53 protein-coding genes, 2 tRNA genes and 2 pseudogenes (2 of these 57 running past the window's edge) are annotated in these 57671 nt (G+C 42.7%); 29 read left to right on the top strand and 28 right to left on the bottom strand.

The window, feature by feature from the left end; translation table 11 throughout:
* Both cobW and LC586_RS00490 read left to right on the top strand, forming a co-directional pair.
* On the top strand, window positions 1–780 hold the 3' portion of the coding sequence (gene cobW / locus LC586_RS00485; RefSeq protein ID WP_229482452.1) for a cobalamin biosynthesis protein CobW. 261 nt of this gene lie to the left of the window's left edge; 780 of the gene's 1041 nt are visible here — the last part of the coding sequence; its start codon lies beyond the left edge, outside the window; the stop codon is at window positions 778–780.
* A gap of 295 nt (window positions 781–1075) precedes the next feature.
* The gene (locus tag LC586_RS00490; protein WP_229482453.1) at window positions 1076–1546 is read left to right on the top strand and encodes an ABA4-like family protein; all 471 of its coding nucleotides are present in this window, start codon (window positions 1076–1078) and stop codon (window positions 1544–1546) included.
* A 67-nt stretch (window positions 1547–1613) separates the two neighbouring features.
* On the opposite strand, the gene LC586_RS00495 is transcribed toward LC586_RS00490, so the two are convergent.
* From LC586_RS00495 to LC586_RS00505, 3 genes are all read right to left on the bottom strand, one after another.
* Window positions 1614–1829: an acetyltransferase gene (locus tag LC586_RS00495; protein WP_229482454.1), complete on the bottom strand. Its 216-nt coding sequence runs from the start codon at window positions 1827–1829 to the stop codon at window positions 1614–1616.
* Between the two features lie 280 nt (window positions 1830–2109).
* On the bottom strand, window positions 2110–2418 hold the full coding sequence (locus tag LC586_RS00500; protein WP_229482455.1) for a DUF3181 family protein: 309 nt from the start codon (window positions 2416–2418) through the stop codon (window positions 2110–2112).
* 119 nt (window positions 2419–2537) lie between these two features.
* Complete coding sequence (locus LC586_RS00505) at window positions 2538–2795, bottom strand: hypothetical protein (protein WP_229482456.1); 258 nt, start codon at window positions 2793–2795, stop codon at window positions 2538–2540.
* Window positions 2796–2919: 124 nt separating this feature from the next.
* On the opposite strand from LC586_RS00505, the gene LC586_RS00510 reads away from it, so the two are divergent.
* Window positions 2920–3612, top strand: a complete 693-nt coding sequence (locus LC586_RS00510; protein WP_229482457.1) for a Uma2 family endonuclease — start codon at window positions 2920–2922, stop codon at window positions 3610–3612.
* A 14-nt stretch (window positions 3613–3626) separates the two neighbouring features.
* Window positions 3627–3770 carry a hypothetical protein gene (locus tag LC586_RS00515; protein ID WP_229482458.1) on the top strand — a complete coding sequence of 48 codons (144 nt, stop codon included), beginning with the start codon at window positions 3627–3629 and terminating at the stop codon, window positions 3768–3770.
* Here the strand turns inward: LC586_RS00515 and moaC are convergent.
* Window positions 3767–4261, bottom strand: coding sequence for a cyclic pyranopterin monophosphate synthase MoaC (gene moaC, locus LC586_RS00520; protein ID WP_229482459.1), 495 nt, complete (start codon window positions 4259–4261; stop codon window positions 3767–3769). The genes LC586_RS00515 and moaC overlap by 4 nt on opposite strands.
* A gap of 34 nt (window positions 4262–4295) precedes the next feature.
* Between moaC and LC586_RS00525 the strand changes: the two genes are divergently transcribed.
* A tRNA-Arg gene (locus LC586_RS00525) sits at window positions 4296–4369 on the top strand.
* A 38-nt stretch (window positions 4370–4407) separates the two neighbouring features.
* On the opposite strand, the gene LC586_RS00530 is transcribed toward LC586_RS00525, so the two are convergent.
* The 3 genes from LC586_RS00530 to LC586_RS00540 form a co-directional block, all read right to left on the bottom strand.
* Window positions 4408–5661, bottom strand: a complete 1254-nt coding sequence (locus LC586_RS00530; RefSeq protein WP_229482460.1) for an MFS transporter — start codon at window positions 5659–5661, stop codon at window positions 4408–4410.
* A 158-nt stretch (window positions 5662–5819) separates the two neighbouring features.
* Window positions 5820–6833 carry a glycosyltransferase family 2 protein gene (locus LC586_RS00535; protein ID WP_229482461.1) on the bottom strand — a complete coding sequence of 338 codons (1014 nt, stop codon included), beginning with the start codon at window positions 6831–6833 and terminating at the stop codon, window positions 5820–5822.
* 14 nt (window positions 6834–6847) lie between these two features.
* On the bottom strand, window positions 6848–7552 hold the full coding sequence (locus tag LC586_RS00540) for a C40 family peptidase (protein ID WP_229482462.1): 705 nt from the start codon (window positions 7550–7552) through the stop codon (window positions 6848–6850).
* Between the two features lie 9 nt (window positions 7553–7561).
* Between LC586_RS00540 and LC586_RS00545 the strand changes: the two genes are divergently transcribed.
* Window positions 7562–8494: a serine hydrolase gene (locus LC586_RS00545; RefSeq protein WP_229482463.1), complete on the top strand. Its 933-nt coding sequence runs from the start codon at window positions 7562–7564 to the stop codon at window positions 8492–8494.
* 765 nt (window positions 8495–9259) lie between these two features.
* On the opposite strand, the gene LC586_RS00550 is transcribed toward LC586_RS00545, so the two are convergent.
* Entirely contained in the window at window positions 9260–10900 is a 1641-nt protein-coding gene (locus LC586_RS00550) for a purple acid phosphatase family protein (RefSeq protein ID WP_229482464.1), read from the bottom strand.
* Window positions 10901–11187: 287 nt separating this feature from the next.
* Here LC586_RS00550 and LC586_RS00555 point away from each other — a divergent pair, with 287 nt between their 5' ends.
* The 3 genes from LC586_RS00555 (at window position 11188) to LC586_RS00565 (ending at window position 12178) form a co-directional block, all read left to right on the top strand.
* Window positions 11188–11358 (top strand): hypothetical protein, encoded by a 171-nt coding sequence (locus LC586_RS00555; protein WP_229482465.1) that lies wholly within the window; start codon window positions 11188–11190, stop codon window positions 11356–11358.
* A gap of 149 nt (window positions 11359–11507) precedes the next feature.
* Window positions 11508–11747, top strand: a complete 240-nt coding sequence (locus LC586_RS00560; RefSeq protein WP_229482466.1) for a hypothetical protein — start codon at window positions 11508–11510, stop codon at window positions 11745–11747.
* A complete protein-coding gene (locus LC586_RS00565) occupies window positions 11735–12178 on the top strand; it encodes a type II toxin-antitoxin system VapC family toxin (protein ID WP_229482467.1) in 444 nt (147 codons plus the stop codon). The genes LC586_RS00560 and LC586_RS00565 overlap by 13 nt, the downstream gene beginning before the upstream one ends.
* Window positions 12179–12224: 46 nt before the next feature.
* On the opposite strand, the gene LC586_RS00570 is transcribed toward LC586_RS00565, so the two are convergent.
* Window positions 12225–12518 (bottom strand): hypothetical protein, encoded by a 294-nt coding sequence (locus LC586_RS00570; RefSeq protein WP_229482468.1) that lies wholly within the window; start codon window positions 12516–12518, stop codon window positions 12225–12227.
* 30 nt (window positions 12519–12548) lie between these two features.
* On the opposite strand from LC586_RS00570, the gene LC586_RS00575 reads away from it, so the two are divergent.
* Complete coding sequence (locus tag LC586_RS00575; RefSeq protein ID WP_229482469.1) at window positions 12549–12740, top strand: phospholipase D-like domain-containing protein; 192 nt, start codon at window positions 12549–12551, stop codon at window positions 12738–12740.
* Between the two features lie 419 nt (window positions 12741–13159).
* Here the strand turns inward: LC586_RS00575 and LC586_RS00580 are convergent.
* The 4 genes from LC586_RS00580 to LC586_RS00595 form a co-directional block, all read right to left on the bottom strand.
* Window positions 13160–13233: transfer RNA gene (locus tag LC586_RS00580), tRNA-Pro, on the bottom strand.
* Between the two features lie 50 nt (window positions 13234–13283).
* Entirely contained in the window at window positions 13284–13649 is a 366-nt protein-coding gene (locus LC586_RS00585; RefSeq protein WP_229482470.1) for a DUF1818 family protein, read from the bottom strand.
* Window positions 13650–13729: 80 nt separating this feature from the next.
* Window positions 13730–14272, bottom strand: coding sequence for a hypothetical protein (locus LC586_RS00590; protein WP_229482625.1), 543 nt, complete (start codon window positions 14270–14272; stop codon window positions 13730–13732).
* 417 nt (window positions 14273–14689) lie between these two features.
* Window positions 14690–14926: a DNA-directed RNA polymerase subunit omega gene (locus LC586_RS00595; RefSeq protein WP_100900204.1), complete on the bottom strand. Its 237-nt coding sequence runs from the start codon at window positions 14924–14926 to the stop codon at window positions 14690–14692.
* A gap of 157 nt (window positions 14927–15083) precedes the next feature.
* Here LC586_RS00595 and LC586_RS00600 point away from each other — a divergent pair, with 157 nt between their 5' ends.
* A complete protein-coding gene (locus LC586_RS00600) occupies window positions 15084–15503 on the top strand; it encodes a fasciclin domain-containing protein (protein WP_229482471.1) in 420 nt (139 codons plus the stop codon).
* A 141-nt stretch (window positions 15504–15644) separates the two neighbouring features.
* On the opposite strand, the gene LC586_RS00605 is transcribed toward LC586_RS00600, so the two are convergent.
* Window positions 15645–17117 carry a glycoside hydrolase family 13 protein gene (locus tag LC586_RS00605; protein ID WP_229482472.1) on the bottom strand — a complete coding sequence of 491 codons (1473 nt, stop codon included), beginning with the start codon at window positions 17115–17117 and terminating at the stop codon, window positions 15645–15647.
* Window positions 17118–17280: 163 nt separating this feature from the next.
* Here LC586_RS00605 and LC586_RS00610 point away from each other — a divergent pair, with 163 nt between their 5' ends.
* Entirely contained in the window at window positions 17281–17478 is a 198-nt protein-coding gene (locus LC586_RS00610; protein WP_229482473.1) for a hypothetical protein, read from the top strand.
* 260 nt (window positions 17479–17738) lie between these two features.
* Here LC586_RS00610 and LC586_RS00615 read toward each other — a convergent pair whose 3' ends face one another.
* Window positions 17739–18134 (bottom strand): hypothetical protein, encoded by a 396-nt coding sequence (locus LC586_RS00615; RefSeq protein WP_229482474.1) that lies wholly within the window; start codon window positions 18132–18134, stop codon window positions 17739–17741.
* A 223-nt stretch (window positions 18135–18357) separates the two neighbouring features.
* Window positions 18358–18771 carry a hypothetical protein gene (locus LC586_RS00620; RefSeq protein WP_229482475.1) on the bottom strand — a complete coding sequence of 138 codons (414 nt, stop codon included), beginning with the start codon at window positions 18769–18771 and terminating at the stop codon, window positions 18358–18360.
* 528 nt (window positions 18772–19299) lie between these two features.
* On the opposite strand from LC586_RS00620, the gene LC586_RS00625 reads away from it, so the two are divergent.
* Window positions 19300–21027 (top strand): S8 family serine peptidase, encoded by a 1728-nt coding sequence (locus LC586_RS00625; protein ID WP_229482476.1) that lies wholly within the window; start codon window positions 19300–19302, stop codon window positions 21025–21027.
* A gap of 114 nt (window positions 21028–21141) precedes the next feature.
* Window positions 21142–21441 (top strand): hypothetical protein, encoded by a 300-nt coding sequence (locus LC586_RS00630; protein WP_229482477.1) that lies wholly within the window; start codon window positions 21142–21144, stop codon window positions 21439–21441.
* 43 nt (window positions 21442–21484) lie between these two features.
* Here LC586_RS00630 and LC586_RS00635 read toward each other — a convergent pair whose 3' ends face one another.
* Complete coding sequence (locus LC586_RS00635) at window positions 21485–21853, bottom strand: CU044_2847 family protein (RefSeq protein ID WP_229482478.1); 369 nt, start codon at window positions 21851–21853, stop codon at window positions 21485–21487.
* A 145-nt stretch (window positions 21854–21998) separates the two neighbouring features.
* On the opposite strand from LC586_RS00635, the gene LC586_RS00640 reads away from it, so the two are divergent.
* Window positions 21999–25553, top strand: a complete 3555-nt coding sequence (locus LC586_RS00640) for an nSTAND1 domain-containing NTPase (protein ID WP_229482479.1) — start codon at window positions 21999–22001, stop codon at window positions 25551–25553.
* Window positions 25554–25635: 82 nt separating this feature from the next.
* On the opposite strand, the gene LC586_RS00645 is transcribed toward LC586_RS00640, so the two are convergent.
* Window positions 25636–26748, bottom strand: coding sequence for a C1 family peptidase (locus LC586_RS00645; RefSeq protein WP_229482480.1), 1113 nt, complete (start codon window positions 26746–26748; stop codon window positions 25636–25638).
* A gap of 404 nt (window positions 26749–27152) precedes the next feature.
* Here LC586_RS00645 and LC586_RS00650 point away from each other — a divergent pair, with 404 nt between their 5' ends.
* From LC586_RS00650 to LC586_RS00660, 3 genes are all read left to right on the top strand, one after another.
* A complete protein-coding gene (locus LC586_RS00650) occupies window positions 27153–28442 on the top strand; it encodes a glucose-1-phosphate adenylyltransferase (RefSeq protein ID WP_229482481.1) in 1290 nt (429 codons plus the stop codon).
* Between the two features lie 200 nt (window positions 28443–28642).
* Window positions 28643–29212, top strand: coding sequence for an AAA family ATPase (locus LC586_RS00655; protein WP_229482482.1), 570 nt, complete (start codon window positions 28643–28645; stop codon window positions 29210–29212).
* A gap of 117 nt (window positions 29213–29329) precedes the next feature.
* On the top strand, window positions 29330–30367 hold the full coding sequence (locus tag LC586_RS00660) for a DnaJ C-terminal domain-containing protein (RefSeq protein WP_229482483.1): 1038 nt from the start codon (window positions 29330–29332) through the stop codon (window positions 30365–30367).
* Between the two features lie 57 nt (window positions 30368–30424).
* Here LC586_RS00660 and LC586_RS00665 read toward each other — a convergent pair.
* From LC586_RS00665 to LC586_RS00675, 3 genes and pseudogenes are all read right to left on the bottom strand, one after another.
* Window positions 30425–31077, bottom strand: a pseudogene (locus LC586_RS00665) (glutathione S-transferase family protein).
* Between the two features lie 55 nt (window positions 31078–31132).
* Window positions 31133–31669: a peroxiredoxin family protein gene (locus tag LC586_RS00670; RefSeq protein ID WP_229482484.1), complete on the bottom strand. Its 537-nt coding sequence runs from the start codon at window positions 31667–31669 to the stop codon at window positions 31133–31135.
* Between the two features lie 148 nt (window positions 31670–31817).
* Complete coding sequence (locus LC586_RS00675) at window positions 31818–32429, bottom strand: peroxiredoxin (RefSeq protein WP_229482485.1); 612 nt, start codon at window positions 32427–32429, stop codon at window positions 31818–31820.
* Between the two features lie 131 nt (window positions 32430–32560).
* Here LC586_RS00675 and LC586_RS00680 point away from each other — a divergent pair, with 131 nt between their 5' ends.
* The 5 genes and pseudogenes from LC586_RS00680 to LC586_RS00700 all read left to right on the top strand — a co-directional run bounded on the left by LC586_RS00680 (window position 32561) and on the right by LC586_RS00700 (window position 36721).
* Entirely contained in the window at window positions 32561–34738 is a 2178-nt protein-coding gene (locus LC586_RS00680; RefSeq protein ID WP_229482486.1) for an amylo-alpha-1,6-glucosidase, read from the top strand.
* Window positions 34739–35001: pseudogene (locus LC586_RS00685) on the top strand (DUF4351 domain-containing protein); the annotation flags it as partial.
* 183 nt (window positions 35002–35184) lie between these two features.
* On the top strand, window positions 35185–35451 hold the full coding sequence (locus LC586_RS00690; RefSeq protein WP_229482488.1) for a hypothetical protein: 267 nt from the start codon (window positions 35185–35187) through the stop codon (window positions 35449–35451).
* Complete coding sequence (locus tag LC586_RS00695; RefSeq protein ID WP_229482489.1) at window positions 35438–35704, top strand: hypothetical protein; 267 nt, start codon at window positions 35438–35440, stop codon at window positions 35702–35704. The genes LC586_RS00690 and LC586_RS00695 overlap by 14 nt, the downstream gene beginning before the upstream one ends.
* 321 nt (window positions 35705–36025) lie before the next feature.
* A complete protein-coding gene (locus LC586_RS00700) occupies window positions 36026–36721 on the top strand; it encodes a response regulator transcription factor (protein ID WP_100900763.1) in 696 nt (231 codons plus the stop codon).
* Between the two features lie 649 nt (window positions 36722–37370).
* Here LC586_RS00700 and LC586_RS00705 read toward each other — a convergent pair.
* The gene (locus LC586_RS00705; RefSeq protein WP_229482490.1) at window positions 37371–37655 is read right to left on the bottom strand and encodes an Npun_R1517 family heterocyst differentiation transcriptional regulator; all 285 of its coding nucleotides are present in this window, start codon (window positions 37653–37655) and stop codon (window positions 37371–37373) included.
* An 874-nt stretch (window positions 37656–38529) separates the two neighbouring features.
* Between LC586_RS00705 and LC586_RS00710 the strand changes: the two genes are divergently transcribed.
* The 4 genes from LC586_RS00710 (at window position 38530) to LC586_RS00725 (ending at window position 44761) form a co-directional block, all read left to right on the top strand.
* A complete protein-coding gene (locus tag LC586_RS00710) occupies window positions 38530–38889 on the top strand; it encodes an NAD(P)H-quinone oxidoreductase subunit M (RefSeq protein WP_100900765.1) in 360 nt (119 codons plus the stop codon).
* Between the two features lie 1081 nt (window positions 38890–39970).
* Window positions 39971–42232 carry a PP2C family protein-serine/threonine phosphatase gene (locus tag LC586_RS00715; protein WP_229482491.1) on the top strand — a complete coding sequence of 754 codons (2262 nt, stop codon included), beginning with the start codon at window positions 39971–39973 and terminating at the stop codon, window positions 42230–42232.
* A gap of 145 nt (window positions 42233–42377) precedes the next feature.
* Window positions 42378–43958, top strand: a complete 1581-nt coding sequence (locus LC586_RS00720) for a CHAT domain-containing protein (protein ID WP_229482492.1) — start codon at window positions 42378–42380, stop codon at window positions 43956–43958.
* Window positions 43959–44113: 155 nt separating this feature from the next.
* Entirely contained in the window at window positions 44114–44761 is a 648-nt protein-coding gene (locus LC586_RS00725; protein WP_229482493.1) for a hypothetical protein, read from the top strand.
* Window positions 44762–45244: 483 nt separating this feature from the next.
* On the opposite strand, the gene LC586_RS00730 is transcribed toward LC586_RS00725, so the two are convergent.
* From LC586_RS00730 to LC586_RS00755, 6 genes are all read right to left on the bottom strand, one after another.
* On the bottom strand, window positions 45245–46627 hold the full coding sequence (locus LC586_RS00730; protein ID WP_229482494.1) for a PrsW family glutamic-type intramembrane protease: 1383 nt from the start codon (window positions 46625–46627) through the stop codon (window positions 45245–45247).
* A 1125-nt stretch (window positions 46628–47752) separates the two neighbouring features.
* The gene (locus LC586_RS00735; RefSeq protein WP_229482495.1) at window positions 47753–48205 is read right to left on the bottom strand and encodes a nitrate reductase associated protein; all 453 of its coding nucleotides are present in this window, start codon (window positions 48203–48205) and stop codon (window positions 47753–47755) included.
* Window positions 48206–48288: 83 nt separating this feature from the next.
* Complete coding sequence (locus LC586_RS00740) at window positions 48289–48747, bottom strand: phosphate-starvation-inducible PsiE family protein (protein WP_229482496.1); 459 nt, start codon at window positions 48745–48747, stop codon at window positions 48289–48291.
* A gap of 361 nt (window positions 48748–49108) precedes the next feature.
* On the bottom strand, window positions 49109–51379 hold the full coding sequence (locus LC586_RS00745; RefSeq protein WP_229482497.1) for a molybdopterin oxidoreductase family protein: 2271 nt from the start codon (window positions 51377–51379) through the stop codon (window positions 49109–49111).
* Between the two features lie 464 nt (window positions 51380–51843).
* Window positions 51844–53346, bottom strand: a complete 1503-nt coding sequence (locus LC586_RS00750) for a NarK family nitrate/nitrite MFS transporter (protein ID WP_229482498.1) — start codon at window positions 53344–53346, stop codon at window positions 51844–51846.
* 293 nt (window positions 53347–53639) lie between these two features.
* Window positions 53640–55247: a ferredoxin--nitrite reductase gene (locus LC586_RS00755; protein WP_229482499.1), complete on the bottom strand. Its 1608-nt coding sequence runs from the start codon at window positions 55245–55247 to the stop codon at window positions 53640–53642.
* Window positions 55248–55837: 590 nt separating this feature from the next.
* Here LC586_RS00755 and LC586_RS00760 point away from each other — a divergent pair.
* Together LC586_RS00760 and LC586_RS00765 are read left to right on the top strand one after the other, a co-directional pair.
* The gene (locus LC586_RS00760; protein WP_229482500.1) at window positions 55838–56248 is read left to right on the top strand and encodes a QcrA and Rieske domain-containing protein; all 411 of its coding nucleotides are present in this window, start codon (window positions 55838–55840) and stop codon (window positions 56246–56248) included.
* A gap of 363 nt (window positions 56249–56611) precedes the next feature.
* Window positions 56612–57671, top strand: the 5' portion of a protein-coding gene (locus LC586_RS00765; protein ID WP_229482501.1) for a HEAT repeat domain-containing protein. 260 nt of this gene lie beyond the right edge of the window; the window shows 1060 of its 1320 coding nt (coding positions 1–1060); it begins with the start codon at window positions 56612–56614; the stop codon falls past the right edge of the window.

Consider the following 57671-nt stretch of genomic DNA (forward strand, 5'->3'; position numbering starts at 1 on the left):
CAAGAGTTAATCAAGCGGCGGGATAGCATCGACTGCATTTTGATTGAAACCTCTGGTTTAGCCTTGCCAAAACCACTGGTGAAGGCTTTTCGCTGGCAAGAAATTCGCAACGCCGCCACTGTGGATGCTGTGATTACCGTGGTAGATTGTGCGGCGGTAGCAGCAGGGACATTTGCTAGCGATCCAGAGGCGATCGCAGCCCAGCGCCAAGCAGATGATAGTCTAGAACATGAAACACCCTTGCAAGAACTGTTTGAAGACCAACTTGCTTGTGCAGACTTAGTGGTGTTAAATAAAATTGATTTGGTAGATGCAAAGACAAAAGCCAGAGTTGAGGAATTGATTAAGCAAGAATTGCCCAGAGTGGTGAAGATTGTCGAGAGCAATCGTTCTCAACTCGATGCATCTATATTATTAGGATTCCAAGCCGCAGTGGAAGACAATTTAGATTCTCGTCCCAGTCATCACGATACAGAAGAAGACCACAACCACGACGAAGAAATTACCTCAGCTAATTTAATTTTGGATCGTACATTTGATCCAGAAAAGTTGCAACAGCAGTTAGAGAAATTAGCACAAGAACAAGAAATTTACCGAATTAAAGGCTTTGTGGCAGTGCCAAATAAATCCATGCGCCTAGTGATGCAAGGCGTAGGAACTCGATTTGATAAATTTTACGATCGCCCCTGGAAACCCGAAGAGGCCAGGCAAACCCGCTTAGTTTTGATCGGTCGTGATTTGAAGTCTTCAGAAATAGAATCACGACTTGTAGCTTTATGAGTTAGGAGTAGAGACGCGATTAATCGCGTCTGTAGAGGAGTTAGGAATAACTAGTACACTGTGGCGGAAGTTTGCCTACCTTTAACAAGGGGATTTTGCCCCTTGCCTATTGATTATTACGCGGCTTGGAGCAACTTAGAATGGTAAATTTATTCCGCTATTCTGTATTAGTTAATTAAAAATAAAAAACAATACTAATAACTAAAAGTTCCTAATTTTTCACTTTTAACTCCTAACTCCTAACTCCTAACTTTTAACTCCTAACTTAAACCCTCACTCTTCATTTTACAAAAGTATGACTATCTCTCAACTATTTAACGTTGCCAATCTTTTCGTATTGCCTTTTTGGGCGTTGATGATTTTATTGCCAAATTGGAAAGTTACACGGCAGATTATGTCATCATATTTGCCCTTTGTGATTTTAGCTGGAGCGTATGTGTATTTGTTTATCAACAGCATTACGCCAGAAAATGCCCAAGCTTTATCGAATCCCCAATTAGCCGATATTGCGCGATTTTTTACAGATGAAACGGCTGCTGCAACGGGTTGGATTCATTTTTTAGTGATGGATTTATTCGTCGGTCGCTGGATTTATTGGGAAGGGCAAAAAACAGGTATTTGGACAATTCACTCCCTTGCACTGTGTTTGTTTGCTGGCCCTATGGGATTACTGTCTCACATCTTAACTGACTGGATTACTAAGACATTTTTCCCTAAATTTCAGGAGAATGAAACAGTGACGGTAGAAGAAAAAGCTGCGTTATAATCCGGCACATAGTAGGGTAGCACAGATGTGCTACCCTACTATTACAAATTATCTGATTTTAAAATCATTAAGCGTTGTCGTGTCTATAGTCAGCATCTAACCAACAGCGTGGTAAAACTTCACCTGAAGGAAAAACGAGATTTTCTTTTTTAAAAGTTTCAGCTTGCTGTTCTTCTTGACCTTCTTGGTCTTTTGCGTGAACAACATCATTATTCGGGTCAATTAATTCCTGAATTTCAACAATCTTTACCAATTCGCCACTATCTTTGACTTGTAAAAGCATAGAAATTGCCTCAATGAGTTTGCATGGAAGTTCAAAGCGAGTCTCAATATAAACTCGCTCAAATCTCAACGGATTTTGAACGCGGAAATTCCTTAATTGTTAAAGGAAATTTTTATTAGATATCCACACATAAATTACACAAGATTTATCTCTGTGTATCTGTGGAGTTCGTTTTTATAAAATAGACACAGCAAATATCTACTTAATCCCGAAGCTAAAATCGAATCAGGGAATGCTGATTAATAAAATTGTCCAACTAAGATAATCTTGGTTTTAGCGATTAGAAATCACGTTGATATTTTTCCAAAATATCTACTAAATTCACCTGGCATTGCAGGGGTAGTAAATCGATTAAAGGAACTTCACGTTTCCCGCCGCCAATTTTTACTGGAATCGATCCCAAGACTTGTAAAACTCGGTCTTCATTGACAGCGTTGGAAGTAATTAAGGGATACAGTTGCTCGGCAACAACTGTATGCAGTTTGGCATTAGATAAATAAAGATGCCATTTGGCAACGTCTATGTAGACGCTTTCGCCAATTTCAGCTGCTAGGGCTTCTAGTAGTTCTGTGGTGTTAGTCTTAGCCATAAAAATAACCCTACATTAAGAAAAAGTGCGAAATCTCAGGCTTTTTTACATTATGGCTCAATTAACAGCCTAATCCTACTACCAGAGGTTACAATCGCCCCAGCATGAGTAATCCATCTTCAGGTGGATTTTGGTGGAGTTTCGGTGTAGTTAGCGATCGCACTAATATAAATCAGATGCACCAACACTATTCCTGTCCAACTTAAAGTCACCCAAGGCAGCCACTCCCAAGTAGTGTCTTTCAATATGTGGAAAAACCACAAGCCAGAATTGATAGTAGCAGCGATCGCTACATGCACAGCAAAATTCATCCGGTCATCGATCTTGCGGTAATCAGGGTCTTTGCGATCGGGTTTGCGAGGCCAACGAGGAGGCATAAATATTTGTTACAGATTTAAATTCACCCTATTTATTCTAAGGTTTTTGTGGCAGTGGTTGCTATTAGACCCTTACAACCAGTCATAATCGAATTGAAAGTCAAGAGCCGATGGGTTAAATTCTATGACGATCTTTGAGCAAATAGACCCCGATCTCCTCTATCCAGATAGCGACGGCAAACCAATGGCAGACAACACAGAGCAATATCGTTGGATTGTCCTGATTAAGGAGAATTTAGAGATTCTGTTTGCTAATAATGATCATGTTTTGATTGCGGGAGATTTGCTTTGGTATCCTGTCCGTTCTCGGCTGATTACACCCACTGCACCTGATGTGATGGTTGTCTTCGGTAGACCAAAGGGAAAACGTCGTTCTTATCGTCAGTGGCAAGAAGATAATATTCCACCACAAGTAGTCTTTGAGATTCTTTCTTATAGTAATGATACCAAGGAGATGGAGCGTAAGCTGGAGTTTTACGATACATACGGTGTTGAAGAATATTATTTATACGACCCTGAAAGTTTTCAGCTAGATGGCTGGTTACGGCAAAATAACCATTTGAATAAGCTATGGCAAATGGATGGTTGGTTTAGTCCCCGTTTAGGAATTAGATTTCAAACAGGCCTTGGAGAGTTAGTAATTTACCGTCCAGATGGACAGAGGTTTTTGAATTCCCTGGAACTCAATCAACGGGCAGAACAGGCTGAGTTATTGCTAGAACAAGAACGTCAACGTGCTGAACAAGAACGTCAACGCGCTGAACAGTTAGCAGCATATTTGCGTAATCTCGGCATTGATCCTGATAATCTTCCATAACTGGGGAGTGGGGAGTGGGGGAAGAAGCAGGGGAGGCAGGGGAGGCAGGGGAGGCAGGGGGAGAAGAATTAATAACAAATACCCATGCCCAATGCCCAATGCCCAATGCCCAATCCCCAATGCCCCAAAATAGAGTAGCTTATTGCTCTGGCTCTTAATAATCTCCTGATTTCCCGCCACTCTTACTGATTAAACGAATTGATTCAATTTGAATCGACTTTTCTAAAGCTTTTGCCATATCGTATAAAGTCAGGGCAGCCACAGAAACGGCAGTTAAGGCTTCCATCTCTACACCAGTTTCAGCTTTGGTTTTGACTGTGGCTTGAATTTGATAACCAGGTAGTTGGGGATCGGGTATAATTTCGATTGCGATTTTTTGCAAAGGCAACGGATGACAGAGAGGAATTAAAGTGGCTGTTTGCTTGGCTGCCATAATCCCAGCCAATCTTGCAGTTGCCAATACATCCCCTTTTGGAACATTTCCGGCTTGAATGGCGGCGAAGGTTGCTGGCAGCATTCGCACATTGGCCGCAGCTACTGCTTGACGGACGCTGGGTGCTTTATCAGACACATCTACCATCTGCGCCTGTCCGTGTTGATCTAGATGGGTTAAGTTGGCAAAATTAGATGAAAAATTATCTTGCGCCATTTAGTTAGAACGTGTTAATATAGATTGTCGGTGAGGGCGTGTAGCTCAGTGGACTAGAGCACGTGGCTACGGACCACGGTGTCGGGGGTTCGAATCCCTCCTCGCCCGTTTTTAAAAGTTAACAGTTGAAAGTTAGGAGTGAAGAGTTAAATTTCATCACTCCTAACTTTTAAGTTTTTCAAGGCGTAGGCATCTGGAGCTAGACCTAGTGCAAAGCGCAGGGAGTTGGATAGGTTTTTGCTCGACAGGGTAAGGAAAAGAACAAGTGCAACAGAAGTGATCGCAGCACCGTAGCCAAACATATCGCGGTAGCCTACCTGTTCTGCGATGATACCCAGAAGAGGAGCAGCGATCGCAATTCCCAAGTCAAGTCCAGCTATACATATAGCAAAAATTTGACCCCGTTCTTGTGGCAGTGAGCGGTCTGCCATCATCGTGACCATCATGGAGATGAGTGTACCACCACCAGCACCTTCAGCGATTGCAGCCAGTAAGAAAAACATCGCGCTGTGAGCCTGCCACAGCAGTATTAAGGCTAAAACGTAGCAAAAAATACCAAAGGTGATAAATAAACCACGACCAAAGCGATCGCTTGCCTTACCAGCAAAGACTCTGATACTAAAACTAGAAATTGCCGCAACTGTAAAAAACAGTCCGCCATTGAAGTCTACATCAGTGGATTTGAGGAATAACGACACAAAAGTATGTACAGCACCGAGGGACAAACCAACCAACAACATAACTATCGTTGGAACTCTCACTCCTGGACTGCCCAAAATTTGCCAAAAGTTGCGATCGTTTCCCTCAGTTTGCTGTTGTGTCTGTACTGGCGGATTCGTGACTTGTACAATCTCCAAGAGAGCGACAAAACCCAATTCGGCACAGAAGAGAAATAATATCCCGTAACTACTTGTAGCTTCCAAATACCCACCCAAGGCAGGGCCAATTGCTAAACCAAGGGGAGTTGCTAGGGTCATGTAACCAATGATTTCGCCACGAGTTTCAGTGGGAGCTAAATCTGCGACTAAGGCACTGTAGCCAGTGGTAAAAGCGGCAACACTAATGCCGTGAAAAATCCGCACCAGGATTAATAACCCAAGAGATTGAGTTGCCAAGTAACCAAAGGGTGCGATCGCAGCTACTATCGTACCAATCAATAAGGTAATTTTTCGACCACGTTCATCGGCTAATCGTCCCAGCATCGGGCGAGATAGCAATAAACCAATGGCGAAACTGCCCATCACAATCCCAATTTCTTGCTTGCTTGCGCCCACATGATCGATGTAAAGCGGTAGGGTTGGTAAGAGCGAAGATATGCTCGACCAGAATAATAAACCTGCTGTAAATAAAATCAGCAGGTTGCGTCGCAGTTCGGTATCAAAGGTATTAAATGCTTTCAAGGTAGATGCTATTTAATGAGGTTTTTGTCAAAAGAGACGCGATTAATCGCGTCTGTACAAGAGTTTGGAGTTTGGAGTTTGGAGTAAACCAATATTTACTCTTGACTGTTTACTCATGCCCAATGCCCAATGCCCAATGCCCAATGCCCATTGTTACCTTACTTAACCTTTTTTGCTACCACCTCTCGCACGCGATAGATAGGCCGCCCTTGGGATTCATGGTATGTACGCATGAGTAATTCTGCCAAAAGACCGAAGCAAAATAACTGTACTCCAGTTACCAGCAAGAGAACTGCCAAAATCAGCAAAGGGCGATTGCCAATCATCTCACCCAAAGCCAATTTGACGAAAGTCAAGTAAATTCCGATCGCTGTCCCCGAAACCATTGAAATCAAGCCCAACAGCCCAAAAACGTGCATCGGGCGGGTGAGGAATCTTTTCATAAACAGAATGGTTAACAAATCCATCAACACCCGGAATGTCCGCCAAATCCCATATTTACTGCGACCAAAGCGACGGGCATGATGACGCACTGGTACTTCAGTAATTCTAGCTCCTTCGATGTAAGCCAAAGCAGGTAAAAATCGGTGTAATTCTCCGTAGAGGTTCATATCTGCCAACAGTTCTGCACGATATGCTTTCAGCGAACAGCCATAGTCATGAATATTCACGCTAGTAGTATGACGAATTAGCCAATTGGCTATTTTGGAAGGAAGTAACCGATTTACAGCACCATCTTGGCGTTTTTGCCGCCAACCACTCACCAAATCGTAACCCTCATCCAGCTTTGCTAATAACATGGGGATATCAGCCGGGTCATTCTGGAGATCAGCATCTAAAGTGACGATCGCTTTACCGACTGCATAATAAAATCCAGCAGCCATCGCCGCAGTTTGTCCGTAGTTGCGACGCAAAATCACCGCCTTTAAATCTGTGCGGATTTGCGCCTCCTTCTTGAGGAATTCCCCAGAACCATCTGTAGAACCATCATCCACACAGATGATTTCATAATTTATCTGACTAGAAGATAAAGTAGATGCGATCGCTTCTAGTAAAAGCGGCAAACTTTCCACCTCATCATGTATCGGCAGCACCACCGAAACATCTGGGACAATAGCTGAAATCGCCCCATTTTCCTCACTCAACCCTTGATAAACCTTCCCACTCCTCATAAGCCTCAGCGCCCTCAGCGTCTCTGTGGTTCGTAACTCTTGATAACTCTACCAGCACCTCGCAGCTGCTGATAGTACGACTGACTAACAGCATCTCCCTGTTCCGAGAGAATATCAATTCCAATCCCATCCCGTCCCTGATCTTTCCCAGAACTATGGATGTAATAACCATCCGCCAAATAAAGCCCGACATGGGTTGCTTTTTGGCTAGTTCCAAAAAATACCAGATCCCCGGCGGTTAATTCTGCAATAGTAATTGGTTGAGTGAATCCTTCCTGCTGATAGGCATCTCTAGGTAGCCAAATACCCACCGAAGCAAACGCCGCCTGCATCAACCCAGAACAATCATAATTTGGCCCAACCGTACCACCCCAAAGGTAATAATTGGATTGTTGCATCGCTTTTTGGGTAAAGGCGATGACCTCCGCTAGCAGTTTTTTAATTTCAGATTCAGAAAATGTTGCAGCCTGATAATGTACAGTAGCAGATTGTAATGAATCAAAATCTGAAAGGGATACCCATCCCGGATAGTCATCCTCAGACAAATACACCTCAACCGCTAAATTTTGATGATTTGATGTTACCCATAAATGTCTCCCAGATGCAGCTTGAGTTGCTAAACGCGTACATTCAGGAGAATCATATAAATTCAGGTCAGCTAAACACTGATACTCCCCTGATTTTGGATTTTGGATTTTGGATTTTAGATTAAAGGACATTATTAGAGAATGATTTTTTTCAATAAAGACGAACAACTTGAAAATATTGGTAATGGCATTTTAGATGCAACTTGGGCAGCATTTCCAACTTTAGCCCGGAATCAAATTGCCCTGACTTGGGTTGTTTATGATCCACCAGTGCTAGTAAATACTGGTGGTGCGCTGACTCCCAACGCTTTTTGGGATCATCCAGTTCGTGGTTTCACTTATCGCGGTGTTGAACGGATTTATCCCGCTAGTATAGTCAAGCTATTTTACCTGGTGGCGGTAAATGAATGGCTAGAAAAAGGCATGACTCAAACTTCCAAAGAGTTGGAAAGAGCTTTGCGCGATATGATTGTAGATTCTAGTAATGATGCTACCAGCTTGGTTGTGGATATTCTGAGTGGTACCACATCAGGGCCAGAATTGCCAACTGGGCCCTTTGAAACGTGGAAATATCAGCGTAATATTGTTAACCGCTATTACCAATCTTTGGGTTGGGAAGAAATAGAGACAATTAACGTCTGTCAAAAAACTTGGGGTGATGGCCCTTATGGACGAGAACGGGCGTTTGTGGGAGAGTTACTGGAAAATCGCAATATGTTGACCACAAATGCGATCGCCAGGTTACTGCATAGTATTGTAGGTGGGGTGGCGGTTTCAAGTGTGCGATCGCAAGCTATGATGGCTTTACTCAAACGTCCTCTCAACGATTTACCCACTGACACCGAGGAAAATCAGGTAACAGGTTTTTTAGGTAGTGGACTGACTGAAAATGCTCAAATTTGGTCAAAAGCAGGTTGGACAAGTCAAGTTCGCCATGATGCCGCGTATATTGAGTTACCAGAACAGCGCCCTTACCTCTTAGTAGTATTTACTGAAGGGAAAGCGCAAGCTAAGAGTCAGGCAATTTTGCCCTTTGTTTCTAAGCTAGTTGCCGATGCGATCGCTAGTCTATGATCTTAGGACTTACGCAGAAGATATCCCCCCCTTTTTTTACAGTATCGCACTCACCCGACATCCCGCCCAGAACTGAAGTTCTAGGCTGATAGCTAAAGTCCACTAAGCGTGGACTAAAATTCTCCATTTTAGATATGATAGCCATCTACATGGCTGAAAATTTTGTATTTAGTCCTCTTGAGAGGACTTTAGCTATTAGCCTTGGAATTTATTCCGAGGCGGGAATGGCAACCAAGCCCAAGATTTAACAAATGATGGTAATCTCATGACAAGCCTTTTTAAGGGGGAGTGCGCGAAGCGCACGCTACGCGAACGAGGTTTCAGGTTTTCAATTATGATAGTCATCTACATGGCTGAAAATTTTGTATTTAGTCCTCTTGAGAGGAATGCAAGCTATAAGCAAGAGGAATTTATTCCGAGGCGGGAATAGTAACCAAGCCCAAGATTTAACAAATGATGGTAATCTAATGACAAGCCTTTTTAAGGGGGGGAGTGCGCGAAGCGCACGCTACGCAAACGAGGTTTCAGGTTTTCAATTATGATAGTCATCTACATGGCTGAAAATTTTGTATTTAGTCCTCTTGAGAGGAATGCAAGCTATAAGCAAGAGGAATTTATTCCGAGGCGGGAATAGTAACCAAGCCCAAGATTTAACAAATGAGAGTAATGTAATGACAAGCCTTTTTAAGGGGGAGTGCGCTTCGCGCACGCTACGCAAACGAGGTTTCAGGTTTTCAATGCGTAACCTAGATTTCTCTTATTACACTATTTCAACTTAAACTCATCAAACTTCAATACTTCCGAATCAGGCTTGCGAGTATCAAAACGATAACTACTTATCGTACCCGTCCCCGTATCAAAGATACTAAAAACCGTAATATCATTACTCGCAATATAAGGCATCGGCTTCCCATCTTCACCCAACAAAGGGGAAATTGTTGGCACTATCGGTTCTAACCCATTAGGATCACCAACTTTAACATAATCCTCTTGATATCCAATTGGCACTTCTCGCTTTCTGTCACCCCAAGCAGCGCCGTAAGTATTACCCACATTAGATGTTTCTAGAAAGTGCATTCCACTGGGACTAACAAAGCGGTTCCACAAATGGGAATGCCCATAGAATACCAATTGCACATCAGCCGTTTCTAGTAAAGGAACAACATCGCGGATAATATAATCTGCGTCTTTTGGGTACTCATAACGCACTGCTTTAATATTATTATCATCCCGTTCAATTATTTGAACTGGTTCTGTATAAGCAGGAACTATATTATCACCCAAAGTATGAGGCGGATGATGAAACATCACAACTTTGTATTTTGCTTGTTTAAACTCAGGGCTGTTGAGTTCTGCCTCTAGCCAATTGTACTGCTTGCTGCCTTTAGCAATTGGCTCATAAATCACCTGCCCATAACCCCAATTTTCAGGATTATTTAAATCCTTTTCGGCTTCCTGATATCTACCCCTATGCTTTCCATTTAAACTGGGAGTTCGCCACATATTCGTAGCGTAAAGTACTACCAAACGCACATCGCCAAAGCTAACTGCATAATATCTTTTTCCACCCTCTTTACTTTTGGGTAAAGAGAAAATCTCTTCGTAGGTATTAGTATTAAAAGAATTATCTATTAAAGATTTGTCCCGATAGATTTTTTGAGCGACGGCACGGGGAATTGTATCATCAAATTCATCATTTAAACTTTCCATCCTGGCAAATCGCCCCATCACCTCATGATTGCCAATGCAAGTAAACATGGGTGCATGTTGAATAATTTGTCCACCAGTGTAGGTAGTCTTAACATCATAGTGCGTCATTTCATATTTAGCACGACCTTGTAAACCGGGAAATAACGCACCACCACTATTATCATCAAACCATTCTGAGGCGCGATCGCTAACATTTACTAAATCACCAGCAAACCACACTCCATCAACCCGTCCAACTGTTTCTACCACCTTTTGCAGATTTGCAGATGTCATCGGCTTTAACTGATGGTCAGAGGTGAGTAAAATTTTTAGTGGTGTATCCGGTTTTGGAGTAGCTGCGAGGCTAAAAACATCACTGCTAACAGTTTCGCCGTCTTCTCGCACACTCGTAATGCGATAATTTACCCACAAACCAGAAGTTAACCCAGTCACCTCAGCCTCATGTCGCCAAATATCGCGCCAGACGGGTTTTTGATAAACTTGGCCATCTTTGATTTGGTTTGCAACTCTTGAGTATTGGTCTTCACGAGTGCGAGTGAGTTTGGTAGTATTTGCCTTAGCAGTTTGTTTAAGATTTTCCCCGTAAGTTACTGTGTGATTAACACCAGCAAACTCAGTAAACCAAACTACTTGCACTGAGGTTTCAGTTGGCAGTTGTAAAAATGGGTCGGTGAGCAATTGGGGTGCTGATGTCATAATTCTTTGCCCAAATGAACGCACACTTAACAGAGTAAAGCATATAACAAGCACAAGCATAGCCACCGAGAAAATTTTACGGTTGCGTAAGCGTCTGAGCATGAGTAACATACCAAATTTTTTAGCGAATTCACCGACTGAACGCAATTTTATTATTACTTCCTTCCCGCTACAAGCTTACCTATAGCGTTTCTCGTATATGCAATACACTCTAACCTCTCTCCTTTTAAGAAAGAAGCTTTAGAATCTTACTCCCCAACGCTAGTAGGGAAGGGGCTGGGGGTTACTTGCGTTTCAAACGCCAATATGTTGAAAAAATTCCCATCCCCAACGCTTCCACTACAGAACGCCAAGCCATATCTCAACTAGTCCAAAAATGCCTAGACGCAAAAGGCGTTAACTGTGAAATATGGGAGAAAGAAATAGATGAACGAGTCGCCGCCCTGTATGGCTTGTAGAACAATAGACTAGAATATTCGTAGGTTGGGTTGAGGCAATGCGTTACCCAACAAAACCCCCTAAACGTTGGTTTCGTTCCTCAACCCAACCTACACATTTTTGGCAGATATTTACGAAAATATCCTAACTATATAAGGTTGAAAAAATCATGCAAGCAGCTTTACGCATCACAACTAAAGTTTTACCAGGAAACAAAATAGAAATAGAACTTCCAGAAGCCGAGATTGGTGACAGCGTTGATGTATTTGTGATTTTGCCAGAAAAGCCTAAAATAAAACGGCGTTCTGCAATAGAAATTATAGAAGAAGTTCACGCTAAACGCACACCAAAAACTGCTGAAGAAATAGATAGACAGCTGCAAGAGGAACGGGATTCATGGGACAGCTAATACTTCCCTCTTCTGGCGTTATCTATATAGATACACCAGTACTGATTTATAGCGGAGAGTGGAACCCTGAATATTATTCACTGCTGCAACCACTATGGTTAAAGTTTCAGACAGGAGAAATTCAAATTATTAGTAGTGAACTCATATTGATGGAAGCTTTAGTTCTTCCTTTGAAAAATAATGATACATTTTTACTCAATGCTTACGAAGAACTGCTATTGTCGGAAAATATGCAACTAGTTCCTATCAGCCAACCTGTGCTAAGACAAGCTGCAAGTCTCCGGGCTACTACCAACCTCAAAACACCCGATGCTATTCATGCCGCTACAGCCTTATCTGTTAATTGTAACCAATTTATAACTAACGATAAAGGCTTTCGCAATATTCCAGGCTTACCAGTTATTATCCTTAGCGAAGTTTTAGCATCTTGAACTATGGATATGGTGCATTAAATAAATTTAATGCACCTTAGCAAAATTATTTTTTTCCCGATTCTAGATATTTCAAAATTCTCTGATTTTCCAGCGTTAACTCTCTTATATCTGCCGTATTATCATCGATTCTTCTTTGATTATCAATCATTTGGCGTTGTGTATTAACCATTTGCCGTTGCATCTCATCTAGTCTCGGTAAAATGCTACTAGATAAATCAGTCAATGCTTGAATTGCTTTGGCGTTAGATTGAATGAGTTGATTTGATTGCTCTGTCAATGCTTGAATTGCTTTAGCGTTAGATTCAATCAGTTTCTCTATACCTTCTGAATCACTCATAATTTTATTCAACTACTAGTTATAGAACTTATGCCTATACATGATATTATAGATAATCGCAATCAAAAATTAGTAGACCAAATCAACTGCATTCTCGACTCATCAGCAGCAGCCCATTTTGCGGTAGGTTACTTCTTCATTTCTGGCTTCACCGCTATTGCACAACGCCTCACGAACATTAAAGAACTACGCCTACTAATTGGTAACACCAGCAACCGCTAATGGTTTCGTCAGTCAGGAATTGTTTAATCAATTGGTGCAAATTTACCGACAACATAATATGCACGAATGGCTAAATAATAATATACCTACACTGTCTGTGCCGATTCCAATTATTATTTGTAGTGAAGTTTTGGAATGATTTTGTGCTAATACCAATTCTGTATGAAGATGCGCTAAACCATATTAGGACTGAAGTATAAGGAAGAAAAACGAACCGCAAAGGGCGCAAAGGACACAAAGAAAGAAAGAAAGAAAGAAAGAAAGAAAGAAAGAAAGAAAGAAAGAAAGAAAGAAAGAAAGAAAGAAAATTTGGCGCAGCCTCACAAAGAAATGGTATAAGAATTTGCTATCATCTCGTAGACATGATTGAAAAACCTGCCAATCTTTTGAAAAGACTAGCAGGCATGGCTTATCATCAATCGGAGCGGCGGGATTCGAACCCACGACCTCCACTACCCCAAAGTGGCACGCTACCAAGCTGCGCTACGCCCCGGTCAGAATTATCATCATACAGCAAAACTTTAGGATAAGCAAGAGGCAAATTTAAAAAACCTTAAGCATCCCACTAGCTTGCACTAAATCTGAAACAGCAGAAGCATCCCATTTCCCTTCTACACATCGCCCTGTATTCAAGATGAAGCGCAGACTGTAGGCATGAGGATAGCCTTCTACCTCCATCCATAATAAATCGCTTTCGGCTTCACAAGCAATTTTTTCCTCTTCCATTAATTCAGTTGCGAGTTGTTTCATGGTGTCTGCTAGCTGTGCTAGTAGGCGGCAAAAATCATTCAACTCGGCTTCGGTTAACTCAATCGCCCAATCATCTGTACCGACTAAACCTTTAAATTCAGGTGCATCGGGGTTCTGGCCTATACGCCAACCATATCCGGTTTTTACAAGGCGTTCCATAGTTTAGTTTTTTAAACGCAGAGGGACGCTGAGGTTTAACGCAGAGGAACGCAAAGGAAGATTTTGGACTGTGGGTTTGGTCATTTGAGTAGTTCAGCACCTCCTCGTTGGGCTGGTTGTGGGGTGGTTGATGTATTAGGACTGGGTGTGGTGTTGGGGGTGGGAGATTGGGTATTTTGGGTAGGGTTAAATATATTGATTAAGACTTGCACTAGGGCATTTCGTTGGCTGCGGGTGAGACGGCTGATGGCTTTGCGATCGCCTTCTATCGGATTTTCCCGTAGTGTATCATTGCCTGGATAGGGAGTATCATACATAATTTCGTTCGCACCCAGGTAATCAGCTAAAGTCAGCTTCCAATCTAAGCGATAAATTGGGGCCCGCCCTTTGGTATAAATGTGATATCTAATCACGCGATTTATTAAGGTGTTGTTTTCGGCAACTTGACCATTTTCTTTGCTGATATACTTATTTTCTCGTGGGAAATCTGGCAATTGCTGATATACTAGCTGCCAAACATCGCTAGGTGTGATTCTCTGAGCATAAGCAGGTTGGATACTAAATAAATTTCTATGTATTGATTTGTCCGCCCCTGAACCCAAAACAATTACACCTACTACCATTAAAGCAAGCAGTATTGCTGTTAGCGTTAGCGGGGCGTTTAGCCCGTGCTGAGTTTTGAGTTTTGAGAAAATTGATTTAAACAGAAATTTTTTCTTTTTCATAGAACAGTATAGCGGTTCTCAGTTGAGTAGGTACAAGAACCCCACCCCCAACCCCCTCCCCGCAAGCGATGAGGGGGCTATGATCTACCTCATTTGATTAGGAAAAGCTATATTTTAGGCGTTGCTGAGTGAAAATATGAATCTGCCTTATTCAGAACTCAGAACTCACAGAACTCACAGAACTCCTAACTCCTAACTCCTAACTCCTAACTCCTAACTCCTAACTCCTAACTCCTAACTCCTAACTCCTAACTCCTAACTCCTAACTCCTAACTCCTAACTCCTAACTCAGCACTCAGCACTCAGCACTCAATCTTATAGTTCGCCAATAATTTCTGGCTGAGTCAATTCATCGGACATTTCGATAATTGCCCTTAGTACTGGCTTCATCATCGCATCTTCGTTATTTTCAAAGTCTTCATAACGCCGACGTTTAGCACGATTTGCCACCTGAACCGTAATGCGGTAACGATTTGAGGCTGCACTAATTAGCTCCTCAGAACGGTGCATAATCTGAGACTGAGTTGTCTCGAACTTAGAACGCTTTAGCATAATCAGTGGTTCTTGGGGTCATTCCCCAGTGTAGCAGTACTGATAAATCTGCTGCTGTGTATTTAATCGCTAGCAACCTCTCTGTTGATAGAGGCTAAGAGCTTTCTAGTCAATATAAGTTACTTATAATACTACCTGACTAAAGTCACACATCCTTATGGCTGACCTTGTGGAAACTGCTATCAACGCGGGAAACTTCAATACTCTGGTGAAGGCTGCTGAAGCTGCAAATTTCATAGAAACTCTAAAAAGTCCTGGTTCTTTCACGCTATTTGCACCAACTGACGAAGCTTTTGCCAATCTGCCAGAGGGAACTTTAGACTCGCTACTACAAGATATCCCCAAGCTCCAGAAAATTGTCGCATATCATATCGCTAGTGGAGATGTTCGGTCTGATGATTTGATACAAATTAATGAGGCAGAGACGCTTGAAGGGTCAATTGTAGCCATTGAATCTGCCGATGGTAAATTTAAGGTAAATAACGCCAATGTCATCAAAACAGACATTTTGACAGACAATGGCGTGATCCACGTTATTGATGCGGTGTTGATGCCTGCAATGGTGGCGGGGAAATAAGGGGATGGGGGATTGGGCATTGGGCATTGGGCATGGGGCATTGGGCATTGGGCATTGGGCATTGGTTATTCTCCTCATCCCCCTCATCCCCCTCATCCCCCTCATCCCCCTCATCCCCCTCATCCCCCCATTCCCTACTCCCTACTCCCCATTCCCTACTCCCAGAATGCAGCCACTACGTGCAGGAAGAGTCAATGACAACTGCCCAGTTTCTCCTTCACTATTCCACTCAACTTCAGCAGTACCATATAACAACTTGTTGGGTTGAGTACGCAAACTGATGACATCTGCATTCGCTGTTGCCGAACTTGTGCCAGCGTTGACGGCAATTATCAATTCCTCTGTCCCTAAAGTTCGCGCAAAGATATAAATTTGTCCTTGAGCATGGAGGACTTGGTAATCACCTGTACGCAAGGCTGGGTATGTGTGGCGCAGGGCAATTAATTGACGGTGAGTATTGAAAATTTCTTGATTCCAGTTACTCTCTAAAGGAAAACCACGACGTGAGTCTGGATCTATTGCACCAGGTAAACCAACTTCATCACCATAGTAAATGCTGGGCGCACCGGGAAAGGTGAGTAGTAGTAGAGTTGACAATTCTATACTACCTATATCACCGCCTGCAATGGTCATCAATCGGGCTGTATCGTGACTTGCTAACAAATTGAGTTGAGTTAGCTGAATTTCCCAAGGGTAAAGTTGCAGTACTTCTTGAATTTTGGTGGCGTACTCGGCAGCAAATAAGGGTGGGTAGGGTTGATAGTCGCGGCTTTGGACTTGTTCTAAGACTACGCGATCGCCTGCTGTAAAGGCAATTGTTGGCCCAGTAAATAGATAATTCATCACCCCGTCAAATTGTGTTCCATCCAACCACTCGCGGGAATCTCCCCACACTTCGCCCACAATGTAAGCTTCGGGATTGACTGCCTTGACGCGATCGCGGAATTCCTGCCAAAATCCAGGAGTTTTTATTTCAAATGGTACATCTAATCGCCAACCGTCGATGCCGAATTTAATCCAATATTCGGCAATTTCCATAATATATTCCCGCACTTCTGGATTGTCGTGGTTAAATTCTGGTAAAGCACGATTTCCTGCCCAACCCACGTAATTAGCAGGGAATTCCCCATTGTAGGGTGAAAGGGGCCAGCCTTCAATTTTGAACCAATTTACCCAAGGTGAATGGGGGCCATTCTCTAAAACGTCATGGAAGAAGAAAAAACCACGGCTGGAATGGTTAAACACGCCATCTAGAACAACTTTGATATTCCGTTGATGGGCTGCATCTAGCAATTCTTTAAAAGCCTCATTGCCCCCCAGCATGGGGTCAACTTGATAATAATCGTGGGTATGATAGCGATGATTGCTAGCGGATTGAAAAATGGGTGTAAAGTAAATCGCGTTAATCCCTAAATCCTGGATGTAGTCTAAACCCTCCATGATGCCCCATAAGTCGCCGCCTTTATAACCTTGGAGTGTTGGCATAGAGTCCCAATCTTCCCAACGGGCTTCACGCAGTAGCCGTTTGTGCGGCTGTTTGCTTCTAGCAAAGCGGTCTGGGAAGATTTGGTAGAAAACCGCGTGCTTTACCCAGTCTGGTGTTTGAATTTGCATGAATAAATTTTTGTAGCTTCAGAAGCGATCGTTGCAAATATTAGCTTCTTTATGGCTCTTACTTATGATAGAGAATCTGTCATTTGCCAGCAGTTATTAGCAAATCGGGTTAAGTCGGCAAGAATAAATCAAATTTAGGACTTACGCGCTGTACAAATTAATCATGGTATGCATTTACCAAAATAGGTTGTTTCAGGCTTTTATTAATCATTCTTTGATGGTAAATACACCCGCGCCCTACGGGCACAGCAATGCTCATACGTGTCAACAAAAGCCTAGAAATGGCTTAACCGTTGGCTTCCTCACCCGCCCTGAACTGAAGTTCTTTGGCTTTCAGCTAAAGTCTACTTCAGTAGACTAAAGATTTTTGGCTATATTTAGTCATCTTCAGATGACTTTTGCTATTAGCAAGGAACTTCAGTTCCTTGCGGGACATGACTTTTACGTTAAGTTGACACCAATGAGCAATGCTGTGCCCCTACCGCGTGGTCTATTTACCTGAAAATAACTGTAATTTTGCGTAGTTACTTAGTACAGTAGGGCGTAAATAAACCACCCATTCCAAATCGCCAAAAAGTCTGTCCTATAAACTTTTTGGCTTTTCACTTCCGCCTTGCGGTACTAGGCGGTTTTAGCATTTTCATCTGATACTTTCGCTGCACTAGCTTTCAAGCGGCTCGACCTGATTTTGTGAATACGTTCGCCATTGCGAACACCACCCGCCATCTCATATTCGCGGCTGTCTTTGCCGTATTTGATCGCAACCACCATTAGCATCTTCTCTGAAAGACTGCTTAAGTTTTTTTCCATTTCTTCAATCTCACTTTGAGAAGAGTCAATCACAGACAGAGCGGTATTATAACCATCAAGTTTTGTACGTAACTGCTCAATTGATGCAATGAGTTTTTCTATATTATTATCATCATCAAATTTGATGCTTGGAACAATCGATTTCAGTCCAGAGGATCTTAACTCAGCTTTTTCTAGAATGCGGGAGGTACGTTTTCTCCGAGACATAAATTTACTCCTTTAAGATGGTTATAGAGCTAGCTTGCCTCAATTAAACTGCATTCCGGTTCAGCACAACTCGCAATTTTTTTAATAAAATTTTCAAGCTATAGCAGTAATTTTTCGGAATTTAATTACTAGATATTGGTATTTATAGAAATAATATGTTTAATCTTGATAAAAGCTTGAAGGTAGACTGCTCCTGACTTTTCACGTTATGTGGAAAAGTCCACTAAAAACCTAACCCCCTAACCCCCAACCCGTGGCGGGAAGGGGGAAATTCAAAGTCTCTCTCCTTAAAGGAAGAGAGATTTAGAGAGAGGTTTTCCAGATGACCTGAATTGTCAGAGACTGTTCCCACTTGAATGTAGACTGCTCCCACTTGAATGTAGACTGCTCCCACTTGAACGTAGACCGCTCCCACTTGAACGTAGACCGCTCCCACTTGAACGTAGACCGCTCCCACTTGAACGTAGACCGCTTCCACTTGAAGGTAGACCGCTCCCACTTGAACGTAGACTGCTTCTGCTTGAATGTAGACCGCTCCCACTTGAACGTAGACTGCTTCTGCTTGAACTGAGACCGCTTCGCCTTGTTGGAGAGTGCGTAGGACGCAAAATTGAGTACTTTTTACTTCACTGGGCACTTAGTACTCAGTACTAAGTTGGTTAACTACCTGCCTCCTAAACTTATTTGATGTTATCTATGAAAAAAATAGATAAACTCAGATATTGCACCTCCCCAATCTTCCGCCAGAGAATTTATTCTCTGGCTCATAGCGAAAGTCCACTTAAGTGCAATACGCTTGGGTTAAGGCTTTACTCTTTGTCAAAGTGAATTTTTTTAACGAACCGCAAAGGACGCAAAGGACACGTTCGCGCAGCGTCTCGAAGAGAAGGAAGAGAAGAAAGAGAAGAAAAAATGCTTAACTGAACTGTATTGCACTTAAGTGGACTTACAGCTATTTTAAGTTAAATAGATCGCGCAGTAAGGGCACAGCATTGCTGTGCCCCTACGATAAATGTGGTTCAAATACATGAAAACTGCTGTAAATCCATACCATCAATAAAGTTGAGTCCACTAAGCGAGGACTTTCGCTATTAGCCATAGGTTAGAAACCTATGGCGGTTTTTGAGACTGGTGCAAGATTTGAGTAAATGAATTTGAGGTAAAAATGAGGCACGAAAAACTTTCTCCCGGATTACTTTTGGCATTTCAAGACTATCAAAGCGAAGGAGATCAAGCTTTAGTTACACACAAGCGATCGCTTGGCATCATTGCCCACAAAAGCCCAGTCAAGCCAACTAAGAGCGTCGTTTTTATCTACTGCGAGCCTGATGCAGACTTAAGTTATCTATCACAATATAATATTGAAGTCAATCAAAACTCTGGGAGTGTGCGGACAGCTTTCTTACCGATAGAGAGTTTAGATGTCTTATCTGAAGAAGATATTATCCAACGGATTAAGCCATCACGCAAACTTCATTTGAGGATGGACACTGCACTAGAAACAGTCAAACTGCCGGAGTTCAAGAACCAGACCGGACTGACTGGTAAAGGAGTAATCATTGGTATTATAGACAGTGGCATTGATCCGAAACACCCCGCTTTTGCCGGACGAATTTTACACATTTGGGATCAAACACTGCCAGGGCCAGGAGTGACGGAAGGCCGCTATGGGGGTGAATTTACAGGAACGCAACTGACAATTTCTCAGGATACTAGCGGTCATGGTACTCACGTTGCGGGAATTGCCGCCGGTGCCGATGCTACCTATGGCGGTGTCGCACAAGAGGCAGAATTAGTTGTCGTCAGGTCAGATTTACAGGATGCCCACATTGCTGATGGTGTGCGTTACATTTTCCGAATTGCTAGAGAGTTGGGACGCCCAGCAGTGGTAAATCTCAGCTTGGGTGGACACGCTGATGCCCATGATGGTAGCGATTCTTTATCAAAGGTCATCGATGCCGAAACTGGCCCAGGAAGAATTGTTTGCTGTGCTGCGGGTAACGAAGGGAACGCCAATATTCATGGTCAAGCGACAATACCCTGTGGACGCACTCGTGGTATGCGCTTTAATGTTCCTTTGAATCAAATAGGCATAGTTTGGTTAAACGGTTGGTATTCTAAAGACAGTGAGTTGGAAGTGTCTGTGCAAAGTCCTAACGGTTTTGTCACCCCCTTCCAAAAAATAATTACTCAGGGTAATGCCGCACAAGATTACCAGTTACCAGATGCACGGGTGCAATTAGCGACACCAGCGCCAGATAAAGCCAACGGCGACCATAATTTCTTTGTGCAAATACGCGGTATTGGCCCCTCGCAAGTCATGGGAGGTATTTGGCAGCTGCGAGTCCGCAACTGTTCTTCAACTGACACATGTTTGAATGTGTGGACATTAGATGACAGTTCATCAGTGTTTTTCACAGGTAAAAGTGTGAAGGATGCGGTAAAAATTGGTTCGCCAGGAGCCGCCAGCAGTGCAATTACTGTTACCGCCTATACTACTAGAACCAAGTACACAGATATTGATAACAAAGTGCAAGAAATGGGGTTAGAATTGCATACTATTTCGGAATTCAGTAGTGAAGGGCCACTACGGAATGATGGACAGAAGCCGGATGTAGCAGCACCAGGAGCGATGATTATTTCGACGCTTTCCGCCGATGCAAGTTTTGACCGTTCATCGATGATTAATTCTAAGTTTGTGGTGCAGGCTGGTACGAGTATGGCAACACCATTCGTTAGTGGATTAGTGGCACTGCTGTTGCAGCGCGATCCTAAACTTGATCCGGCTGCTGTGAAAGACTTGCTACGTAAAAATAGTGCAATTCCTGGAAAACCCCCAGGTACATTTGATGAGAAATGGGGTTATGGAGTGATTAACGCAGCTAATCTGTAATTAGACTGAGAAAGGTAGATATTATTTCTGTACAAGGGTAGGCAATAAAAACCTATAAATTTGATAACTTAGGGTAGACAGAAATTGTCTACCCTCTTTACCAAGGAGTTGCTGATGAATTATCAGAAACTAGATGCCGCTCTTGCTACAGTGCTGAATGATATTCAAGATTCAGAAGAAACTAGTTTGGCAGTTTTCATCCATACTGAACCAATTTTAGGCTCTGCTGCAACTGCTGTTTTAGAAAGTTTAGGGGTTAGTGGTGTTACCAGTGGCAAAGATATTTTCACGGCAACACTGTCACCAAATGCCATTTCTCAGTTGTCAGAGCAACCCTGGGTGAAGTATTTGAAGCGATCGCAGCAATTAGGTTTGGTTAATAGGAGAATAAATACACCGAAGTTAGGTGTTTAATGGGTATTGCCTAACGCTACACTGTGCGAATAATTTTTTGCTGTTACTGTAAATCAGGTTTTGGTTTTTCTGGAAACTTACACTTCACCTCAATTTCCAGATTACTTTCAGCAGAGCCTTCGGTAATGTAAGGAATACCTGCTTTACCACCCAGCTTAATGCCAAATTTAAGTCTTACCTCCTCAATCTCAGCAGTGTTAAAGTCTTTAAAAGCACTAAGAGCATAGATAGTATAGGAGCGAATCATTTGACGAGCTTGTTGCATCCGAGCGATCGCATCTGTTCGCACATCCTTGTATTCTATGCCATCATCCTCGTCAATTTCCTGAGTTATTTCGGTGGCTGTGACGTTAATCTCAATCTGCTCAATCTCCCCATCTGCTTGGAAAAATAATTGCTGTACTTCTGACATAAGCTACCTCGGTTAAATTTTTGTATCGTGTCTTAAAAATTTCAGCTTGCTTGCGGAAAAATAATAGATGGTATTGTTTCTACTAACACAGCCATCATTGTGTCTGTCAAGATTATCCCGCATTTACCAACCTAAGGTGTGTTAAATGGCACGATACGCGCTTGTTATTGGCATCGCCGAGTATCTTAGCCCATCATTAGCGCGTTTGTCGAAGACTACAAATGATGCTGAGGCGATCGCGCAACTCCTAGAGCAATATGGTGATTTTCAGTCTGTGCAAAGACTACCACAGCGCTGGAATAAAGATAAAAACGGCTATGAAATGGCAGCGTCAAAAGTTACTGGCGCTCAACTTGGCCAAGATTTGAGAACATTCCTGCTAGAGCAAGCTGCTAATAATGAAGCGCTGATTTATTTTAGCGGACACGGTTTTACTATTTCCGACAATTTGGGACAACAAAAGGGATATTTGGCAAGTTCCGATTGTCAGATTGAATTTAAGGAAAACGAAAATGTTGAACAAAAATATGGCATTCCCCTGGATAGCCTTAACGACTTAATTCGAGATTCGCAATTGAGTAGTTTAGTGATGCTACTCGATTGCTGTCATAGCGGCTATTTATTAGAAAGACAGTTAATAGAAAGAACTCTTAACGCTTTCAGTTCGCAAAAAGATTATTACTTAATTACAGCGTGTCGTGGCTTTGAACGCGCCGGAGTAATTAAGAGTGAAGAATATAGTATTTTCACAGGTGCAGTTGTTAAGGGATTGGCGGTAGAAAACGTAGGTAGTAGTAGGCGAATTAGTGGCGATCGCTTGTTTGATTTTATCAGCAGTGAACTTAAAGGTTCAGTACAAGAGCCGATTCGCATGGGTTGGGGACGTTCGATTACTCTGGTTACTTATCCCCAATTAGAAGATATTACTACAGGTGAAAAAGTTGCTTTCAATCAGGAAAATCCTTATCGGGGACTTTATGCTTTTGAATCAGAGCAAGCGCAATATTTTTGTGGAAGAGATGAAGCAATTCGCACCCTAATTTCGCGTTTAGCAGAGAGTCGTTTTTTGGCTGTAATTGGCTATTCAGGTAGTGGTAAATCTTCCTTAGTAAAAGCAGGTTTGTTGCCGCAACTGAAAGGCGATCGCCTCCCAGGAAGCAGTCAATGGGAAATTGCATCTTTTACACCAGGAGAACATCCTTTAGGTAAACTCGTTGATATTTTGACTCGACAACAGCAGCAAAATAAAGCGCATCTATTATTTATCGATCAATTTGAAGAAGTATTTACCCTATGTCAAGACGATGAGGAACGCAAAGCTTTTATCCGCTTAGTAGCACAAGAAGTAAAAAAGGGTGAGGGAGAAAGCCGGATAATTTTGACAATTCGCGGTGATTTCTTAAATAGATGTGCTGACTATTTAGAAATTATTACTCTCATCAATAGCATTCCTCCCACATCATTTATCGTCACACCCATGTCTTTTACTGAGTTAGAAGAAGCAATAGAAAAACCAGCAAAATTACATGGTGTCACGTTTGAGCATAGTTTAGTTTCGCAAATTTCCGCCGATGTAGTCAACCGTCCGGGTGCATTACCTATACTGCAATATGCGCTCAAAGAGTTGTGGCGAGTTTGCATTGAAGAACCTGAATCGCCAGAGCCGCTTTTGACTCGTAAAGGTTATGAGGAAATTGGCGGGGTTAAAGGAGCTTTAGACAAACGAGCGACAATTTTGTATCAAAGTTTAACAACTATAGATCAAGCCTTTGCGCGTCGCTTGTTTATGGAATTGGTGCAGTTAGGTGAAGTTGGGGAAGTGACGCGGCGGCGTGCTAGCTGGGATAGATTAGAAGTAATTTCAGATTCTCCACAACAATTACAACGGGTTGTAGAATTACTAGCAGGTTCTCAACAACGTTTAATTATCACCGATGAAAAGACGGTTGAAGTTGCTCATGAAGCACTTTTGTCTGAGTGGAAATTATTAAATACTTGGATTGCTGAAAATCTGGAGAATATTCGTCTCAGTCGTTCTTTAGAGGAAGATTGCCAGGAATGGCAACAAAGATTTAATAAATCGGATGAAGCACTATTGACAGGTGCAAAATTGGCTGTAATTTCTGAGTGGGTGAATAAGACTCAGCCAAGACTTACGCCATTAGAATCAGAATTTTTGCATAAGAGTTTGGAGAGACGCGACAGAGAAATCCAAACTCAATTAGAACAAGAACGCCGATTGCGAGAAGCGGCTGAAGCCAGAGCTAAGGCAGAAGGAGAAAAAGTCAAACAGGAAAAAGCCAAAATTAAAGCTGAAAGGCAAAGAACCCAGGCGGTTGCAGTGTTAGCAGTTATATCAATTGCATTAGCGGGGTTGTGGGTTAAATCCGAAAAAAATAATGCAGAAGTAGTCAAAATGGGAGAAGTCCATACATGGATTAAAGTGTCTCACACATTACTTGATGCCGATAAGCAACTTGAAGCATTAATGACGAGTGTGCAAGCACTACAGGAATTAAAAAAGATAGGTGGAAAACATACTGAACAAGTAAAGCAACTACAATCCATTATCTATACTGTGAAAGAGCATAATCGATTAGAAGGTCATAACGATAGGGTTTGGGGTGTGAGTTGTAGTCCTGACGGTAAAATAGCCTCTGCTAGTGCTAACAACACAATCAAAATTTGGGATAAAGATGGCAAATTTTTATATGATCTTCCAGGCCACAAAAAAGGTGTTTGGAGTGTAAGATTTAGCCATAATGGTAAATTTCTTGCTTCTACAAGTCAAGATGCAACGTTCAAGCTTTGGAATATAGACGCGAAAGAGCATAAATTAATAAAAACTTTTAGGGATCATAGTGATACTGTTTATGATGTTAGTTTTAGTCGAGATGATAGAATTATTGCTTCTGGTAGTAAGGATGGAGTAATCAAAATTTGGCATACCGACATTCAAGAGAATGAACCTCAATCAATTAGAACACTAAATGTGAAAGATATCTTGCAAAAAGAAGGATATAATATCGCTGAAATTCTTCGAGTTAATAGTCTAGACTTTGATCCTAATGACAATTCAAAACTCGCTTATGTAAGTTATGATGGTAGTGTTAGAATTTGGAATTGGCAAAGAAATAGTTTAGAAGAAGTTGGGACGCATGGTGAGCAAGTTCCTGTATATATGGTCAGATTCAGTTTGCCAAGAAGGAATTTAAATTTACTAGCTTCTGCTAGTTATCTAAATAGTATAGGCGGCACAATAAAGATTTGGAATATTAAAAATAATAAAAAACAATTAATAGCAGAAATAAAGGATGTTCATAAGGGTATAATATATGGCTTAGATTTTTCTCCTGATGGTCAAATACTCGCTTCTGGAAGTGATGATGAAACTGTAAAAGTATGGGATGTAGATAAAGCTATCAAGGGAGAAAATCCTTTAATAGCAACTCTACGAGGACATACTGCCAAAGTTAATCGGCTAGAGTTTAGTCGTGATGGAAAGATAATTGCCTCTTCTAGTAATGATGGAACTGTGAGACTTTGGAGGTGGCAGCAAGTCAGTTTCATAAAAAATATAACACCTGATGTAGAAAACTTGTTAAAATATAGCTGTAATTTTTTAGAAGAATACTTACAAACAAACAAAAATATACCAGACTGGCTGAATACTCAATCTGGTACATGCTCTGTTAATTAAAAGAGAAGAAGTTACTGCTTAGAATACTACTTAATGAGTGAAGCTTCTAGTTTCTTACCATTTTTGTAGTAGCTGGTTTTGTTTAATTAATGGTCTTCTTATCATCTGGTTTTTTTGTAATAAGCGTAGGATCATCAGGTTGTGGTTCGTCAGTGTCACCTTGAAGAATACCATCTTGAGTCCCTAAACCAAACTGCCCTTGCTCAACCCACTCATTCTTCAGTAATGACCACCAGTCAGTAGCTAAACCCTCTAACACATACTTATAGGGTAGCCAACCATAACCATCTTTACCCCAATCTTCACCCCAACAGTTTCTAATTCGGAAAGCTCCTGTAGTAAAGCTTTTTTCAGTAGGATGCTCAATTAGCATATCATCCTTATAACCAACGGCAACAACTGCATGACCACCCAGCATCTTTTCGCCTATAGTAGGATAAGGAATTTTTCCTGTTTTTACAGTTTTCTTATTAAAAAGAGAACTATAAGTTGTAAACCCAAACATGGCAGGAAAGCCAGCAACTAAAAAAGCTTTGATTTGAACTAATGCTTGTTTTTTTGAAAGTTGAGGTAAGTCAAGCCTAAAATACTGAAGTGCTTGATAATTCTGGGCATAGGCATAGCAAAAAGCAGGTGGTTCTTCGTCAAAATTCTCAATTTCATAAGGCCAATATTCCTCTGGAGGTATGCCAAAAAGTGCCATTGCTTTCATTGTGAAGCGGGTCGATGCTCCAGTGTCTCCAGTTAAGTGCATCAATTTTCGTGCAACTTTGTAGAGAAAGAGGCTGGAGACATCTATATCTTCGCCCATTATCTTTCTTTGAAAATATTCTACTAAGGCAACGCCAGCTATTGCTGTGCATGACTTGAGGTTTCCTTGCTGCTCAATTGGAGAACACCATTGCCGCAAATCGACATGGGAAGGTAAATGTATATTTATTGGATATTGCAAACTTGCCGAACTTTGGTCTGTTGGTTCTTTGAAAGGTAAGAGCAGCCTAGTTTGCTTTTTATCTTCCCTCCCGTTCTTTTGAACCCCTGTCCCGTTCTCTATTTGTAACTTGCAATCATTTACTAAAGTTGCTTTTTCGAGTCTAATTCCTTCTATGTTCTTAGAGTCTTTGATTATCTTCTCTAGGCAATAGTCTCTAAAATCTGGACGATCTGGCAACCAACCCATTCTAAAGTTCGGCATATATCTGTTACCCTGTTTAAAATATCTTAAGGAAGTTACCTTAATATGTGGCTTTTAGCTGACTGTAAGTGAATACACTATAAAAATAATGTTTTACGGATTACACATATAACTTTTTTAGATTTATTTTTATAACGAGGTTTGTCACAGACTACTTACCTCTCCCCTTGCAAGCTGTCTCTCACAGATATAAAATCCTACGCGAGGGCGGTGTAGGCAAAACTTCCTATATTTTTTACCTAAATTAATACAAATGTTCTATTTTTCTCCTTATCAGCCCCACTATCCATCATTAGTAGCATTCTGTAAAATTCATAAGAGAGAATATTTGATCCCCCCTTACCTGTGGTGGCAGACAGTCCTAAACTGAAGATGAGAGTTGAAAGGCAGTCGGGAGAAATTTTGTGAAAAAAGTATTATCAATCATTCTTGGTGGTGGCGCGGGTACTCGACTTTACCCACTAACCAAACTCCGTGCTAAACCAGCAGTACCAGTAGCGGGGAAGTACCGCCTAATCGATATCCCTGTCAGTAACTGCATCAATTCCGAAATATTCAAAATCTACGTCCTGACACAATTCAACTCAGCTTCCCTGAATCGTCACATCGCCCGTACCTACAACTTTACTGGCTTCAATGAAGGCTTTGTGGAAGTGCTAGCGGCACAACAAACACCAGAAAACCCTAACTGGTTCCAAGGTACAGCCGATGCTGTGCGTCAGTATCTATGGTTAATGGAAGAATGGGATGTAGAAGAATATCTAATTCTCTCAGGCGATCACCTCTACCGCATGGATTACCGCGAGTTTATCCAGCGCCATAGGGAAACGGGGGCTGATATTACTCTTTCAGTCATCCCCATTGATGAGCGCCGCGCCTCAGATTTTGGTTTAATGAAAATTGACGATTCTGGTAGAGTAATCGATTTTAGCGAAAAACCAAAAGGTGAAGCGTTAATCCAAATGCGCGTTGATACAAGCGTACTGGGATTAACAAATGAACTTGCCCAGCAACAGCCTTACATCGCCTCAATGGGGATTTATGTCTTTAAAAAAGAGGTTTTGTTCAAGTTGTTGAGAGAAGGTATAGAAAGGACTGATTTCGGCAAAGAAATTATTCCTGATGCCTCTAAAGATTACAACGTTCAAGCTTACCTTTTTGATGATTACTGGGAAGATATTGGGACAATCGAGGCATTTTATCATGCAAACTTAGCACTGACTCAGCAGCCCCAGCCACCTTTTAGTTTCTACGATGAAAAAGCACCAATTTATACCCGCGCTCGTTACTTACCTCCGACTAAACTTTTAGATTGCCATATCACAGAATCAATTATCGGCGAAGGTTGCATTTTGAAAAATTGCCGCATCCAACATTCAGTTTTGGGAGTGCGATCGCGAATTGAATCTGGCTGCCTCATTGAAGAATCTTTGCTCATGGGTGCAGATTTTTACCAAGCTTCTGTAGAACGCCAATCCAACGTAGAACAAGGTGACATTCCTGTAGGTATTGGTGCTGACTCGATTATTCGCGGTGCCATCATCGATAAAAACGCCAGTATCGGTCATGATGTCAAAATTATCAATAAAGATAACGTGCAAGAAGCTGACCGCGAAAGTCAAGGTTTCTACATCCGCAGTGGCATCGTCGTTGTGCTGAAAAATGCTGTAATTCCTGATGGAACGATTATTTAATAGTTAGGAGTAGAGAGACGCGATTAATCGCGTCTGTACAGGAATTAGGAGTAGAGACGCGATTAATCGCGTCTGTACAGGAATTAGGAGTAGAGACGCGATTAATCGCGTCTGTACAGGAATTAGGAGACGCGATTAATCGCGTCTGTACAGGAATTAGGAGACGCGATTAATCGCGTCTGTACAGGAGCTATGAGTTAATGACTAAAAATTATGATTACTCCTCACTCCTGACTTTTAATTCCTCACTCCTAACTTCTCACTCCTCACTTTTTTTGTTGATTGGTCTTCCAGGTAGCGGTAAGTCAACTTTCGCTAAACAATTACTGACGGAATGCCCCCAGATGCCACTGATTTCTACGGATGGCATCCGGGGGCAACTCTTCGGTTCCCAAGCCATTCAGGGGCCGTGGCTGGTGATTTGGCAAGAAGTAAGACGGCAATTTCAGCAAGCTATTTCTACAAATAATACAGCTATTTTCGATGCTACCAATGCCCAGCGCCGCCATCGCCGTGAAGTTATTGCTTTAGCCCGTGACTTGGGCTTTACCCACATTACGGGAATTTGGGTGGATACGCCAGTGTGGCTGTGTTTAGCACGTAATAAAAGGCGATCGCGTCAGGTTCCTGAAGAAATTATCTTGCGGATGCACCGTCAACTCCGGGATGCTCCCCCAAGCCTGGAAGAGGGACTAGACAGCCTGATCCGCTTATCAGAAAAATCGGAGTACGGAAATTGCGATCGCTTGTTGAGCGAGAACCACACTTGAATTTCTATATTCTTTGTTAATTTAAAGTCAGATTCTCTTTGCTTGGCACTATACCGGGCAAATTAACATCTCTTATCTTAAAAAAACATAACAGGAATTTCTATAGGAGGCTGGTAGATGGCTGCAACCGACTTCAAAGACTATTACGCAATTTTGGGAGTTAGTAAGACTGCCACTCAAGAGGAGATTAAGCAAGCCTTTCGTAAACTAGCCCGCAAATATCACCCTGATGTCAACCCAAATAACAAACAGGCAGAAGCACGCTTCAAAGAAGTTAGCGAAGCCTACGAAGTTGTGTCAGACCCAGATAAACGCAAAAAATACGACCAATTCGGTCAATATTGGAAACAAGCTGGTGAAGGTTTCTCATCTGGCGGCACTGGTGTTGATATGGGTGGCTTTGACTTCAGTCAATACGGAAATTTTGATGAGTTCATTAATGAGTTGCTAGGACGCTTTGGTGGGGCTACTCCTCGCGGTGGGCGACAAAATTACTCACAACAAACTAATTACTCAAATAACTCACAAAATTACTCTTACCGCAGTTCTACAGGTGCGACGAGTGGTTTTAGCGGCAACTTTAACGATTATGGGTTTGGTGATACAGGTGCAGGTACTTCCCAGGATAGTGAAGCTGCGATCGCTCTAACTTTTGCTGAAGCATTTAACGGTGTGCAAAAGCGCTTCAGTTTAGGTAACGAAACAATTGATGTTCGTATCCCATCTGGGGCTAAACCTGGTACTCGCCTGCGCGTGCGGGGCAAAGGTCAAATCAACCCGATGACTCAGCAACGAGGGGATTTATACTTAAAAGTCGAATTTCAGCCGCACTCGTTCTTCCAAATGGAAGGCGATAACTTGGTGTGCGAAGTGCCAATCACGCCAGATGAAGCTACCTTGGGAGCATCTATTGATGTACCCACTCCCGATGGTTTAGTTAATGTCAAGCTACCAGCAGGAGTGCGTTCTGGTCAATCGCTGCGTTTACGTGGCAAAGGTTGGCCCCTCGCTAAGGGTGGACGTGGCGATCAGCTGGTGAAGGTAGCGATCGCACCACCAAAAGACCTCAGCCAGCAAGAGCGGGAATATTATGAAAAAATCCGGGCTATACGTACTTATAATCCCCGCAGTCATTTACAGCAAGTCAAGCTGTAAAAATTTTGGATTTTAGAGACGTGCAGCTGCGCGTCTCTAAATTAATTAGGTATGAATTTACTGTGCCATTCTCGCCAGCACGATGGACTTCAAGTCTTCTATTGCCTCCGGAGTAGTCTCGGTAGCTTGCCACGTTGGACGTGCAACTAAGCGATCGTTCCAAGCACTTAGTTTTGGATAATCATTTAAGGAAACGCCTACACTTGGCAGCACACTTACTACGGTTCCAGCCACAACTTCGGCAAGAGTGAGGTTGTGACTAGCAAAATAAGGGCGATCGTCTAATAAATTTTCAAAAAACTTCAGCACTATAGTAATTTTTTGCTGTGCCTTCTCGATTTTTTCTGGATCTCCTCCAGGCAAGCCGAGAAATTGAGGTAGAAAGGTGGTGGTTGCTGGCAAAAGTCATTTACAGTTACTAGTTGTACCATGCGGGCGATCGCTAAATCCTTGGCATCTTTAGGCAACATCGCAGGTGTGGGATATTTTGCCTCTAAATAGTCCAAAATTGCCAAAGATTCCATTACATTAAAGCCATCATCCACCAAAGCTGGAATGTGATGGAAGGAACTAATTGCCAAAAACTCTGGTTTAAACTGCTCTCTATCCAGTTTTATCTCTACTAATTCAAACTCAAGTCCTTTTTCCAGCAGAGTAATCCAGACGCGGCGGGAGTTAGGAGATATCGGCGAATGATAAAGGGTCAGCACCATAAAACCTCACAATTTTATGAGTAGGGTGGGCATTGCCATTTACACATTACACTCAATTGAATTGTTTTAACAAAGTCTCAACGCTAGCATTGTGATCCAAAAAAGAAAATAAATGCCAGTAGCAAAGTTTCCCTTCTTTATCTAATACGAACTGTGCTGGCAAAGGCGCTCCCAGTGCTTGTCCTACTTGGTAGTTACGAAACACTCGACAACTGGGATCACTTAGCAAGGGCATTTGTAAGCCTAAATCCCTCACAACTATTTGACTCTGCCGTTCATCGGTACTAGTAATCATTAAAACTTCTATACCGCGATTTTTAAACTGCTCATAGTTTTCATTTAAAGCTTTGATGTCAGGAAAACAAAAAGGGCAATATTGTTTTTCAGTAAAGATGCGAGTAAAGGCGAGTAACACCGGTTGCTTGCCTTTATAATCAGACAATTTTACTAAAGTTCCGTTGGTAATATCTGGCAGTTTAAAATCTGGCGTTCCTACTCCCAACCTGAGTTTATTTGTCGCTGGAACTGGTAAAAAATTGCGGAAGAATCGCTCATTTAATAAGCCACTAAAATCAGTTGAACTAAGCATATTTTTATCCCTGATTATTTAATACTATTTTATGAAAAAACCACAGATAGATACCGAGGTTGACATTGTTTAATGTGTATCTCTGTTTATCTGTGGTTTTCGTTGATTTCAACTCCAACAGGATGGATTAGATCCTAGCTAGCGAAATTTAGACAGCAGAGAAGTAGACTTTAGACTTCACTGGGTCAGGAACCATTGTTTGATCGCCAGGTTGCCAACCAGCTGGGCAAACTTCGTCGGGGTGAGACTGAACATACTGAATTGCTTGCAGTGTCCGCAGGGTTTCATCAACGCTGCGACCAAAAGCTAGATTGTTGATGGTGGCGTGCTGTATGATACCATCTTTATCTATGAGGAACAGACCACGCAAGGCAATGCCAGCTGCTGGATCAAGAACGTTGTAAGCGGCGCTAATCTCTTTTTTGATGTCGGAGACTAGAGGATAATTCAGGTCGCCGACGCCACCAGACTTACGATCTGTTTGAATCCAAGCGAGGTGGGAGAATTCACTATCAACAGAAGCCCCAAGGACTTCAGTATTGATTTTCTTAAATTCTTCGTAGCGATCGCTAAATGCTGTGATTTCAGTGGGACAAACAAAGGTAAAGTCTAGTGGGTAGAAAAACAGGACGACATACTTACCGCGATAATCGGAAAGTTTGATTGTCTTAAATTCCTGATCTACCACAGCCGTTGCTGTGAAATCGGGAGCTTGTTGACCAACGCGGAGGCTTCCTTCGGTTCCGTAAGTAAGGGACATTAACCTAATTCTCCTTTATCGGTTTAGTAGCGTTGGAATTCGGGTCAAGTAAAACTCACCCATCCACGCTCTCACAGTTTAATTACGATCTGTTACGACTATATCATACTCATAACGATTTTGAGTAGCAAATGCTTGATTTAGATACAAGAGAATGGTTGCTTACCAATGGCTTAGGAAGTTTTGCCAGTGGTACAGTTTCGGATGTCCGCACGCGTACTTATCACGGTTGGCTATTTGCCGCTACAAAGCCTCCTTCTGAGCGGACTCTGCTGTTTTCGCATCTAGAAGCTAGCTTGGAAGTATTAGGGAACGTTGTGGCACTGGGGACGAATTTTTGGGGTAACGGTCAGATTGAGCCGACAGGCTACGAATTGCTACGCTGCTTTGATATTAACCCAGTTCCAAAATGGATTTGGGGTCAAGATAACTGGCAGTTAACCAGACAATTGGTGATGCCTTATGGTTGGGAAGGGAGTAGGGAATGGGGAGTAGGGAGTAGGGAAGAGAATCATAGTACAGACGCGATTAATCGCGTCTCTCCCCACTCCCAATTTTGCCATCGAACTTTGATCCAATATCGTTATGAGGGAAGTCATACAGCGATTTTACGGCTGCGACTGCTAATAGCAGAACGTGACTTTCACCACCAGCAAACTGCTAGTCCAAGATTACAGTTCTTACAATTGCTTGGGGAACAGCAAGTCTGTCTGCAAGCAAAAAATTCTGGGCATTTAGGTATACCTTGGCACTTACGCTGGACACAAGGAATATATCAAACAGATGCAGTTTGGTATTGGAATTATGGATTCCCTGAGGAGAGAAAACGGGGATTAGGCGACAAGGAAGACCTCTACAGTCCTGGTTACTTGGTAGTCACACTGCAACCAGGAGATACAGTTACTCTAGAAGCACGAGTAGGTTTTCCCGACCCGATGCCAGGTGTTCTTACCTCTGAAACCTTTGCAGAAGCCGTGAAGGCAGAGCAAAAACGGCTCTCACAGATTTTTGGATGGAGAGAGGGAGGCAGAGGAGCAGCACTTCGGCTACGCTCAGTGACCGAGGGGCAGGAGAGCAGCACTTCGGCTACGCTCAGTGACCGGGGAGCAGGGGAGCAGGGGAATAATTACGAATCTCAAATGCCCTATGCTCAATGCCCACTCAGCCAACAACTAATTAAAGCAAGTGATCAGTTTATCGTCTATCGAGCCTCAATTGCTGGCCCTACGGTAATTGCTGGTTATCACTGGTTTAATGACTGGGGACGCGACACATTAATCGCCTTACCAGGATTGGCACTAGTTCCACAACGCTTTGACTTAGCAAAAGGAGTATTGCGGACTTTTGGGCATTATTGTCGCCACGGTTTGATTCCTAATGCATTTCCTGATGTCAATGGAGAACCAATTTATAACAGTATTGATGCAGCGTTGTGGTGGATTGAAACTTTAGGACTTTATTTAGAAGCTACCCAAGACTGGGAATTTTTGGCGGAGCAATTTCCTATAGTACAGCAAATCTACAAAGCATTTGTTGGTGGTACACATTTCGATATCCAGGTCGATGCTACCGATGGGCTAGTTAGTTGGGATGCTCCTGGTGTAGCCCTTACCTGGATGGATGTGGTAATTGGGGCATACCCCGTCACTCCCCGTTACGGTAAGCCAGTGGAAATCAATGCACTGTGGTATTCAGCTTTATGTTGGCTGAGTCAGTGGGCAGAACGATTGAGCCAGCTTGAGTATCGTGAGCCAGTGCGTCTCACTAAGCAAGCACAGCGTTATGCTCAACAAGCACAACATGTGAAAACCTCGCTGCAAAAGTTCTGGAATCCTCAGATGGGTTATCTGTACGATACTATTGAACCGGACGATCGCCGGAATTTTCAAATTCGTCCCAATGCCGTTTTGGCGCTGTCGCTGCACCATTGCGCCTTTTCTAAACAGCAAGGCTGCCAAGTATTAGATTTGGCAACTGGCAGCTTACTTACCCCCTATGGGCTTCGCAGTCTTGATCCAGGAGATCCTGAATATAAAGGCAGATATGAGGGTAATCAAGAGCAACGCGATCGCGCTTATCACCAAGGCACTGTTTGGGCTTGGCTAATTGGGCCATATATTCGGGCTTGGCAACGTTTTTATCCACAGCGATCGCTGCCTTTTGATTGGCAACCTCTGCTAGATCACTTCTTATTTGACGCTTGTCTTGGTTCTATTTCTGAGATTTTTGATGGCGATGCACCTCATAAGCCCAGAGGAGCGATCGCTCAAGCTTGGTCAGTTGCTGAAGTAATCCGCCACATTAATTAAATAGTGCTGAAAGGATTAGAAACAGAATTTTGGCAGGAGTTTAAACAATTACCATGAGTTACATTACCACAGGCGAGCGCATTGGCTACGAGCGATGGAAGGAGCAAGGACAACAGGAACAAGCACAAACACTTGTACTACGACAGCTACAAAAACGGGTAGGAGAGTTACCACAACAGGTTCGAGAACAGATTCGGGGTCTCTCTCTAGAACAATTGGAAGCACTGGGTGAGGCTTTGTTAGATTTTAGTGCGATCGCTTAAATCAGCGCTTAATTAAGCAGCGCCATTTTCTAAGCAACATCAAGCTACCACAGCCAAAAACAGTAAATATACTAGCTACTAACCAGTCTAGTGTCTCTTATGGTCATAAGGAGCAATGTCCGACCAAAAAACATTGGTATCTACATTGCTACTGACATCTGCCAAAAGGGAAAACACAGCAATATGGTTAGACTTGAGGATTTGACAAAAGGCAAGCAAGTACAAGGTATCCAGCAAATTCGTGAAGAAATGGAAAGGGCAGAAGCGCGACGGTTGCAACCTCATTTTATTGCTTCTTTCTTCCTCGAAGCATTTACCCAATTAGGTGGAACATTGCGTCAACGAGAACCCCAGTGTTACCAAATCAGTCATGTTCCGGCAGTTATTCGCAATCGAGGGCAAAGCGACGGTGATTGCTTGGTTGTGGGCAAGGACTGTGAAATGTCCTAATCCGGCTTGTGGTTGTGAAATGCCTTTAGTACGTTCTTTTGAGCTTTCAACTAAGAAAGAGAAGGAAGCTTGGGTAGAACCAATTATCAATCGTAGCCAGCAACCGCCTGTGGTAAGTTTTCAAGTGAAGTCTGGCAAGGGTGAGCCGTTAGATGAAACTATTAACCCAAGTTGCGGGTTATCAGACAGAGGAATGCTTTTCACCCCAAGGTTCGTGCGATCGCACACGACAATAAGAGTGCGGTGCGCGTAGCGCACCGCAACTTAGACTTAAATTAAAACAAGATATACTGAATTCAAATAAGTCTAAAAAGCGACTTACTATATAACCCACAAACCCCCATAGGTTAGAAACCTATTAGTGGCATGGATATTAGTCCACTTGAGTAGACTTGGACTATTAGCCAATAAATTTATTTCTTGGCAGGAGATTGGGCAGGTGCAAGATATAAGTTACCCTAGTTACCAGCGATCGCTCAACCTTAACAAGCAATGGCTTTTTCCTTTATCCCTTTTGTTCAATGACTGTCAACTTTCGCTAAATTGGAAAAAGGTAAACTTAAGGGAATTTTAAATGTCAGCACAATTGTTACTGGTGGATGATGAACCAGGGATACGGGAAGCCGTGAAGGATTATTTGCAAGAGAGCGGTTTCAGCGTTCAAGTCGCCAGTAACGCCCTTGAAGGTTGGGAATGGATGCAGATGAATACACCTGACTTAGTGATTTCCGATGTCATGATGCCTCAGGTGGATGGCTATCAGTTCCTGAAACAACTGCGAGAAGACCCCCGCTTCCAAGCACTCCCGGTAGTATTTTTAACTGCTAAAGGCATGACAGGCGATCGCATCCAAGGGTATCATGCTGGTGTCGATGCCTATCTACCCAAACCCTTCGATCCAGATGAGTTAGTGGCTATAGTCGAAAATTTGCTAGCCCGCCGTGCCGCTAAGGCTTCAACTACCGGAGATGACGTTGAAACCCCTGATATTGCTGAACTAGCTAATCAGATTGCCCAAATTAAGGCATTGTTAACTCAAAGAAATGCTATTTCCCAATCGCCAGCCCCTTTCAAAATTGATTTGACTCCTAGAGAACAAAGTGTTTTGAACTTGGTCGCTGAAGGGTTAATGAACAAAGAAATCGCCCGTCGCTTGGAAACCAGCGTCCGCAATGTAGAAAAATACGTCAGCCGTTTGTTTAGTAAAACTGGCACCAATAGCCGTACAGAGTTAGTCCGTTTCGCCCTAGAACACGGTCTTGCTAAATAGACAGCTTTTGAATTGGGCATTGGGCATTGGGCATTGAAAAGAGGCAGAGGGGCGGGGTGCTGCTCTTGCTGAGGGGAAAACTCTTCTCCCCTGCTCCCTGCTCCCCTGCTCCCCTGCTCCCCTGCTCCCCTGCTCCCCTGCTCCCCTGCTCCCTGCCCCCTGCCCCCTGCCCTCTTCTTGTGGGTAATTGGTAATAGGTAACTGGCTGTTAAACCATGACCTATTACCAGTAATAGATAAAACATAAGTATTTCAGCAAATCAGGCACTTAGTTAAGATAAAAAGCTAAAAGAAGGGTTATTTATTTTCACTTTGGCTTTTTAGGTTTTCAGGGAATTCGCGCCTGTTGTCCAATTCCCCATCTGTAAAGACACAGGGTTTTCTTGTTCCTGCAATGTTTTGATAAAAACTCGGTAAAATGCACCCGGCTGAATTTGCTCTTAGATTCTACCAGTATCCTTTGCTACAAAGTTTTTAATAGAAGAAACTGTTCCTGGGACTCTGTGCTGCTAAATAAGACTTTCACAAACTAGAAATCACAATATTTTATGAATTCTACTTGCTGCTTAGTTTTTATTGCAACGGGGCCACGCGATCAACATTTGATTTGATGCCCAATTCATGGTTTTTCACTACTGAAATTACACCTTTAAGTTGGCGGATTTTCAGCGGCATTACGCAAGCGCATCAGCTGGCGTCGCATTTGAGGTGAGGCTTTGAACTCGGACACTTCCTGCGCTTTAACAGACGCTTGCAGTGTCTCTAGAAAGTCGTCAGAACCTTCGGTCAAGGCATCAAGTAACACCTGTAACAGTTGTTCGCGATCGCCTAATAGACTTTTTTCCTCAATCAATCGGAATTTGAGATGGATTTCGCACTCATAAACACCTACTTCGAGATTATTTATTTGGCGTGGTAATGCTTTGGAGTTCATAGCTATTGAGATTCCTTTACTTGGTGGTCATGAGGGTAAGGAGGTAGATGCCCAGCAAAATTCTTTATATCTTCTTTGAATCCAAAGTGCTTGAATTAAGAATTTTTCTTCATCAATCACCTTTGTATTCCATTTCAGTCTCCTATGTTTTATTTTCAATCTAGATTTTGATGTTCTTGTGCCAGATATAGCTTATGGTAAGCCATAACTATTATTCAGTTTTTAAGATTCTACACAATAAAGTTTCTGTAAGAAGTTGTCCGGTCTTTTTAAAGCTTTTTACATCAACTTTATGTTAACGTCAATAACAGTTTGACTTGTTACTTTGATTTTGGTGTTTATACGTAAGTAAAATCGCTTAATTTTTTTGAACTTATTAAAGCCAGAGGTCGATGTAGCCCTATCCAGTAAAATTACTTGATGTACGTTTTTTGCAATAGAAAAATCCGAAGAAATTGATCAGCAGAATTATTAAGGTAAAAACTTTTGTTCTCCATAAAAAAATGTACACAGATCAAATTATTCCTGGTGAGTGCCTTATTCTACTGGCTTTTAGGCTTCATGAGTACGAAAATCTTAGCAGTAGGTAAGATTAGCACACCGCTTTGACTTCTTTGTATACGCCAAATAAAAATACTTTTCACAGTAATTTTTACAGGACAATAATTGGACTACTGTCAGTACTAGCTACTAATTGTGTCTTCAACTCCTAACAGAAGTACTAAGTTAATCAGTACAGGTGATATTTTTACTTATGCCCATTCAATATACCCTTTTGAAACTGCGTTCAAAGCTTGTAAATTGAGAGCATTCAAGCTTGAATATACCGTTTACAATAATTTCAGTGTAATCCACCCAAATCTTACACCCTTTTATGGATAACCCGATGCTGCTTAAGTCCACAACCCGGCATGTCCGCATTTTTGCAGGCGAAATTGACCGGGATGGCGAACTGATTCCCAGTGAACAGGTCTTAACGTTAGATATTGACCCAGATAACGAATTTAACTGGAATGAAGATGCGCTGCAAAAAGTTTATCGAAAATTTGATGAACTAGTAGAAGCATCTAGTGGCGCAGACCTCACAGACTATAACTTGCGCCGTGTTGGGTCAGACTTAGAGCATTATCTGCGATCGCTCCTGCAACTCGGCGAAATCAGCTACAATCTATCTGCCCGCGTTACCAACTACAGCATGGGAGTCCCCCAAGTTGCAATTGACGACAAACAATAAGCCAATGAGTTGGTACCGATCTGGCTGAACCTTTCTGACAATTCAGATCATCTGGAAAAGTCCACGAAAAACCTAACCCCCTTCCCAACGCAGGAAGGGGGAAAATTAAAATAATTCGTAATTCGTAATTCGTAATTCGTAATTCGTAATTCGTAATTAAGTTTTGCAATGGGGATTTTAACCCCACCGCAAAACTTGTCGCTTCTAACAAGCGAGGGACTTAGACCCCTCAAAAATGTTAAAAGTCTCTGACGCCACATGCTACCCTGCCTTAACGCTAACAGGACTTACGCACAGTCCACGAATTCTCGGCGTTCTTCTCTACGAGACGCTGCGCGAAGGCGTCTTGGCGGTTCGATAAATTAAGCTTTTTAGCAATTTTTGCGTAAGTCCTGGCTAAGAGCGAACAAGTGGGTAGAGCCGCAAGGGCGCAGTTGCTCCTCGTTGTAGGAGCTGACAATTCAGGTCATCTGGAAAACCTCACTTCTATTTCTCTCTTCCTTTAAGGAGAGAGACTTTGAATTTCCCCCTTCCCGCCACGGGTTGGGGGTTAGGGGGTTAGGTTTTTAGTGGACTTTTCCACATAACGTGAAAAGTCAGGTTGTAGGAGAGAGAAATAGAAGAGAGGTTTCCAGATACCATCAAAAGTCAGCTTAAAGCCACTTCATTAGTCAGGTACTTCTGCTAAAAGTATATTTAATTATCTTAATTCTTAATTAAAGTTAATTGTTGCTATCCTACTTATAAACTAAATAAATACCAAGATTATCTGCCTCTTGATGATGGGGTAATTCAGCAAAAGCTTGGGGCGCAGTTATGCTTGGGTTATGCTTTGGTAACAGGGTTGGAGTTAGTTGCTTTGGCGATGGAGAGTCACAGAGCAATAGAAGCTATGATGAGGCTGTAGGGTTGACTTAGGAGCGTATTCTTTGGATAAGTAAGTATTAGCACCTGCTGATATCCGCCAGCTAAAATCATCATCTAAAGTCTGGGTATGTCAAGTTTAAGAAAGATGAGCGGTCTAGATTGTCCCTAATAATGCTGTTAAAGAAATTGCCAATCGCTTCCCGGTGCGAAAACTATGGAAAATGACGCGGCAACGCTCTACTGTACAAATGAAAATTGTCAGGCTGCCAACCCCCTGACTCACAAGTTTTGCCTGCGATGTTCCACGCCCCTAACCAAAAATTACCTCTGGGCTGTGGTAGATGGCCCTAGTGTGGGTAGCCCTGGAGAAATATTAGCCGATCGCTATTTAGTCCTTGATAAATTTCTTCTTTTAGATACGAAACCTGCTTTATTAGCGCTAACGCCTGAGTTAGATAATTTACAGCCTCTAAAAGCTTACCTGAGACTCATTCCCTACCGGTTACACGTACCGCAGGTATATGGAGTGCTTTTTCTCGGTGACGGGCCTTCCCATCGAGAAATATTACTTTTAGAAAAACCTCCATTATTAGTAGATGACAAAATCCAACAAGTGCAGTTGGCCAGCGAGTTAACCACCGCTTGGCGTGATGCAACATCGATGCGCCAACTCAATTGGTTATGGCAAATAGCTCATCTGTGGCAACCTCTTGCAAGTGAAGGTGTCGCATCTAGCTTGCTTGACTCTTATGTATTAAGGGTAGAAGGATCATTAGTCCGTTTATTAGAATTGCGTTTCGATGCAGCAACATCACCAGAATTGCCCCAATTAGGTGAATTTTGGCAGCAGTTGGTTAGTGGTGCTAAACCAGCCATAACTGAATTTGTTAATGAGGTTAGCCTTTCCTTAATTCAGGGAAAGATTAATTCAACCGATCAATTAATCGGAGTTTTAGATGGGGGACTGGCTGGGTTAGGGCGATCGCAAACACCCACAATCAAAATTATCACCAAAACCGACACTGGGCCAAGCCGTCAACGTAACGAAGATGCCTGTAGTCCACCCAGTGGAACTCTGGTGAGCAAACCACCCCAGCCAACAGCCTTAGCAATTGTCTGTGATGGCATCGGTGGGCACGAGGGTGGCAATGTCGCATCAAATTTAGCCATTGAAACGATCCAGCAGCAGGTACAACAACTAACAAAAGTTCCCTACGACCATATAGACCCCTCACTGCTACTTAATGACCTAGAAAAGGCAGTGGCAATTGCTAATGACAAAATTAGTCAGCGCAATGACAGTGAAAATCGCCAAGGGCGACAGCGGATGGGCACGACTTTAGTAATGGCATTGCCTGTTGCTCATGAAATGTACATTACCCACGTCGGTGATAGTCGTGCTTACTGGATTACCCGCCACGGCTGTTATCAAGTTACCCTGGACGATGATGTTGCCTCCCGCGAGGTGCGGCTAGGCTATGCCATTTACCGCGAGGCTGTAGAACAAAGTTCTGCTGGCTCTCTCGTCCAGGCTTTGGGCATGGGGCCCAGCACTTCATTGCATCCCACATCTGGGCGGTTTATGCTCGACGAAGATGCTGTTTTTCTGCTCACATCCGATGGTTTGAGTGATTTTGATCGGGTGGAGGAGTACTGGGAAACAGAAATCTTGCCGATTCTAGCTGGGGAAGTCCCTATAGCAAATGTTGCGGATAGATTAGTTGAAATCGCTAACACTAAGAATGGACACGATAATGTCACCATCGCTTTAGTCCATTATCAAGTCCAATACTGGGAACCAGAAATCACGATTAAAGCCTTCATTCCAGAGAGTTATTCTGCCAAAACTATTGATTTTGCATCCAAAGCGACAGATGCGACACTTTTAGGTAGCCCAAACCACAAAACTCAGGTGATTCCAGACACTGAGCCTGCTAAAAGTTCCGGTTTACCGCTACAGTGGATTGTTCCGTTAATATTTGTGGTAGCAGCAGGTGGTTTAGGATTGTTCGTGAGGCAACTGCGATCGCCATCACGAGCCTTTCCAGTTTTTTCCAATCCATTACAAACTCAAAATCCTACCATCGAAGCGACACCCGCAGCGCGATCGCTTGCTAACCTTTCTCCTGGCTGGGTAATTAAAACCAACAATCAAATTGCCTTGGGAAACAACCAATCGCTTCCCCCTGGAGCTTTTTTAGAAGTTATCAACACAAAACCAAATCCTAAACCTGCTTCTGGAAATTTTTCCGTGTCTATGCGAGTCTGTGCTAATAAAAGCACACAAACTCCAGCTAATACTAATAATCCAGCAGTAACTTCCTCAGTTCCATCAAATTTAAAACCTTTGCCGGAAACAGTATTGCTGGACTTATCACAGCTGAAACGCTTTGGTGTCTCTATTTTACCAGAAGATGCACCAAGTCCATGTACAACCGTCACTCAACCACCCGACGACGACAGCAGTCCAACTTAATGAAATAATCTATAAACTGGTAGAAACCTGGAATAATAACAGGTAACATCAGAGTAAAAACTTACAAGGTAAAAAAGTAGAAAGTTTTCACCTTGGAGAATTCTTATTTGAAATTATTTATTTTAGTTTTTATTTTAATGAATCCATGCCATCCCTGAATTTGGCGATCGCCCGTCTCCTAAACACTGGCACTGACAACTTCGCCATTTGGGTGGTCAAAGCTCCCTATCCCAGTGGCTACGTTTTACGTGACTGTGTATGGCCTGATGAACTCAATCAAGTCTGGCAAGAATGGCAGCAGATGTTTGCTGGTCATAGTCGCTTAGATATTTCCCCAAACTCAACATCTCAAAAGGCCAACCCATTCCCCATAGATTCGATTTCTCCCCCTTCAGGTCAAACCACTGGCCCCTACAGCAGTCGTCTGATGCAAAACTTGGGAATGAATTTATGGCGCTGGATATTTGATGGGCAAATTCTTGGTAGTCTAGAACGTAGTCGCGGTATTGCTATGGGTCAGCATACACGTTTGCGCTTCCGACTAGAAATCCGCGACCCCCATCTGATCGCTCTCCCTTGGGAAATTATGCAGCGTGAACCTGGTCAATCGGCTATGTCTCTCTCCCAAGATTTGCTATTTAGTCGCACCAGCACTGAAGTTGACGCTTTACCCTATTTGCGAACTGACAAGGCTTTAAATATTCTGCTGGTTTTAGGTCATGATGACAAGCTGCAACTAGAACAAGAAGCTGCTATTTTACAGCAAACTCTTGTAGATACGTCTGTGGGTGGTAATTCCCAAAGATATGCACCTTGTATAGTAAATCAACTTCTACAACCAACTCCACAAGAGTTAATTCAAGAATTAGAAACCAGAGCATACAATGTTTTCTTTTACGCTGGACATGGTTTGCCAGACCCAGATGGGGGGTTACTGTTTTTGCGACCAGATATGCCCCTGAATGGGATAGAATTGGCGCAAGTATTGACCCGTACAGGTGTGAAATTAGCAGTTTTCAACGCCTGTTGGGGCGCACAACCAGCTGCTATCAATCATCAAGCTATACCTGCCAGCAGTTTAGCAGAAGTGCTGATTCGTCATGGTGTGCCTGCGGTTTTAGGGATGCGTGATGAAATCGCTGACCAAGAAAGCCACAGCTTTATTCAAGCCTTTACCGAAGCTTTGCGATCGCACAAACCAATTGATGAAGCCGTAGCCCAGGCTAGGCAAGAGTTGTTAACATTGTATAAATTTAATCAACCTGCTTGGACTTTGCCTGTTCTCTACCTTCATCCAGATTTTAATGGCGAACTAATTAAGAATCTAGATGAAGGTATTACCGAACTACCAGATACAGCCATTCCTGATATAGGTTCCCCGCTTCCGGCTGCTTCGTTGCGATCGCTCGCCCCAAAAGGTAAAATCTGGCTACTACGTTATGGAGTCACCCGCATCGGCCGCACGAAAGATAATGATATTGTCATCCCCGAACCATCTGTCTCCAAACGCCACGCCGAAATTTTTTGCCGCAATACTCTTACTGATGCTACATTGGTGCGAAGTTATTACTTGCAAGATTTTTCCACCTACGGGACAACCTGGTTTTTAGGCCCTAATGGTTGGCAACAAATCCTCCGAGAGGAAGTCCCATTGAAATCGGGAATGCAGTTAAAGTTTGGAAGCGCTAGAGCTGAAACCTGGGAGTTTATTATTGAAGACTCCTAGCAGAGCTATTGCAGAAATAAATTTGAGTCTTTATCATCAACCTTTAAAATTTGTTTTTACTATAGAAACATAGAAAAATTCGACTATTTTTGCGGAAATCTCTTCTGAGGAATTGTAGTTGTCAATACCACCAAATAATTGTGAGGCAATGAAAAATGGCTAATAAAATTAACGACTCAGACACTTTCTCTTCTTTGCCATCTCAAGTAGATTTTGAATTATTAGAAGTGTTACTGGAACCAGAGGATGCTACCTATCCCTGGAATCCAGCTGATGAAGAGTCAGAAGCTTATTTTGACGAATTAGAACAAGAGTTCGGAATGCAAGATTTGCTTGAGGAAGAACTGACAACGCGATCGGAAGATTTTTATAGCCATCTAGACACACTTTGGTCTGGCGTCTCCGTGGAGTCAGACTCTAATCACAATCCCCAACAAGCACTAGTGCTTAATCTTCAAGAAACATTATCTATTACTTTTGCCGCCTGTGTCCCCCAAGCATTGCTCAATGCCATCGCCACCAAAGCTGCTGAAATTCTTGCTGCCCAGCAATCGATTGGTGAACAACTGGTTGAGTGTGTTCAGACAGTACTACCAAATTGGAGAACAGAGGATCTTTTAGTTTTAGCTCGTCCTTTTGCTTACGCTATGCGAAGTAGCGAATCTCATAACGCCGCATCTGCACTCAGTAATCTTCAAAATAGCGAGTGGACAGCTTTATCAGAAGTAGAGAAAGCAAAGGTTAGTTTAGCGATCGCTTCTTATGCTTTCAATGAAATCAACAAGTCTCACTATGAAGCATAACTTGAATGAATTGTCTCTGTTTTCTAGATAAATTTCAGGTGCAGGCAGATTTATCTGCTAGTAACCTTGTGCGACTATTTAAACATTCACTAATTATTAGTATTTTTGTATAGTTAGCCTATATTAACCTTACATTAAATTAATTCTCAGATTAGGCTATCTATCCCAAGATATAAATATTCAAAAGTCAACAGTCAACGCTTAAGAGTTCTTTGATATCCTCTTCTCTCCCGGCTCCCCTGTTACCGCCATTCGCGTAGCGTCAGCCCCAACTCTTAGGGACGCTGCGCGAACGGGGAAGTCAAAAGTCAAAAATCAAAAGTCACGTATGCTTTAATTTTGGGCTTTCTGGCTGTAATGAAATGGTAGCGGTACTCCAACTCTTAGAGACGCTACGCGTTGCTTGCTTCACCGTAGGGGTACACAAAGAACCAGCAGGGTAGCCGCCGTTCCCACTTCTTTCTACTCCCTCTGCTCCATCTCTTATTTTGGGCCAAGAAATCGGGTAGCAAAATTTTGCGATCGCGTCGGTGATAGCACCCGTGCCTTGAGAATTGCTGCCATCAAAAAGGCGTAAGATAACACCCCAACAACTACCAACAGCAAGGCATTAATTGATCCTGTAGCATTCCACAAAGCATGGAGCGCAGCAGCACTAAGATAACCAATAGAGAGAATTTGCCAACTTCTACTGGGTTTGAGAACAGCCAACCCAATAAAATAACCCAGGTAGCCACTATAAGCCATGTGTCCGGCTACAGAGCCTAAAATTCGCGGAATCAGCAGTTGCAAACCCGCCAGTTGACCAGCAGCGCCTATACCCACCTGTTGCGTGACATTTTGAGTAATATCTGGCACATATTGTCCGAGAGTTTCCAAGAGAGTGAAGCCCACAGCAGAAGCTGTTCCCAGAAGAATACCATCTAGAGGTTCCCAGACGCCTATGCGTTCCCGCCAAGGTGAAGACAAAATTCTCCCGATGGCAAATGCCCCTAGTACAGGCAATGCCTTGAGTAATTCCTCCATCAAACCAGCGCCAAAAAACATCCGCACCAGCAACTCTGTGAAGGTGGTAGATTCTTGAGGTGAGGGCAAGTTTCCAGGCAGGACTGTACGAAACACGAAGATAAATAAATCCAACAACGGACTAAGCAAAATCAGCATCGTACCCAATGCCGCAGCCATTAGCACCCACCAAGGCTTTTGTTTGCCGCAAAGTTGGTAAACAAAATAGTAGGCAGCGAAGGCGATGTAAGTTGCGACGATAACTTGATTAGCTTGGGGCTGACCGACTGTAGCAAACATTAAAACTACAAAGATTACGGTCAGTATTCCCGGTACAAGGTAAGCTTTACGAGTTAAATCTTTACCAGTGGAAATAATTGGAAAAAGCTGGGTGAAGCTAACAGAATCTGGCTGCTTTAATTGCGTGTGGCTGTGGTAATTTGTCGCCGAAGGTAATGGTGTAACTTGGTTAACCGTCGTGGCTGGGGTGAGTAAGGTATACTCGTACTCAAAAACGTATTGCGGCCCATCAGCACCTAGAGAAATGCGATCGCCTGGGTGCAATTCCTGACATTCATACAAGCGTTGTCCATTCAAATAAGTGCCATTAGCACTATTCAAATCACAAAGCACCCAACTGAATTTACTATCTGGCGATAGAGAGAGGGGGCGAACCACTGCATGACGACGAGATACCATTCGGTACATCATGGCATCCAAGACAACTTGGCAGCTGGGGTCGCGTCCAATTACCATCTCTTTACTGGGGGGCAGGGAGTAGCGAGATTCTGATCCAAAAGCTGCCCCATTACCAGACACTAGCCGCAGAAATGCATTATGTCTTGCGTGTTTGCCTGTCATCGATAAGAAGTGCGTTTCTAAACTAATTCTTCACATAATTTGGCAGCAGGACTAACCTTAGCCACATTAACAGCAGCATTGCTAAATCCACTATAGCTTCACTTACTGCTAAGAAATTTAAATTTATAGATGCAAAATTTCAAATTGTTTTACCTAATGTAAATAAGTATTCCATTTGCTGAGAGTTTATCCTAAAACTGGCTTGTTAGGCGGATAAATCAGATTGTATCGGTCGTGTACTCAAGACATCGTAACTGCAAATTAAACCCACGGCAATTTATCAAAAAATAGTATTTTTTACTGCATTTTGTTCTATTCAAAAAATATATAATTTTCACTGGTCTTGTGTGAGCCAGTACGGTATTCTCGCAAAGGGAGAGGCAAGGACTGCAAGGCGGAAGTCAATCATGAGCCAGTGCGTTGCGCGGGTTAAGAGCGTTGTACCCCTCCGGGGATCTTGCTACGCGCAGCGTCTCCCCGAATCCCATTCGTGAGAGGCTAGCGCCTGCCGTAGGATGCCCGAACGCGAATTTATGTTGAGCGGAGCCGAAACACAGCGTCTCCTGTCTTGAGAAGGGCTGTAGGGAGAAGCAACTGGCTCTCAAAAGTCAAAACTCACACATGCTTTAATTTTGGGCTTTCTGGTTGTAATGAAATAGTAGGTTTATTTCCGCCGGACTGTGGCTTTTGCTAATGCGGCGCGTCTGGTAGAAAAGGAGGTTTCCACGCCACTTGCTTTAGTTTCTTTGCAGCCATATTTTTGTTACCCTCACCTATTAGCCAATAGTTAATAGTGGTTTATAAAGTAAATATTAATTTAGAGTTAGCTACGTTAAGCGTTAAGCTATGCGTAAATTTCTGATAGATTATATCAGGTTCGATTAAACACTTATAATATCTGTAGGTTGGGTTGAGGAACGAAACCCAACATTTGATCCATGTTCATGTTGGGTTTCACTGCCGTTCAACCCAACCTACCAACCTACATTGATAGATTTTATTATAAGTAATCCGACGTACTTGATATTAGAGCATTAACTGTGCTGTAATGTATCATTTGAGAGCAGCAAGTTAACAAAGTGTAATGCATTCTACAGATTTTTTCTGTTAATGACTATTGGCTAATTAAACCAGATTAAATTCTGCGATCGCTCTGTTAAAGTTTTTGTTTTCATGTCCCGGGCGGCTGAGTTTAATCAAGGCAAAACGCTGTAAGGGCGTTAAACCTGCCCAATGTTGCTGTGTCAGGGTTACACCTATTTCTTGAGCTTTTTCCTGGATGCTGGCTGGTAGAGTGGCAGAGTCTAGCCATGCGGGATGAGGCTCGATGGGCAATTTTGTAGCTGGTAGACCCGTGCGCTGTAGAATTAATTGCTGGATATGCTCGCGGTAAGACTGAATTTCTGTTTCTGTAGTGCAAGGTAATTCGACTAAAGCTTGACGCTCGGCTGTAGTCATTTGATTCCAATCAGACAATTTTAGCTTAATGCCACAAGTATCTAATTTACAACGCACCTGCATGGGGATACAGCGCAGGGAATCAACAAAGTCTGCTTCAAATTCAAAGAAATCTGTCATAAGAAAGTATTCAAAATTAAAGGTTTTTAACCATCAATGAACGGTGCGTTACGCCTAAATTGTATGCCAGATATCTTTAATTTTTAACGGGTATTTTTGGCATTACTGAGACGAATTATCAAATAACTAATTGACAGTGCCAGAATAGCAATTCCTAAACCAATTATATCAATACCTCCAACTTTTTCTAAGTCAAGAATAATAATTTTTCTGGCAACAGCAATTAAAGATGTGACAATAACTAATTCAACTTGAAAAACGTGTTTTCGTAAATAAGCTGTGATATTTTCTAAAATTTCTAAAGCAATTAAAATATTCAAAAATAGACCAAAAATTTTATACAGGGTTGTGTTAAACTTTGCATAAGGCGCTGTAAATAACTCTTTAAGAATAAATACTCCCAAATCGGCGATCGCTACCAAAATTACGATGACCATAAAAATAGATAGAACTTTAGAAACTATCACTTCTATGTTTTCAATGATGTGCATGAAGTTCTCATCTTTGGTAGCTTCTAGAATTCGCCTCATTAACTTTTTCATCTGCTGCACCCGATTTTTAAATAAAATAAAATCCCATAGATAAATCTAGAGGATTAAAGTAATTCATAATTCGTAATGACGCTCCTGCGGACGCTCGTTCCTCGCTACCGCTTCGCTAACGCTAACGCTGCGCTAACGTAATTCGTAATTCAGTTTTGCAACTCTTAGACATATCAAACAACTTACCATTTACGCTTGTCAAACCTCTTGTTACTAGAGATTTTGACCCTTTAGATATAGTAATTGGTATGGGTCAATAGTAGAGAGCTATAAAAAATGATAATCACTATTGGCTTTTGATTATTGACTAAATTACCTATTAGTGATTATTAATTACCTCTTGAGCGGTACACTTAGGAGCTTACCATTGTGAGGACTGGAGTTGATAATCTTTGACTGTAACTTCCACAGATATTGGTATCAGCTGCACAGCACAGGCTTTTAATTCTGGTTGCAGCGAATCGGGGCAAGATTCTGGATGGGTTAGGGCGTTGGCTTCGGCATTATCTGCCCACAGTGAACCCCAGTGCATGGGGACAAAAACTGTACCAGGCGCGATCGCTTTTGTCACTTTAGCAGGAAACTTAGCTTTACCCCGCCGCGATCGCACTTCTACATACATACTATCTACAATACCTAACCGAGCAGCATCACGGGGATGAATTTCGATAAACGGTTCGGGATGCATTTTACAAATTTTTTCAATTCGCCCGGTGCGTGTCTGGGTATGCCAGTGTCCGTAAAGTCTTCCATTAGTTAGCACAAAAGGATAATCTGGGTCTGGTGGTTCTGCCAGTCCCTTTGAGTAATATGCGCCAAATCGAGCGCGTCCATCAGGGGTGTGGAAGCGGAGATTGGTGTAAAGGCGTTTGGGATGAGGAGGATGAGGGGGATGAGGAGGATGAGGGAGAAGTTTTGCCCCCTTATCTCCCTCATCTCCCTTATCTCCCTTATCTCCCTCATCTTCCCCACTCCCCTCTTCTGGATGAGGCCATTGAGTCGGGCCTTGTGCTTGTAATTGTGCGTGACTGATACCCGTCATATCGCAGGGACGAGTTTTAGTTAGTTTGGCAAACTCAGCATAAACTTCGGCGGAATTAGCAAAGGCAAACTCTTTCTCAAAACCTAATCTACGTCCAACTTCGGCGAAAATTTCCCAATCGGCTTTAGCTTCTCTTGGCGGTTGGCGAAATGCTTGACATAAAGTTACCACCCGTTCAGAGTTTGTCATCACACCAGTTTTTTCACCCCACTGGGCTGCTGGTAACAGAACATGAGCGTAAGCAGAGGTTTCTGTAGGATAATATGCGTCTTGGTAAATAGTGAAAGGCGATCGCAACAACGCCTTTTTAGTTCGCTCCAAATCTGGCATACTTACAGCTGGGTTGGTAGCCGCAATCCACAGTAACTCTACAGCGCCATTTTCTAACCCAGTAATCATGTCCCAAGCAGTCAAACCGGGATTGGGCGAAATCTGTCCTGGCTTAAGTCCCCAAAACTGCTCAACTTCTGCACGGTGCTGAGGATTTTTCACCACCCGATAACCTGGTAATAAATGCGCCAAACCTCCGGCTTCCCGTCCTCCCATTGCATTTGGCTGACCAGTGAGGGAAAAAGGCCCAGCCCCAGGTTTGCCAATCTGTCCAGTCATCAGGTGCAGGTTAATGATAGTTCTTACCTTAGCCGTCCCTTCTGAAGATTGATTCACACCCATTGACCACAAAGACAGTACCCGCTCTGATTCACCCCAGTAGCGAGCTGCTGTTTCTAAATCTTCAATGCTGATTCCACATTGACGAGCCACCACTTCTGGCGGATAGTGCCGAATCACTTCAGCATAAGCCGGAAAGTTACTGGTGCAGTCGTCCATGAACATCGTATCAATGTAGTTCCAGCGCATCAACAAGTGGGCGATGCCGTTTAACAAGTCGATATCTGTACCGGGACGAATCGCTAAATGCAAGTCAGCAGCTTCTGCGGTTGGCGTGCGACGGGGATCAACCACAATCATTTTGACTTTGCGGTTCTTTTTGTGATACTTTTCCAGTCGGTTGAAAACGATGGGGTGACATTCGGCTGTATTAGTACCAATTAAAAATGCACAGTCGGTTAACTCCAAGTCATCGTAACAGCAGGGCGGGCCATCTGAGCCAAAGCTTTGAATGTAGCCAGCCACTGCACTAGACATACATAAGCGAGAGTTGGCATCAAAATTATTAGTACCCAGACAGCCTTTCATCAGTTTCTGGGCTATGTAATAATCCTCAGTTTGAAACTGGCCGGAACCATACATACATAAGGCTTCTGGGCCTTGGGTGAAGCGTACTGTTTGAATGCGCTTTGTGATGATATTAAAGGCTTCATCCCAACTAACGCGCCGAAACTCTTGATCTAAGGAGTCTCGCACCATTGGGTAATGTAATCTATTTTTATCTAAAGATTCTGCGATCGTTGCGCCTTTGACACAAACCATTCCTTGGCTGGATGGATGGGCTTTATCGCCGCGCACTCGCCAAGTTGGATTTCCTTGGCTATCTCGATTAGTTGCTTTGTTATGTTGGGCTGGGGGTGAAACTTCTAGTCCACAGCCAACACCACAGTAGGGACAAAGGGTTTTGGTAAATTCACTCATGGCTATTGTACAATTTTGTTATTTTGATTGTGCAACCTCAGATGTAGCGGCAGTTTGAGGAATTTGTGTGTTATGCATAAACTCTTTAAAACTCTTATTCCTTTGTGTCCTTTGCGTGCTTTGCGGTTCGTTTTTTCATAAATTTGCGTAAGTTCTGTCGATGTGGTTTATTGAAATTCTTTTTGTTACGAACCGCAGAGAGCATTCAAAATTTTGAATTTCCCTATTATTCTGCCTGAAGATAGGAATAAGAGAATGAGTAAACGAACCGCAAAGGACGCGAAGAACGCAAAGGGAAGAATGTTAGAAAGGGTTTTCGCATCAGTTCTATGAATTTTTTCAAATTTTTAGCATAGAGAGAATAAAAACGGAGTTTTATGAATTAAGACTGTTAGAGAAGGATGAAGTGTAAAGTTCCCTAATTCAGATTTGATGGTGATTTTTTGACTTCATCCTTTAGTTGATTATTCTTTAGTTAAGAAGATAGGGTTTTTAGTTGGGGTTTCTGGTAATTCACCTTCAGATGCGGCGGCAAAGGAACCTTTTGGTTCTTTGAGGAAGAAGGCGCACATGAAAGCACAGACTAAAGCAGCTATACCCATTGTGCTAAATAGTGTTGGAGCGTCGGTTAAGCTAAAAATTGTCAGGTAAACTACGCCGCCAAAATTACCGTAAGCTCCCACATTACCGGCAATTTGTCCAGTGGCTTCTTTTTTAATTAGGGGTACGATGCTGTAGGTTGCACCGCAGCCAGCTTGGGCAAAGTAGGCGGCAAACATTGTAACTGCGATCGCTAGCGGAATCGGCCAGCTACTACTAATAAAATGTGCAATCAAATAACTAATACCAATGCCGACACTGATAATTGTCATTGTCCATTTACGGGAGCTAAATTTATCAGAAATTAAGCCACCACTGGGACGAGAAACCAAATTTAAGAATGGATAGGTAGCAGCAATCATCGCAGCGACAACATGCTCTAAAGCAAAAGTTTTTTCAAAGAATGCTGGAAGCATGGAAACAACTGCTAGTTCGCTGCCAAAGTTAGTTATGTAAGTGAATTCGAGTAAGGCTACTTGACCAAATTGAAAGCGTTCAGATGGAGCGTAAGTTTTTTTACCAGTTAGAAGTTCTCGGTTTACCTGCCAAGCTTGGTAACTTTGGTAAGCAAACAATCCTGCTAATAGCAACCAAGCCAGATACATTTGGCTCAAAGTTAGGAAGTGAATGTTCTTTTGTTCTAAGCGCCAAGCTAATAAACCTAGAGCGAAAATTAAACCAAAATTCGAGACAATCATCGCCCAGAAGCTTTTAATACTGGTGACTTCTAGAGAACCATTTTTCTTAGGTTTCTTGTAGACTTTGCCAGTGGGTGTGTCTTGAACGCTGTTGTAATAAATTACGCCGTAGATGGCTGTAATGATCCCTGTAAGTGCGATCGCAAACCGCCAGTTAGAAGCACCACCAGCGAAAAAGCTAGTAGAAACTGCAAGTATCGGCAAGGCAAATTCTGCGCCAAAAGCCCCAAAGTTACCCCAACCGCCATAAATGCCTTGGGCAATTCCCATCTCTTTCGGCTGGAACCATTCCGCCACCATGCGGATACCTATGACAAACCCAGATCCGACAATTCCCATCAGCAAACGACTGATGACTAGTTGATTAAAATCTTGCGCTAGCGCCGTCGCCAAACAAGGAACAAGCGCAAACATCAGCAGGATTGAGTAGGTGATTCTGGGGCCAAAACGATCCAGAAGCATCCCAATAATTAGCCGGGCGGGAATTGTGAGAGCAAGGTTACAGATACCCAAAGTTTTGATTTGCTCTGGTGCTAAATTTAGCTCTTTGCCAATGGTTGTAGCGAAGGGAGCAAAGTTAAACCAACAGACAAAGGTGAGAAAGAAAGCAAACCAAGTTTGATGTAAGATGCGGTAGCGATCGCTAAATGAAAATAAGTTTTTAAGCATTCCAATCTTTCTAATTGAATAAAATACGGTGAAGAGGTAGGAGAAGATGAGCCTTTAAGGTCGAAGCTTAAGCCTTTAAGGTCGAAGCTTAAGCCTTTAAGTTCAAAGGTTAAGCCTTTAAGTTCAAAGGTTAAGCCTTTAAGTTCAAAGGTTAAGCCTTTAAGTTCAAAGGTTAAGCCTTTAAGTTCAAAGGTTAAGCCTTTAAGTTCAAAGGTTAAGCCTTTAAGTTCAAAGGTTAAGCCTTGAAGTTTGAAGTATGAGTTTTACCCAATGCTGAATACCCCCGATAAGTACTAGCAGTTACCAACTAGTAGGGCTTCTTGCTTGAGTTTTGCCCCAAAGTTTTTGATCAGTAAATCTTGCAATACTGGCTGCAAGTCTTCGCATGGTATGCCTTTGGTGACGCAAGTTCCTAAATGAGCATCTTTGCCAACTTTGCCACCCATATATATGTCAACGCCTTCCAAGGTTTTGCCATTTTTGCGAGTTTTAGTTCCCATCAAGCCGATGTCTGCAACTTGAGGCTGTCCGCAAGAGTTGGGGCAACCTGTCCAGTGAATTCGGACTGGATTGGTGAAGGTTAAATCTTCTTCTAAGGCTTTAATCATTGCCAGGGCGCGGTTTTTGGTTTCGATGAGGGCAAAGTTGCAAAATTGTGCGCCTGTGCAGGATACTAGCGATCGCGTCAGCAAACCTGGATCAATAGAAAACCTTTCTAGCAAAGACTCTGTTAAAAATGTTGCTAAACGCGAGTCAGAAATGTTGGGAATAACGATGTTTTGCTCAACTGTGAAGCGGATTTCGCCACTGCCGTAAACTTCCGCTAGACGCGCGATTTCAAACATATCTTCAGCATACAGTCGCCCGACGGGAATGTTCAAGCCTGCGTAATTTAATCCTGGTTGCTTTTGTTTATATACCCCGATGTGGTCGCGTTTTTCCCAGTCGATTTCGTCTTTTGCTGCTGCGGGTAATAATAATTCACCCAAACGGCTTTCTACTTCTGCTCGAAACTTTTCTACACCCCATTCATCAATTAGCCACATTAGGCGCGATTTTTGCCGATTAGCACGCGGGCCATGATCACGAAAGACTTCCAAAACGGCTCTACATACAGCGACTACATCTTCGGGAAGTACCCAAGCATTTAGAGGAATCGCCGCCTCACAACGTTTAGCTGAGAAAAAACCACCTACTAAAACGTTAAACCCGAATATTGGTGATTGTGAAAATTCTTGCCCTATCCCCTGTCCCCTGTCCCCTGTCCCCTCCTTAAATGCTGGAACAAAAGCCAAATCGTTAATTTCAGCATGAACTGAATTGTCTCTTCCACCTGCGATCGCAATATTAAACTTCCGTGGTAAGTTGCTAAACTCTGGATTCCCTTCGCCTTTGTTGGTGAGCATATCTTGAATTTGCTGTACCAACTCTCGTGTGTCATACAACTCATCCGCATCCAACCCCGCCACAGGATCGCCTGTTATATTACGGACATTATCCATCCCTGACTGGACAGTGGTTAAACCAACTGCGTGAAATCTATTAAAGATATCTGGTAAATCTTCAATTCTGATCCCCCGTAATTGGATATTCTGTCTCGTAGTAATATCAGCGCAGCCATCATCACCGTAACGCTGCACCACTTGGGCTAAAACACGCATCTGATTGCTTGTGAGAATACCGTTAGGCATCCGCAACCGCATCATAAACTTACCTGGGGTGACTGGGCGGAAAAACACACCCACCCATTTGAGTCGATGATCGCGATCGGTTTCGTCCATTGCTTCCCACCCCAAGGCGGCAAATTTTTCTATCTCATCCCTGATGGCGAGTCCATCTTTTTGAGCCTTGAATTTCTCGAACTTGTTGAGGCTAGTAGTAGTAGTTGCTGTGTCTGTCATGATCTGACTCTCAATGCAAATTACTGAATATGGTGATAATTGCCCAATATCAATCAACCCGTAGTTCCATCAAGTGTTGTATCTACGAAGGATTCTGACAATTCAGGTCATCTGGAAAACCTCACTTCTATTTCTCTCTTCCTTTAAGGAGAGAGACTTTGAATTTTCCCCCCTTCCCGCCACGGGAAGGGGGTTAGGGGGTTAGGTTTTTGGTGGACTTTTCCACATAACGTGAAAAGTCAGACGAAGGTTAGGAAATAAAAACTTAATATTTGCTTACGGTTGATTATTTTTACTTCAGAGCATTCAAAGCGAAACTCCAAATCCGTGATTAGTTAAGGAAAACTTGTTGCCATTTACATCTTGGAAATTTGTCAAGCAGGTTTAGATAATGTTCATGTAACAATTTCGATATCTATAACTTAAAGGCATATTTCTGTTAAAATCGTATAAATTGTTACGGTTTTTTGGTAAAATTGCTGAAAACGGATAAATAATATGCATTTATTGCATCAAAGCTAGCCAATGACCCACGTAAAGCCCTTAATGAAAGGTATTTGAAATGATCGAAGGGAGTCAATTCAGCAACTATGAAACGTCGTGATTTTATGAATTGGGTAGGTTTGGGTGGGATAGCGAGTTCTCTACCTGTAGCGATCGCAGCCTGTTCTTCTCAAACAACTCCAGTATCTAGGGATTGGCAAACAGTAGGCACTTCGGCAGAATTAGATAAGACTGGTCAATTGCTGGCTAAAAACTCACCTGCTGGGCCTGTGTTGGTAGTCGGTACATCTAATGCAAATCTGACTGCTGTTAACCCTACCTGTACTCACGCAGGTTGCACCGTAGCATGGAAAGCTGAGACAAAAAAATTCGTCTGTCCTTGTCATGATTCGGAATTTGGCATTGACGGTAAAGTGCAAAAAGGCCCAGCGACAGAAGCGCTTAAAACTTATGCCGTCAAAATTGAGGGTAATTCAGTTATAGTCAAGCCAAGTTAAAATAATTCGTAATGGGCTTCGCCCCGCTACGCTAACGTAATTCGTAATTCGTAGTTCGTAGTATGCACTTTAGTGTTTAACTCAGAGCTAAAAACCTTGCTAATAGACGATAAAAGTTGGCACGCCGTGTGCAACTTTTACTCAAACCTAACCCCCCAACCCCCTTCCCTATGAGGGAAGGGGGAAAATTCAAAGCCTCTCTCCTTAAAGGAAGAGAGGAATGGAAGTGAGGTCAAAATATTAAGTTGCACATCGCGTGTTGGCGTAATGATGTACTAAAAAGCAGAGTAAGGGCAGATAAAAACAGCGATTTATTTACGAATTTGTACTTTTGTTGTATTCATATAATTCACAATTTAGGGTATGGTGAGTAATATCAACCAGCTTTTGGTGCAAGCCCAGACAGCACATGACACGGCTGATTGGTCATCACTAATTCAATATTTACAACAATTAATTTTAGGGACAGATTCTGAGTATCCAGAGATAGTTAAAAATCGAGAATATCTGCTGAAATTAACACTTTCAATCTTAGAGATGGGCGATTTTCAGCAACGCTGGGAAATCACCAAGGTGTTGACTCGCTTGGGAAATATTGCCATCCCACCACTCATTGAGATATTAGAAGACGAAGATGCAGAGGAAGAATTACGCTGGTATGCAGCACGAACTTTAGGCGAATTTCAGCACCCAGAAGCCGTCGCACCCTTAGTTGAATTGTTGAAAACCAATGAGGATGAAGAACTCAAAGCGATCGCAGCTACAGCACTGGCGCAAATGGGTACTGTTGCGATTACTTCACTAACTGAACTTCTAGCAGATGAAGATACAAGGCTTTTAGCAGTGCGATCGCTTTCCTGCATTCCCCAAACAGAAACCATCACACCGCTATTGAGTGTAGTGCAAGATCCACAAGCAACAATCCGCACGGCTGCAATTGAAGCCCTCAGCAGCTTTCATGACGAACGTGTGCCACCAGTCTTGTTAAACGCTTTGGATGATATAGCCGCCACAGTTAGGCGTGCAGCAGTGCTTGGTTTAGGTTTTCGCTCTGACTTACGCGAAGCATTAGATTTGGTGACGAGACTACAACCCAAGCTTTACGACTTTAATATTGATGTTTGTTGTGCAGCCGCAGTTTCCCTTTCTCGAATGGGTTGTGATGAGGCAGCCCAGCAATTATTTAAGCTGCTAATATCACCCCATACACCGCTACCACTGCAATTAGAAACCATCCGCGCTTTGGTTTGGGTGGGAACACCATCTAGTTTGGAATATTTGCAAACTGCATTTAATCAAATCACTTCAGAGACACTTTGGCAAGAAATTGTTACAGTTTTGGGGCGAGTGCAAAAGCCGCAAACTACACTAGCCGTAAAAATATTATTGCAAATACTGCGATGCCTTTCCTGCGGAACGCTAA

It is taken from the genome of Nostoc favosum CHAB5714, from assembly GCF_020829495.1.
Taxonomy (GTDB): Bacteria; Cyanobacteriota; Cyanobacteriia; order Cyanobacteriales; family Nostocaceae; genus Nostoc; species Nostoc favosum.

Excerpts from the sequence above, each read along its gene's own strand:
- LC586_RS00510 (WP_229482457.1), top strand. The coding sequence starts at position 2,920 with ATGACGATCTTTGAGCAAATAGACCCCGATCTCCTCTATCCAGATAGC.
- LC586_RS00680 (WP_229482486.1), top strand. The coding sequence starts at position 32,561 with ATGCTTGATTTAGATACAAGAGAATGGTTGCTTACCAATGGCTTAGGA.
- LC586_RS00535 (WP_229482461.1), bottom strand. The coding sequence starts at position 6,833 with ATGAGGAGTGGGAAGGTTTATCAAGGGTTGAGTGAGGAAAATGGGGCG.
- LC586_RS00560 (WP_229482466.1), top strand. The coding sequence starts at position 11,508 with ATGCAAGCAGCTTTACGCATCACAACTAAAGTTTTACCAGGAAACAAA.
- LC586_RS00605 (WP_229482472.1), bottom strand. The coding sequence starts at position 17,117 with ATGCAAATTCAAACACCAGACTGGGTAAAGCACGCGGTTTTCTACCAA.
- LC586_RS00705 (WP_229482490.1), bottom strand. The coding sequence starts at position 37,655 with ATGAACTCCAAAGCATTACCACGCCAAATAAATAATCTCGAAGTAGGT.
- LC586_RS00500 (WP_229482455.1), bottom strand. The coding sequence starts at position 2,418 with ATGGCTAAGACTAACACCACAGAACTACTAGAAGCCCTAGCAGCTGAA.
- LC586_RS00660 (WP_229482483.1), top strand. The coding sequence starts at position 29,330 with ATGGCTGCAACCGACTTCAAAGACTATTACGCAATTTTGGGAGTTAGT.
- LC586_RS00570 (WP_229482468.1), bottom strand. The coding sequence starts at position 12,518 with ATGAGTGATTCAGAAGGTATAGAGAAACTGATTGAATCTAACGCTAAA.
- LC586_RS00595 (WP_100900204.1), bottom strand. The coding sequence starts at position 14,926 with ATGCTAAAGCGTTCTAAGTTCGAGACAACTCAGTCTCAGATTATGCAC.
- LC586_RS00505 (WP_229482456.1), bottom strand. The coding sequence starts at position 2,795 with ATGCCTCCTCGTTGGCCTCGCAAACCCGATCGCAAAGACCCTGATTAC.
- LC586_RS00575 (WP_229482469.1), top strand. The coding sequence starts at position 12,549 with ATGCCTATACATGATATTATAGATAATCGCAATCAAAAATTAGTAGAC.
- LC586_RS00490 (WP_229482453.1), top strand. The coding sequence starts at position 1,076 with ATGACTATCTCTCAACTATTTAACGTTGCCAATCTTTTCGTATTGCCT.
- LC586_RS00655 (WP_229482482.1), top strand. The coding sequence starts at position 28,643 with ATGACTAAAAATTATGATTACTCCTCACTCCTGACTTTTAATTCCTCA.
- LC586_RS00550 (WP_229482464.1), bottom strand. The coding sequence starts at position 10,900 with ATGACATCAGCACCCCAATTGCTCACCGACCCATTTTTACAACTGCCA.
- LC586_RS00600 (WP_229482471.1), top strand. The coding sequence starts at position 15,084 with ATGGCTGACCTTGTGGAAACTGCTATCAACGCGGGAAACTTCAATACT.
- LC586_RS00545 (WP_229482463.1), top strand. The coding sequence starts at position 7,562 with ATGATTTTTTTCAATAAAGACGAACAACTTGAAAATATTGGTAATGGC.
- moaC (WP_229482459.1), bottom strand. The coding sequence starts at position 4,261 with ATGGCGCAAGATAATTTTTCATCTAATTTTGCCAACTTAACCCATCTA.
- LC586_RS00495 (WP_229482454.1), bottom strand. The coding sequence starts at position 1,829 with ATGCTTTTACAAGTCAAAGATAGTGGCGAATTGGTAAAGATTGTTGAA.
- LC586_RS00745 (WP_229482497.1), bottom strand. The coding sequence starts at position 51,379 with ATGAGTGAATTTACCAAAACCCTTTGTCCCTACTGTGGTGTTGGCTGT.
- LC586_RS00630 (WP_229482477.1), top strand. The coding sequence starts at position 21,142 with ATGAATTATCAGAAACTAGATGCCGCTCTTGCTACAGTGCTGAATGAT.
- LC586_RS00670 (WP_229482484.1), bottom strand. The coding sequence starts at position 31,669 with ATGCTTAGTTCAACTGATTTTAGTGGCTTATTAAATGAGCGATTCTTC.
- LC586_RS00645 (WP_229482480.1), bottom strand. The coding sequence starts at position 26,748 with ATGCCGAACTTTAGAATGGGTTGGTTGCCAGATCGTCCAGATTTTAGA.
- LC586_RS00755 (WP_229482499.1), bottom strand. The coding sequence starts at position 55,247 with ATGACAGACACAGCAACTACTACTACTAGCCTCAACAAGTTCGAGAAA.
- LC586_RS00700 (WP_100900763.1), top strand. The coding sequence starts at position 36,026 with ATGTCAGCACAATTGTTACTGGTGGATGATGAACCAGGGATACGGGAA.
- LC586_RS00690 (WP_229482488.1), top strand. The coding sequence starts at position 35,185 with ATGGTTAGACTTGAGGATTTGACAAAAGGCAAGCAAGTACAAGGTATC.
- LC586_RS00735 (WP_229482495.1), bottom strand. The coding sequence starts at position 48,205 with ATGACAGATTTCTTTGAATTTGAAGCAGACTTTGTTGATTCCCTGCGC.
- LC586_RS00675 (WP_229482485.1), bottom strand. The coding sequence starts at position 32,429 with ATGTCCCTTACTTACGGAACCGAAGGAAGCCTCCGCGTTGGTCAACAA.
- LC586_RS00590 (WP_229482625.1), bottom strand. The coding sequence starts at position 14,272 with ATGGTAGTAGGTGTAATTGTTTTGGGTTCAGGGGCGGACAAATCAATA.
- LC586_RS00760 (WP_229482500.1), top strand. The coding sequence starts at position 55,838 with ATGAAACGTCGTGATTTTATGAATTGGGTAGGTTTGGGTGGGATAGCG.
- LC586_RS00615 (WP_229482474.1), bottom strand. The coding sequence starts at position 18,134 with ATGTCTCGGAGAAAACGTACCTCCCGCATTCTAGAAAAAGCTGAGTTA.
- LC586_RS00540 (WP_229482462.1), bottom strand. The coding sequence starts at position 7,552 with ATGTCCTTTAATCTAAAATCCAAAATCCAAAATCCAAAATCAGGGGAG.
- LC586_RS00730 (WP_229482494.1), bottom strand. The coding sequence starts at position 46,627 with ATGACAGGCAAACACGCAAGACATAATGCATTTCTGCGGCTAGTGTCT.
- LC586_RS00565 (WP_229482467.1), top strand. The coding sequence starts at position 11,735 with ATGGGACAGCTAATACTTCCCTCTTCTGGCGTTATCTATATAGATACA.
- LC586_RS00740 (WP_229482496.1), bottom strand. The coding sequence starts at position 48,747 with ATGAAAAAGTTAATGAGGCGAATTCTAGAAGCTACCAAAGATGAGAAC.
- LC586_RS00585 (WP_229482470.1), bottom strand. The coding sequence starts at position 13,649 with ATGGAACGCCTTGTAAAAACCGGATATGGTTGGCGTATAGGCCAGAAC.
- LC586_RS00610 (WP_229482473.1), top strand. The coding sequence starts at position 17,281 with ATGGTATGCATTTACCAAAATAGGTTGTTTCAGGCTTTTATTAATCAT.
- LC586_RS00715 (WP_229482491.1), top strand. The coding sequence starts at position 39,971 with ATGGAAAATGACGCGGCAACGCTCTACTGTACAAATGAAAATTGTCAG.
- LC586_RS00710 (WP_100900765.1), top strand. The coding sequence starts at position 38,530 with ATGGATAACCCGATGCTGCTTAAGTCCACAACCCGGCATGTCCGCATT.
- LC586_RS00640 (WP_229482479.1), top strand. The coding sequence starts at position 21,999 with ATGGCACGATACGCGCTTGTTATTGGCATCGCCGAGTATCTTAGCCCA.
- LC586_RS00720 (WP_229482492.1), top strand. The coding sequence starts at position 42,378 with ATGCCATCCCTGAATTTGGCGATCGCCCGTCTCCTAAACACTGGCACT.
- LC586_RS00750 (WP_229482498.1), bottom strand. The coding sequence starts at position 53,346 with ATGCTTAAAAACTTATTTTCATTTAGCGATCGCTACCGCATCTTACAT.
- LC586_RS00635 (WP_229482478.1), bottom strand. The coding sequence starts at position 21,853 with ATGTCAGAAGTACAGCAATTATTTTTCCAAGCAGATGGGGAGATTGAG.
- LC586_RS00725 (WP_229482493.1), top strand. The coding sequence starts at position 44,114 with ATGGCTAATAAAATTAACGACTCAGACACTTTCTCTTCTTTGCCATCT.
- LC586_RS00625 (WP_229482476.1), top strand. The coding sequence starts at position 19,300 with ATGAGGCACGAAAAACTTTCTCCCGGATTACTTTTGGCATTTCAAGAC.